Raw genomic sequence first — 57,671 nt, 5'->3', positions numbered from 1 at the left:
AGCGCCTTTTGAAATGGCATCTGCCGTTTCAAAAGCTTTTGTTTCAGAAGTTGATGCGCCTAATGGAAACCCGATCACGGTGCAGACTTTCGCCGTGCTGTCAGCTAGTTCTTTTGCTGCAGTCGCTACCCAAGCAGGGTTCACGCAAACAGAAGCAAATTGGTATTCTGCAGCCTCTTTGCAAAGTTGGACGATTTGTTCTTGAGTAGCATCAGGTTTTAATAAAGTATGGTCGATATAAGAAGCGATGTTTGTCATGTTAAAATTACTCCATTCTCTTTTTAAATTCGGTTTTACGTTAAACCAGCTGCTCTTCCATCACTCGGACAAACTGCCCTTCATTATATGGATAGCCGGCTTTCACGATTTTCACTTTGACAATCTTTCCAATCAGCGAATCATCGCCAGGGATGACCACTTTCAAGTAATTGTCCGTGTATCCTTCAAGCAATCCGGTTTCCTCGTTTTGCTTGAAGCGTTCTTCAGGAATGATTTCCAACAATTCCCCTTCGAATTTCGAAGCGTATTCTTTAGCCAATTGATCATTTAACGCAATCAGGCGGTGAACCCGTTCGTTTTTAATTTCTTCATCAATCTGGCCATCCATACGGGCAGCTGGTGTACCGGTGCGCTGCGAGTATGGGAAAACGTGGAGTTCAGAAAACTGGTGCTCATGGATGAACCTGTACGTTTCCATGAATTCCTCTTCGGTTTCTCCAGGGAATCCGACAATGACATCTGAAGTAATCGCAAGGTCCGGCAAAGCTTTGCGCAGCTGCACAAGCCGGTCTGCAAAAAATTCCATTGTGTACTTTCGGCGCATGCGTTTCAATACCGTATCCGATCCCGATTGAATCGGAATATGAAGATGGCGCACCACAATATTCGAATTTTGGAGCACGTCGATAACTTCATCCGTCAACTGGCTTGCTTCGATGGAAGAAATCCGCAGCCGTTTCAAACCAACGACTTGCTGTTCCAAATCACGCAAAAGCTGGGCTAAATTGTAATTTTTCAAGTCTTCCCCGTAGCCGCCGGTATGGATTCCGGTCAAGACGATTTCCTGATATCCCGCATTTACCAATTGCTGCGCCTGCCTAACGACTTCTTGCGGGTCTCTTGAACGCATCAACCCACGGGCCCATGGAATGATGCAGAAAGTACAGAAGTTATTGCAGCCTTCTTGAATCTTCAATGAAGCACGTGTCCGGTCAGTGAAAGCCGGAACGTCCAACTCTTCGTATATACGGTTTTTCATGATGTTCCCAACTGCGTTGATCGGCTTTCGCTCTTGTCGGTACTGGTCAATATAGCCGAGCAATTTTGTGCGGTCTTGCGTGCCGACCACAATATCAACGCCGGGAATCGCCATAATTTCGGCTGGAGAAGTCTGCGCGTAGCACCCGGTTACACAAATGACAGCATCCGGATTTTTGCGCACGGCTTTGCGTATCACTTGGCGGCTCTTTTTATCTCCTGTATTCGTAACAGTGCATGTATTAATGACATAGACATCGGAATGATGTTCGAACTCCACGCGGCTGTAGCTTTGTTCTTTAAACAATTGCCAAATCGCTTCGGTTTCATAATGATTCACTTTACAACCTAAGGTATGAAATGCAACCGTTGGCATCAGTATCCACCTCTCTCATTCGAATTCATAAGACATTGCAGATAAGGCATAAAGCGGAGCTGTTTCCGTCCGTAAAATACGAGGGCCTAAAGCCGTGAACAACGCACCGGCTTCCTTCAGCTGCTCAACTTCAGAAACTGAAATTCCGCCTTCCGGACCGAAAATAAGGATCATTGAATCTTTATCATACATTGATTTTAAAATTTCGGCAAACCGCTTACCGCCTTCCGCCCGGGCTTCTTCTTCGTAAGCGACGATAATGGCATCAAACGATTTTGCCGTTTCAAGCAATTGCTTGAACGTATGGATTTTATGTATTTCAGGTATTTTCACCCGATGGGATTGTTCGGCTGCTTCTTTAGCAATCTTTTGAAGGCGGATCCGTTTCTTTTCGCCTTTTCCAGCATCCCATTTCACAATCGACCGTTCAGCTTCGAATGGAATCAGGGCATGCATGCCGAGCTCCGTAGCTTTTTGGACAACGAGTTCCAGTTTATCGCCTTTAGGCAAACCGCAGGCAATCGCTACATTTTTCGGAAGTTCCACATCCGCCTGCCGCTCCTCTGTTAGCTGCAGCTCGATATCGAAATCGACGCTTTCTATCGTAGCTAAAAAAGATTTCCCTTCCATTACAACGATGACTTCGTCCCCTGCGCCTTGGCGCATAACTTTGGCGATGTGCTTCGCATCATCGCCTGTTATCGCCACTTTTCGATTGTCGGGAACTTTGCCGTCTATAAAATATCTCTGCATCGTTACACCCCGTTATTCCGGTTTTTTAGAAATGATCGTTACCCAGTCTTCCATCATCATGACATCTTCCACGATAAATCCAGAAGCCTCAAGCGCGTCTTTTACATCATTTTTCTTCGCAGAAATGATGCCTGAAGTGATATAAATCCCGCCTGGCTTCACTGCTTGGAAAGCATCATCCGTAAATGACATGATGATTTCCGCTAAGATATTGGCTACTACAACATCGCCCGGCTCATCAATCGTATCCAACAGATTGCCGTGGACGACCTTGATTTTGTTCTGGACTTTATTCAATTTGACATTAATCCGGGCTGCTGTTACCGCTACATCATCTAGATCAAGGGCATGGACTTCTTTGGCGTCCAATAAAGCTGCACCGATTGCCAAAACGCCTGACCCTGTCCCTACGTCAATTACCCGATTTCCAGGTTTCACTGTTTTTTCAAGCGCCTGAAGGCTCATGACTGTCGTCGGATGCGTTCCGGTTCCAAAAGCCATTCCGGGATCGAGTTCGATAATCAATTCATCGCTTGAAACGGGTTCATACGTTTCCCAAGTCGGAACAATGGTAAAACGTTTTGAAATTTTTACCGGGTGATAATATTTTTTCCACGCCGTTGCCCATTCTTCTTCGTTCACTTCGCTGATCGTCACCACATTGGCGCCAAGATTGATATCGAACTTCACTAAATTATTGATTGCCAATTTTATCGCTTCAACTGTTTCACCGAGAAAGCTATTTACGGGCAAATACGCTTTTAAAATAACGCCTTCTGACGGGAAATCGACAGGATCCAATGACCAGATTTCGCCGAATTCATCGGCTCTTTCTTTCGTCAAGTCATCGGAGTCTTCGATGACGACTCCGCTTGCGCCTGCCTCATGCATAATATTCGAAACAGCTTCAATCGCTTCGTTTGTTGTGTGAATCGACAGTTCTGACCATTTCATCTAAAACCGGCTCCTTTACTCACCTTTGATGGTGCGCTTGATTTTATCAAACAGCGAACTGCTATGTTCTTCAGGAATATCTCCGCTGATTTCTGCAAATTCACGGAGCAGCTGCTTTTGTTTTTCGTTTAATTTCGTTGGCGTCTTCACTTGGATAATAATGTGCTGGTCGCCCGTGCCGTAGCCGTGAACGTTCTTCACGCCTTTGCCTTTCAAGCGGAAACGCGCTCCGCTTTGGGTTCCTGCCGGGATTTTCAATTTCACTTTGCCCGAAACCGTCGGAACTTCGATTTCGTCGCCGAGTGCCGCTTGGGCAATGGAAATAGGCAGATTCAGATAAATATCGTCGCCGTCACGTTCGAATGATTTATGCGGTCTGACGCGGAAAACTACATAAAGGTCTCCAGTTGGCCCGCCGTTCACGCCAGGTCCGCCTTGGCCGGTAACACGCAATTGCTGGCCATCATCGACGCCTGCAGGAATGGTAACTTTGATTTTCTTGACTTTGCGGACTTTTCCTTCGCCATGGCAAGTCGAGCATTTTTCTGGAATGATTTGTCCGGTGCCTTGGCAATGCTGGCAAGCTCGGCGGTTGACCATACGGCCAAACGGCGTATCTTGTGTCACATTCACTTGGCCAGAACCTTCACAATAAGGGCAAGTTTTCGGTTTTGTTCCAGGCTTCGCGCCAGATCCGTGGCAAGTAGAACATGTTTCGTCTTTCGGCAATTCGATTTCTTCTTCTTTGCCGAAAACCGCATCCATGAAATCGATCGTCATCGAATATTGCAGATCGTCGCCTTTGCGCGGCGCATTCGGGTCGCGGCGTCTTGAACCGCCGCCGAAGAACGTACTGAAGATATCGTCAAACCCGAATCCTTCAGCACCGCCGCCGAATCCGCCAAATCCTTGGTTCGGATCCTGGTGTCCAAATTGATCGTATTGTGCACGTTTTTGCTCATCGCTTAAAACTTCGTACGCTTCTTTTACTTCTTGGAATTTCTCAGAAGCATCCGCATCTTTATTGATATCCGGGTGGAATTGTTTTGATAATTTCCGGTAAGCTTTTTTGATTTCCTCTTTCGAAGCGTCTTTTGAAACGCCGAGCACCTCATAATAATCTCGTTTATTCATATGTCACTCTCCCTATTGCAATCACCTGTAATTGTACACGGTTTAAATTGTGGTTGCAAAGACATTGAAAAAGCCAAAGCATGTTGCTTTGCTTTGACTTTTTCAGGCCCCGCTTATCTTACTTGTCTTTGTCGTCGTTGACTTCTTCGTATTCAGCGTCCACGATGTCATCGTTTCCTGGAGCTGCGCCTTCTTGGCCGCCAGCTGCTTGCTGCGCTGCAGCCGCTTGCTCATAAGCTTTCATAGCCAAACCTTGAAGGATTTCATTCAATTTATCTTTTTTCTCACGGATTGTGTCGATATTGTCGCTCTCAAGAGCGGATTTCAACTCGTCACGCGCTTCTTCCGCTTGTTTCTTTTCTTCTTCCGTGACAACTTCGCCAAGGTCAGCGATTGTTTTGTCCGTTTGGAAAACCGCTTGGTCCGCTTCGTTGCGAAGTTCTACTTCTTCTTTCACTTTCGCATCCGCTTCTGCGTTTTCTTCCGCTTCTTTGATCATGCGTTCGATTTCGTCATCACTTAATGAAGTGTTTGACTGGATCGTGATCGTTTGTTCTTTTTGCGTTCCAAGGTCTTTCGCTTTTACGCTGACGATTCCGTTTTTATCGATGTCAAATGTAACTTCAATTTGTGGAATTCCGCGTGGTGCCGGCGGAATATCCGCTAATTGGAAACGGCCAAGCGTTTTGTTGGCAGCGGCCATTGGACGCTCACCTTGCAATACATGGATATCTACAGCTGGCTGATTGTCAGCAGCAGTCGAGAATGTCTGCGATTTTGAAGTTGGGATCGTTGTGTTGCGGTCGATCAATTTCGTGAACACGCCGCCCATTGTTTCAATTCCTAAAGATAGCGGAGTTACGTCAAGCAAGACCACATCTTTCACGTCGCCTGTCAATACGCCGCCTTGTACAGCAGCACCCATTGCGACAACTTCATCCGGGTTAACGCCTTTATGAGGATCTTTTCCTGTTTCTTTCTTCACTGCTTCTTGAACGGCAGGAATACGTGTAGATCCACCAACTAGGATGACGCGGTCAAGATCTGAAGCAGAGATGCCTGCATCTTTCAACGCTTGGCGAGTCGGCCCCATTGTGCGTTCTACCAATGAAGAAGTCAATTCATCAAATTTCGCACGGCTCATTGTCACTTCCAAGTGAAGCGGTCCAGCTTCTCCTGCAGTGATGAATGGCAAGGAAATTTGTGTAGAAGAAACGCCGGAAAGGTCTTTTTTCGCTTTTTCTGCAGCATCTTTCAAACGCTGTGTCGCCATTTTGTCTTGAGACAAGTCAATGCCGTTTTCTTTTTTGAATTCCTGCACCAAATAATCGATGATTACTTTATCGAAGTCATCTCCGCCAAGACGGTTGTCGCCGGCTGTTGATTTAACTTCGAAAACGCCGTCGCCCAGTTCAAGGATCGAAACGTCAAACGTACCGCCGCCCAAGTCGTAGACAAGTACCGTTTCGTCTTTTTCCATTTTATCAAGGCCGTAGGCAAGCGCTGCTGCAGTCGGTTCATTGATAATGCGTTCCACTTCAAGGCCTGCAATACGGCCTGCATCTTTTGTTGCTTGGCGTTCTGCATCGTTAAAGTAAGCCGGAACTGTAATGACAGCTCTTGTCACTTTTTCGCCTAAGTATTCTTCTGCATAGCCTTTTAAGTATTGAAGAATCATTGCAGAAACTTCTTGCGGTGTATATTCTTTGCCTTCAGCCGTTACTTTTTGCTGCGTACCCATCAAACGTTTAACCGATTGGATCGTGTTCGGGTTTGTGATAGATTGGCGTTTCGCTACTTCACCGACTTGGCGTTCACCATTTTTAAATGCAACAACAGAAGGAGTCGTGCGGTTGCCTTCTGGATTTGGAATGATTCTTGGTTCGCCGCCTTCTAATACCGCGACTGCTGAGTTTGTAGTTCCTAAGTCAATACCGATAATTTTGCTCATTGAAATTCCTCCATCATCTGATTTATTCGTTTACTTTAACCATTGCCGGGCGCAAGACTCTGCCTTTTAACGTATAGCCTTTTTGCAGTTCCATTAATACAACACCCGGTTCAGCTGTTTCGTCTTTTTCTTGCATGACGGCTTGGTGGAAATTCGGGTCGAATGGCTCACCAAGTGCTTTAATTTCTTCTAAGCCTTCGCGTTTAACCGCTTCAAGCAAAGATTTCTGAACCATTTCCACGCCTTTTAATAAAGACGCAGATTCTTCGCTTTTTGTTTCAACAGATAGAGCCCGATCAAAATTGTCCATTACAGGAAGCAAGTCAGCCAGCAATGACTGCGAGCGGAATTTCTCCGCGTCTTGCCGTTCTTTTTGGGAGCGGCGCTTGAAATTGTCATAATCAGCCAATAAACGAAGATATTTGTTCTGCTCAGCTTCCAATTCCTCTTTCAAGGCAGCAACTTCATCCACTTCCGGGGCTTCCGCTGTTTCTTCAGCAGGTCCAGCAGCTTCATCAAGAACGAGTTCTTCTTGCTGCTCCACTGCGTCCCCTTTTGTTTCAGTTTGGATTTCCTGATCTAGTTCTTCTGTCGATTTTTGAGGTTCTTTTTCATTAGACAAATCCTGTTCCTCCTTTTGTTCACTTGCCCCTGATCATTCGGGTCAGTTCTTTCGATAAATCGCCGCTAAGTGTGTCGAGCAACGTGACAACGCGTTTATAATCCATGCGTTTTGGACCGACGATAGCAATTGATCCCGTCTGTTCTTCCCCGATATCGTATGAAACGGTGATCACTGAGCAATCTTCCATTGCTGAAAGCGCATTTTCCGAACCGATCCGTATATGGAGCCCTTGGCTGCCTACAGGAAGAATCATGGGAATATGTTTGGACTCTTCCATCACATCCATAAGATTCCTGATTTTATGCAAATCGTGGAAATCCGGCTGGTTCAAAATGTTCAGCTTTCCGCCATAGTAGACATTGTCCTCTTGCGGAAGGATAACCGCTTTTCTGAAGGTCGAAAAAAGTTCGCCATAGCGGTTAACATGCTGTTTGAAGATCGTCAAAGTTTCCTGTTCCAAACGGCGGTGCAAGTCGTTCAATGAAACACCGACTAGCCGTTCGTTTAAGATATTGACCATCTTTTCAATATCCGAAGGATCCAGCCCTTGCGGTATTGTAAAGACCCGGTTTTCTACATGGCCGTTATCCGTTACGATAATTGCCACTGCAGTATCCATCGTCAAAGGGACAATCGATAGCTTTTTAACTGTATGCTTCCGCATATCCGGCCCAAGCAGAATGGCTGTATAATTCGTCAATTCCGATAGGATCATGGCAGACCGTTTGATCACTTCCTCGGTTTCTGCAATCTTATCATCAAAAATGGAACGAAGCTGCACGATATCTTCTTTAGGCAGCGGACGCGGCGTCAGCATATGGTCGACGTAGTAGCGATACCCCTTTTCCGAAGGCACCCTGCCGGAAGAAGTGTGGGTTTTCTCAAGAAAACCCAAGCCTTCCAAATCAGCCATCTCATTACGGATCGTTGCCGGACTAAATGGGATTTCGGATTTTTTAGAGAGTTGGTTCGATCCGACCGGCTGAGCTGATTGAATGTAATCATCTACTGTTACTTTTAAAATGAGCAACTGCCGTTCTGTTAACATGATCATCACCTCTGTTAGCACTCTATAGGTGTGAGTGCTAAGACTACCTTAAAATTATCAAATTCTCATAGCCTTGTCAACGAATGCGCTTTTGTTTTTGTCAATGAAAGACAAATTTTTTAAAACTGATTTTCGCCGGCTGAAGCAGTTCATTTCTGCCACGCAAAATTATGCAAGCAGGAACTTCTCAAAAACTTCATTGCCGACAAAGCGGCCATGCTTCGTTAATTTGATCCGGCCTTCTTCAATGGCCAAATTCTTTTTGCCGATCTCCGCGGCGATAATTTCGCCATACACTTCCTCAAGCGAACGGCCGAACTTTTCCTGGAAATGCGCAAGCGATACGCCTGCCGTCTTCCGGAGGCCAAGGAACATTTCTTCTTCCATTTGCTCATTCATAGGCACCTCATGCGTGCTGAGCAAAGGACGGTTCCCTTCATCAAGCGGCCCCATGTATTTTTTTAAGGGCCCTACATTAGAATAGCGAATGCCTCTTACGTAGCCATGCGCACCGGCGCCGGCGCCGATGTATTCTTCATTGTCCCAATAGATGAGATTATGCCGGGATTGGAATCCTGGCCGCCCAAAATTCGAAATTTCGTATTGCTTCAAGCCGCGCTGCTCCATTTCGGCCATCAGCCTTTCATACATATCCGCTTCCAGATCCTCGGTCACGGTATTGAGTTTGCCTTTTGTCATCAAGTTATAAAAAACCGTCTTCGGTTCAATGATCAAAGAGTAGGCAGAGAAATGCGGCAAATCAAATGCAAATGCCTGTTTCAGCGTATCTTCCCATTGCGCCATGGTTTGCCCCGGCAGCCCGTACATCAAATCGAAGCTGATGTTCGTAAAGCCGACTTCGCGCGCTTCTTTTACCGCACGATGGACGTCCTGATTGCTGTGGGTGCGTCCAAGGCGCTGCAATAGATCGGCGTCGAACGTCTGGACGCCCATGCTCAAGCGGTTAACGCCTCCTGCAAACAGCACTTCCATCTTCTCTTTCGTCAATTCATCCGGATTCGCTTCCGATGTCCATTCGAGGTTCTCTGCCATCGGCACGTATTCATGGATATAGCCTAGTAGTTTTTCTAATTGGTCTGGGTCGAGCGATGTCGGAGTGCCGCCGCCAAGAAAAATGGTTTCCAGCGGTTGGTCGAGTGCTCCTTCCAGTTTCCAAAGCGCCAGCTCTTTTCCGAGAGAATCGATGTAGGCATCCACTGGCTGGTCTTTGAAAAAGACTTTATTGAAATCACAGTAATGGCAGATCTGGTGGCAAAAGGGGATATGGATGTACAATCCCTTGACCATAGTATTCCTTCTTTCTAATAGGAAAAGGAGGCGCAAAATCGGCCTCCTCCTTTTGTTTATTTTGATTGGTCGTCCATTTTCAGGATGGCCATGAATGCTTCTTGCGGCACTTCGACAGAGCCCACTTGCTTCATGCGCTTCTTGCCTTCTTTTTGTTTGTCCAAAAGCTTGCGCTTACGGGAAATGTCCCCGCCGTAGCATTTTGCCAGAACGTTTTTGCGCATCGCTGAAATCGTTTGGCGGGCAACAATTTTTTGGCCGATGGCAGCTTGGATCGGCACTTCGAATTGCTGGCGGGGGATCAACGTCTTCAATTTGTCGACGATGACTTTTCCGCGCTCATAAGCGAAATCGCGGTGCACAATAAAGCTTAATGCATCCACTTGTTCACTATTCAATAAGATGTCCATTTTTACAAGCTTCGACTCTTTATAGCCGATCAATTCATAGTCAAACGAAGCGTAGCCTTTTGTGCCTGATTTCAATTGGTCGAAGAAATCATAAACGATTTCGGCTAACGGCAATTCATAGACGATGCTGACACGCGAGTTGTCTACATAATCCATCGTCAGGAAGTTGCCGCGTTTTTTCTGGCAGATTTCCATAACGGCTCCGACGAAATCATTCGGCACCATGACTGTTGCTTTTACGTACGGCTCTTCTACGACGCGGATCTTCTGCGGATCCGGCATCATCGCCGGGTTGTCGATATTCAATACTTCGTCATCCGTCATATGGACATGGTAGACAACACTTGGGGCTGTTGTAATCAAATCGATATTGAACTCGCGCTCGATGCGCTCTTGAATGATTTCCATATGGAGCAATCCCAGGAATCCGCAGCGGTAGCCGAAGCCAAGCGCTTGGGACGATTCAGGCTCAAATTGCAGCGCCGCATCATTCAATTCCAGTTTTTCAAGTGCATCGCGAAGGTCATTGTATTTCGACGTATCGATCGGATATAAACCGCAGTATACCATCGGGTTCAAGCGGCGGTAGCCTGGCAATGCTTCTTTTGCCGGGTTGTTTGCAAGCGTAATCGTATCCCCGACCGTTGCATCGCCGACATTTTTAATGGCAGCTGTCAGGAAGCCGACATCGCCGACCGTCAATTCTTCGCGGAGCGTTGCGCGTGGAGTGAAGACCCCTGCTTCGATGACTTCAAATTCTTTGCCGGATGCCATCATTCGGATGCGGTCTCCCGGTTTCACTGTTCCTTCTACAATCCGGATATATGAGACGATGCCGCGGTACGGATCGTAGACGCTGTCAAAAATCAAAGCTTTCAAAGGTGCACTTGGGTCGCCTGAAGGCGCCGGAACTTTTTCAACGATCTGTTCAAGGATTTCTTCAATACCGATGCCCGCTTTCGCTGAAGCCAGAACCGCTTCTGAGGCGTCCAGCCCGATGACATCTTCCACTTCTTGGCGGACACGTTCCGGATCTGCTGCAGGCAAATCAATTTTGTTGATGACCGGCAAGATTTCCAAGTCGTTGTCCAGCGCTAAATAGACGTTTGCCAATGTTTGGGCTTCAATCCCTTGTGCTGCGTCGACAACCAGCACTGCGCCTTCACAAGCAGCAAGGCTGCGGGAAACTTCATATGTGAAATCGACGTGCCCAGGAGTGTCAATCAAGTGCATGATATACGTTTCTCCGTCTTTTGCTTTGTAGTTCAGCTGGACGGCGTTTAGCTTAATCGTAATTCCGCGTTCGCGTTCCAGGTCCATGGAATCCAGCAATTGCGCTTTCATCTCACGTGAGCTTAATGCTTCTGTCTTTTCTAGTATGCGGTCAGCAAGCGTAGATTTCCCATGATCGATGTGCGCGATAATGGAGAAGTTACGGATTTTGCTTTGCCGGGATAATCTTTCCTCATGATTCATTCTCTTCACTCCCATATAAACTACTATGAATTATAGCAGTACAGCCGGTATTCAGCAATGTAAGACTGTTGAAATGATTTTGGTGTCAAGGCAAACTTCTTTGCACATATCTATTGCATTCCTTTTCCCGATTTGATAAAATAACTCATGTTGTATAGAGACATAAAAGATACATGAGATGATTCCATCTCTGTTCCTATTTGTCTAGGAGGTGAAATACATGCCAAACATTAAATCTGCAATCAAACGTGTTCGCACGAATGAAACGAAAAATGCTCAGAACTCACACGTGAGATCAACAATGCGTTCTGCGGTTAAAAAAGCTGATACAGCTCTTCTTAACAAAGATGAAAACGCTGGCGATTCTGTAAAAGCAGCGATCAAACAAGTGGAAAAAGCAGCTTCTAAAGGTCTTATCCACAAAAACACAGCAGCTCGTAGAAAATCTCGCTTGATGAAAAAACAAGCGTAACAGCAAAAGGCCGATTCCCTTATGGGAGTCGGCCTTTCTTCTTTTTTCAGCGTGCAGCTGCCGCTTTCGATTTCCGTTTCATCAAAAAGAACTCCAGGATCCGTTCGCGGTTTCCGCTTTGCGTTTTCAACTGCAGATCGATGTCCGCCAAATCGTCCAGCACTTCCAGCAAACGCTGTTCTGAAATTTGCTGGCGCTTTTCCACCAACAATTTGACGCGGTACGGGTGCGCCTTCAATTGCTTGGAAATCGCCTGTGCGTGATAGCCTTTTTTCTGCAAATAAAACACATGCACCATGAAACGGATCTGAGAAGCGAGCAGCGCCGTCAAAGCGACCGGCTCTTCCTTTTGCCGGATCAAATCGTAGTAGACGCTGAGCGCCCCGCTGACATCTCCGTCCAAATAGGACTGCAGCATTTTGATCGCATCCTGTTCAAGTGTCCGTGCCGTCATCTGCTCGATCAACTCGATCGTAATCTCTTCTTCATCCGCCCCGAGATAAAGCGACATCTTCTCAAGCTCCGACGACAAGAGCGTCAAATTGGTCCCGGCCATCTCCACTAGTTTCTGGGCTGATTGCTTGTCCAGCGCCTTGCCGTAATTTTTCGCTTCATGCACCAGCCATGTTTCCAAATCATTCGCTAGCAGCGATTTCGCTTCCACCATGATTGCCCGCTGCTTCATGAGCTTCGTAATTTTTTTGCGTTCATCCAGTTTCTCGTAAGGCGCCACAAAAACCGTCACGGAACTGGACGGCGGATTTTCGAGCCATGCTTCCAGCGCTTTTAAATTGTGGTCGATCTTTTCCTTTCCGCGTTCAGCCGCTTTCAGGAAAGAAGCGTTTTTCGCGATGATCAATTTTCGGTCACTGAAAAATGGAATCGTATCCGCTTCTTCTATTACATAATCGACAGGCACTTCGTCCAGGTCAAAGTGAATGAACTCCGGTTCTCCGTCCGTCAATTTCGTTTTCAACAGATCCAAAGTTTTTTCGATGAAATAACTTTCCGTCCCTGTAATGATGTATACAGGATCGATTTGCCCACTGCGTATCGCTTTCCATACTGAAGTGATCATAAACCGCACCTCCTCCCTCTACTATATCGGATTTTCAGCCGTTTTGGTATTTTGACATTTTTGTGTCTGCCGCTAAATTCCTTTAGATTAATCCGCTTCAATCTAGATTTTTCCACACCCATCGCTTATAATAAGAGGGAATTAGGAGGGATAGCAATGAATGAATTTGAACAGAACGTACAGTCGAAGCGCAATGACGCGATCGACGCAGGAATGGGATTTGTTGTATCATTCGTATTTTTTGCAGCTATCTTCATTATTGCGGCAGTAGTGCAATTTGTAGCTCGCTAAATAGAAAAAAGGTTCCGCCTTTATGGGCCGGAACCTTTTTTTATTGGGCGTATGGCTTCCAATCTCATTTCTCCCTGATCCCAGGAAAATTCAAGCGTCCCCCGCTCTGCTGTATTAATCGTTTTCAACCCAAGATCCTCAAAACGCTGCACCACTTCATCTGCCGGATGGCCATAGCGATTGTCTTTGCCCGTAGAAAAAATCGACAGGGCCGGGTTCACCATTTCCAGGAAAGGTTCGCTGCTGGACGTTTTGCTACCATGATGCCCGACTTTGAGCAGCGTCAGATCCGCGATTTTCTCTCCGTACTTCTCAAGCAGCTCCCTCTCCCCGTCCGCTTCCAGATCGCCGGTAAAAAGGATCCGCATTTCCTCTGATTCCAATAGCAGCACCAACGAGTCGTTATTGCCTTCATAAAGGCTGTCCGGAGGCGACAAGTACGTAAAATTGATGTTCCCCAAACGCCAGGAAGAGCCAGCATATGGAAAAGCAACAGAAGCTTCTTGAGCATACGGCGCAAGTGCCTGCATCAGATCCGTTTCGGCTGAACCCGGCGTTAAATGAAGCTGTTCGATGGACAGGAGCTTAAATAATTCGTCTGCACCTTCTGCGTGGTCCGCATCTGCATGAGAAAGCACCAAAATATCAACAGCAGAAATCCCTTTCCCTTTCAAATAAGGGACAACAATTTGACGGCCGATTTCATAAGGCTTCTCCCGCTCCTGAAAAGTTTCCTGATCAAAACGCAATAGCCCGCCGGCATCGATCACATAGACCCCTTTTCGGTATGGCAATTCAATTACCGCACTGTCACCCTGCCCTACATCCAAAAACGTGATTTTTAGATTGCTGTCGGCATAAGGCATCAATGTAAACAAAATCGCCGGAACGATCAAAACGAGCAACTGCCATAGGCGAAAGCCCTTTTCAGCCAGCACGTAAAAAATCAATACGCTTGCCATCAGCAGAACGGCCATAAGCGGTTCCGGCTTTCCCGGGTTCCACATTTGATGCGGAATTCGAGCGAGCCATTCCATCAGTTCAGCAATAAGGCGCCGCACCGGCTCATAAATGGGAAAAAGAAAGTCTGCGCCGGCCGGCCAAAGGAAAGTCATGCCTAAGAGAACTAAATTTACCGGCAAAATAACTGCGGTATAGAGTGGCACAAATAAACTGTTGACTAAAAAAGACGAAAGGGAAATTTCATAGAAATGATGCAGCAGCAATGGATACAAACTCAATTGGGAAACCGCGGTGATGATCAGTCCATTTTTAATTGCCGAAGCCGACAAGGATAAAAACCGGCTGGAATAGATGATGGCAAACGTAGCGCCATAAGATAATTGAAACCCGATATTATACAATAGGGCCGGATTCCATAACACGAAAAAGATGAAACTTGCGGTTAACACATGCGAAATCGGCCACTTCAATTTGAAGAGGCTTCCTGCTAGGACAATGCATACCATACAGACGGAACGCCAGATGGACGGCGCTCCCCCGGCAAGCAGTGCATAGAGCGGCAAAATGGCCAGCATCCACAGAACGACCGATTCTTTTCGAAAATGGAGCCGGATCAATAGAAAATAGGCGATGCCTGCGATAATCGCCACGTGAAGTCCGGAAATGGCAAATAAATGCGTAATGCCAAGCGTTTGAAATAATTGCCGGTCTTCGGGGCTCATACGGTCTTGCTCGCCGATTAATAGCGCTTCCGCCTCAACAGATATACCTGCTGGAAAACTTTCGCGGATGTGTGTTTTTAAAGATTCGCGCCTGCTCGACATCCAGCTGTTGAAGGTGCGGTTTTCAGCGATCGCATGAATGGCTTCTATTTTCAGCAAACCTTTCGCGCCGTTATGCTTCAAATATTTTTTCATATCAAAAGCAAAACGATGGGACGGCTCAGAGGGCTCTTCGAAAGCACCACTTACCTGTAAGGTCGATTTAAAAAGCGAATTTTCATAAAGCGCTTTTTCTTCAGCGGATTCAAACCGGTATTTGGCATAAACCAGTTCCTTGCCATCGAGCTTGGCAAATCCGCGGAGCCCGTCTCCATCGATTGTATAATTGGCTAAAAACAGCAATTCGCCGGTAAATTCCGAACCGGATTGCGCTTCTTCTTGTTGCCGGATCTCCTGCAGCGCAAAAAACGAGCAGGCCGCCACCCCGATCAATGCCATGAATAAAAGAGGTTCCCGTTTCCAGGCCATCCACAAAAAAAGCAGCGCCATGAAACCAAGCATCCTCGGTGATTCATGCGCTGCATAAGTCGCGGCCATCGTAGCCGCCGCGAAATAAATGAAGAAATTCGGACTTATACTTCGGCTTCTTCTACTTCTTCCACTTCTCCGAATAATTGTTTCACCCGTTCATTGTAATGGGCCAATTCTTCATCGCTGCCGCCTTTTTCCCGCAATTTTTCGAGCAATTCCATGTACAAAGCTGTCTTCTCTACGCTTAAGAAATCAATTTTGCGTTCATCGAATGGCACTTGCACCACTTCAACGCCGGCTTGTTCAAGCAATTCGATTGCATATTCATGGTTTTTGTAATCCGCTGCATAATACAGCCTCGCTATGCCGGCTTGAATGATCGACTTCGTGCATTGGAGGCAAGGGAAATGGCTGACATACATATCCGCACCGCCGACATTGATGCCGTATTTGGCGCATTGCAAAAGTGCATTCATTTCGGCATGGATGGTCCGTACGCAATGGCCATCCACCACATAGCAGCCTTTGTCGATGCAATGGTCGCCGCCTGAAATCGAGCCGTTGTAGCCGCCTGCCATAATCCGGCGGTCTCGGACTATCGTCGCTCCAACAGATAGCCTTGTACATGTGCTTCTTAATGCTAGTAAATGGCTTTGCGCCATGAAAAATTGATCCCAAGTTATTCGCTTCATCTGATTGCCTCCTGCTGGTTAGTTAAAATAAGTGTAGCAGAGGCGAAAATTTCGTCAACCGTCCTTTAGGCTCATAGCCGGTTAATTCACCGTAATGGCCTCTTTCAGTTTTTCAAAAGTTTTGTCGCCAATGCCTGAGACTTTCGTTAAGTCTTCGATGCTTTGAAAATTTCCGTTTTCTGTCCGGTAGGAAAGAATCGCTTCAGCTTTCGAGGGACCAATGCCCGTCAATGTCATCAATTCCTCAGCCGTTGCTGTATTCAAATTAACGAGCGGACTGCCGTCGGCTGCGGCAGGCTCTCCGGCCTGAATGGCCGGAACAGCTCCTTCCTCTCCAATTTCCGGAACGTAGAGAACCATTTCATCTTGTACCACCATCGCTAAATTGATGGACAACGTTTCAGCCGTTTCTAAAAATCCGCCAGCTGCCTGAATCGCGTCTTTTGCACGCGCTCCTGTCTGCAGTTCATAAACGCCTGGATTGGCAACTTGGCCTTTAATATCGACCATGATCACTTCAGGTATGGGATTGCTTTCGATGGGGGTTTCAGTTTGCTGTGGGAGCTCGGGCTGGATCAGTTCCAGCGTCGCTTCTGGATCATCTTGGGGAGCTAAAAAATAGACGGCTGCGGCTATTAAGGCAATGGCCGGGATCAGCAGCCAGCCGATGTTGTCTTTCAACTGTGAAAAGTTCAGTCGGTTTCCCTCATTTCCACAATCGGCAATCAGACGGAAGCTGTCTGAATTATATATCAACTTTCTGTCCGTGTCGAATTTATTTTCAGTCGGCGGGAACCGAATAAAAAAACCATCCGCAAGGATTGCGGATGGCAAATTTTATTTTTTGACTGCGTGGAAAAAAATGCGTTCGCTGTCATCATCAGGTTTTTCATTTGTAAAATCGGCTGCGGTTTCCATTACTTCGAAACCTGCATCTTCGAGCCAAGCGCTATACTGCTCAACCGGAAACGTCCGCTGTTCGTGCGTTTCTTCAAACCGCTCGAAAAATTCCCCATTGCGGATAAAGAAGGTCAAGTCATGGATTACGCTGTGGTCAAAATCGCCTTCAGCTGTATGCCAAATATATGAAATATCTTCTCCGTCATAAACAAACGGGCTGTCCATATAAATATGATCCACTTTATAGAGAGAATGGACATCAAAGAAAAAATGTCCGCCCGCATTCAGGGCACCATGCACTTCTTTGAACGTTTCCTGGACTTGTTGTTCGGTTTCCAAGTAATTCAATGAATCAATGGCGATTGTAACGGCATCAAAGCCAGCTAATCCTTCCAGATGGTCCATCGATAATTGGAGCAGCGGAATTTGGAGCTGGGCATCCTGGAAACGCTGGCTTGCAATAGCCAACATTTCTTCTGACAAGTCGCTCGCTGTCACTTGATAGCCCATTTCAGCAAAAAGCTGCGAAAGGGTTCCTGTCCCACACGCCAAATCCAGCAAAGTGCCGGATTTCACATGGGCAGCAACCCATTCCACATATCGTTCATAAGGAATATCTTCCATCAGTTCATCGTAAACTGATGCAAATTTTCCGTATCTCATATTTCCATTTGTGGAGCTTCTCTCCACAAGCGCTCCAAGTTGTAGTATGACCGTTCATCTTTATGGAAAACATGGGCCACCACATCTCCAAGATCGATCAAGATCCAACGCGCAGCATCAAATCCTTCAACGCTCTTCACTTCATTTCCCGCTTTGTTTGACTGCTCAATTAATTCACGGGCGATCGCTTGGACTTGGCGGTCAGAGTTCCCGCTGCAAATGATAAAGTAATCAGCAAGAAGCGAGATGCCTTCCATATTCAAAACCACGATATCCTCGGCTTTTTTATCCTCTGCGGCATCGTATGCCATTTGTAGTAATGTGTGTTTAGTCATTCTTCACTTTCCCTTTCTGTTGCACGAAGTATTCATAACACTTCAGTGAATCCGGATAAACCGGCTGATTTTTTGATTTTAAAAAGTCAATCGTATGCTTGACGCTGGCTTCCATCATAACATCCAATCCTTGATCTTTTAATTGTCGCAATTCTTCAACTCCTGAAAATTTGCGGTTCGGTTCCACAAGATCGGCAATATAAATCACTTTTTCTAAATCCGACATTCCCGGGCGCCCCGTCGTATGGTAGCGGATCGCGTTCAAGATGTCTTCATCGGTAACGCCGAATTCATAGGCAGCAACATAGGCGCCGACTGGAGCGTGCCACAATTCAGAATGGTATTCGAGAAGCAAAGGATCCATCTGCTGCTTTTCAATGATGGATTTCATCCATTCCCGGTCGGAAAATTTAGCAACATCATGCAAAATCGCCGCAATCTGCGCTTTTTCTTCCGAGACGTTGAATTTTTGGGCTAAAGCCATTGCAGTCTTCATCACCCCGAGTATATGATTAAACCGGTTTTCAGGAACGCATTTCTTCACTCTCTGAAGCATGGTGCTCCGATCCATATAACCGCTCCTTTCGAATATAAGCTTCCACTTTTTCCGGAACCAGAAAGCGAATCGTGCCTCCTGCAGAAGCGCGGTTGCGAATCATCGTTGACGATAGATGGATTTCTGGCGAGTCGATCATTTGCACCGGAAACGGGCTTATATGGGAATAGCCTGGCCGTTTAATCCCGATAAACCGGATCATCGCTGCCAGTTCATCTATGCGGTGCCAAGTATTCAAGCCTTCCACCATATCCCCGCCAATGATGAAATAAAATTCGCTGTCGGGTTCCTTTTCGCGCAGTTTTGATATCGTATCAAAGCTATAGGAGACTCCGCCTTGCCTGATTTCAAAATCTTCGACGCAGAAATACGGCGTGTCTTCTACTGCGAGCGCCGTCATTGCCAAACGTTCCTTTGCACCTGCACCGCTGACTTCTTTATGAGGGGCGATAAAATTCGGCATAAAGCGCACTTCGTCCAAACCGACGGCGTGGAATGCTTCATTGGCCATGATCAGATGGCCGAGATGAGGTGGATTGAAAGTTCCGCCTAGTATCCCGACTCTTTTCATTTGCTCACCGGCAGCTCGATCCGTTTTTTATTGACCGACGGTTTGTAAAGCACGACGGTATGGCCGATCAATTGAACCAATTCCGCATACGTACCTTCAGCCAGCTGGTTCGCTACGTCGTGTTTGTCATCTTCGTTGTTTTGAAGAATACTGACTTTAATCAATTCTCTGGCTTCCAAAGCTTCCTCGATCTGGCGCAGCATCGTTCCGCTGACGCCCCCTTTGCCGACTTGGAAAATCGGATCTAAATGATGGGCTTCGCTTCTCAAAAAGCGTTTTTGTTTACCTGTTAACATAATTTCCTCCTAGTTTATCCGTGATGATGTGGATCATTTTTTCAGTATCCGGACGAATGCCCGTCCATTTTTCAAAGGCAATGGCGCCTTGATAGACAAACATGCCGACGCCGTTCAAAATCCTGCATCCTTTTTCTTTTGCCGCTTTTAGAAACGGAGTTTCAAGCGGCGTATAGATAATATCCGCCACCAGTGAATCCGGCTGAATCTGGTCCAGCGAAAGCGGCAAGGCTTCGCCTTCCGCGAGCCCGACCGAAGTCGTCTGGATAATAATGCGGAAATCCCCTAAAGACTTTTCAGCATCCTGCATCGTGATGGCTTCGCTTCCTGTAGCTGCTGCCAATTCTTCTGCCCGTTGATAGGTTCGGTTAGCGATCGAGACGTCATGAAAGTTAGCGCGTTTCAATGCAAAAGCAATGCCCCGTGCTGCACCGCCTGCTCCGATGATCAGCACTTTTTCATGGAGCGCAATCTGCTCAGTCATGAGCGACCGGACAAACCCGTCTCCGTCCGTATTCCAGCCTTTATAGGATTGGCCATCAAACGTCACCGTATTGACAGCGTCCATAATGATGGCCGTTTCATCCAATTCATCCAGAAAAGGAACGATGGCCTGCTTGTGCGGCAAAGTGATGTTAAATCCGCCCACACCAAGCGTTTTCAAAGCATCGAACGATTCTTTCAAACGCGCCGGTTTTACATGGACCGGAATATAGCTGGCATCGACCCCGTGTTCGACCATCCACAAATCATGCATAAAGGGCGATAGGGAATGGGCGATCGGATCTCCTATTACGGCATACCATTTCTTCATGAAAATCCTCCTAAATCAGCGATGGACGCAAAATCACTTCGACGCCTTTAGGTGCATAGGCAGCGATCACTACATTCGGATGCTGGACAGTAATCCATCCAAGGCCTGAAAATACGATATCTGTTTTACTATCTTTTACCCGGAATTCATGGCGCACTAACTCCGGGAAATCTTCCTTATATTCAGCAGAAGGCGGAGCTAGCATTCCGCCCAGGTGCTGTTCATATAAAGCATCTGCATTTTCCAGCTTTGTCCGGTGAATTCCAAGGTCGTTGGCGACATGGACAGTGAAAGAAGAGCGGTCCCCTTTAATAAAATCAAAGCGGGCAAGGCCGCCGATATAAAGCGTTTGTTCCGCATTTAATTGGAAAACGCGCGGCTTCAGCTCTTTTTTCGGCATGATCATTTTCAAGTCGGCCGGATTCAAATAATGCGCAAGCTGATGATGGTTGATGATTCCCGGCGTATCGTATAGCGAACGTTTGTCATCCAGCGGGATTTCAATAATATCAAGTGTCGTTCCCGGGAAATGGGAAGTGGTGATAATATCAGACTGCCCGGTTGCCTGTTTGATAATGCGGTTGATGAACGTCGATTTCCCGACATTCGTAGAGCCGACCACATAGACATCTTGCCCTTTGCGGTATTTATCGATCATGGCCATCGCTTCATCTATTCCAGTGCCTTTATGGGCACTGACCGTTAAGATGTCAATCGGCTTCAAGCCCAGTTTCTTCGCTTCTTGCTTCATCCAGTTGACCAGTTTTTGCTGTTTGACTGATTTCGGCAATAAATCTGCTTTATTGGCAATCAACAGGATGTCGTTGTTTCCGACAAACCGGTGAAGGCCTGGCAGCCAGCTGCCGTTAAAATCAAAGATATCAACGATTTTCACAATCAGCCCTTTGCGTTCTCCTAGTCCATTCAGGATTTTCAGGAAATCGTCATCTGTCAGTGAAACCGGCTGCAGTTCGTTGTAATTTTTCAAACGGAAGCAGCGTTGGCAAATAATTTCTTCTTTATCTAAAGACGATGCAGGAGCATATCCCAGTTCGCCGGGGCGATCTGTCTGGATTTGCGCTCCGCATCCGATGCATGTTGGCATTTCGTTCAATTTTCTTCCTCCCAAGTAAGTTGACCTTTTTGTTTTAGTTTTTTCATGATGCGGCGTTCCACCATTCGGTTAAAACGCGTAAAGAAACCGTCTGACTGCGCGACTGGCAGCACAAGAATGGTGTGGAATTTGTTCAAGTTGCCGCCGAAAATATCCGTCAGCATCTGGTCTCCGATAACCACGACATTTTCCCGCTTTACATGCATAATGGCCAAAGCTTTACGAAAAGCCCGTCCCATCGGCTTTCTTGCCTGAAAAATAAAAGGGATGCCAAGCGGATCCGCAAAAGACTTCACGCGAAGTTCATTATTATTGGACACAATGACCACTTGGATGCCGGCATCCTTCATGCCCTTCAGCCATTCAATCAGCATCGGCGTCGCATCTGCCCGGTCCCATTCAACTAAAGTATTGTCCAAATCCGTGATGATTCCTGTTACATTCTGTTCCAAAAGCATCTCTGGCGAAATGTCATAGACTTTTCTCACGTATTGGCTCGGTATAAAATATCGATACACTGCAAACAACTCCTGTTTCTCCGAACTTAATGCTATTGATTATACCATATATGCGAGTGCTTCTCCCATATAGATACGTTTTCCGGCGCTCACATTCCCGTAAAATTCAATGCTGTCTTTTTCAAAGAAAAGCACTACAGTCGAACCGAAGCTGAAATAAGCAACTTCCTCTCCCTTTGCCCATTGATCCGACAGATTCGTCAAACGAATAGAATTTACGAACATGGCACCGACTTTCACCGACAACATGTGCCCGAATTCCGTTTCAAGCTCAGAAATCAGACGATAATTCCCACTTAGAGGCGATTTGCCAAACTTTAGCCCCCATCCATTAACGGGATACGATTTTTTTCCAAGGATATATTGCTTGACGATTTTCCCATTCGCCGGACTGTGTATTCGGTGGTAATCGGCAGGAGAAAGATAGAGAACAATGTATTTCCCTCCCCGGTACCGGTCCGCTAACGCTTTATTGCCTAGCAGATCTGCAAGAGAATAACGCTGGCCTTTCACAAGAAATTGAATGCCTTCATGCAAATCTCCTACAATTTCGATTTGGGCATCCACTGGCGACACAATCTCCGCATCAGCAATCGGCCGGCTCTCCGGCTTCAATGTACGAATGAAAAAATCATGCAAAGTCGGAAAAGATGTGAGTGGATTTTCGATATCGTTTGTATCAATTTTGTAAGTTTTAATATAGCCAGGCACAAACTTTCGGCTTATCGGTGATTCAGCAAATTTCTTGACCAGGCCAGAAGTTAAAGGGCCGTTCGTCAATTCAATTGATTGCTGATAAAGTTTTTTCTTCACAGGAGCACCTCCATCGCTTAAAATAGTCTACCATTTTTTGGCCTTTCACAGTATAATGAAATGAATAAGCGGGTTATAAATATACAGTATCTTCTTAAATTCGCCCGTTCTGTTGGCATGCATGCCGGATTATGCCATACTGAATAATCCCCCGCCTACTCCACCGAAAAGAATGTACACGATAAAATCGCAGGCATTTGTAAATTACATCTGCTGTAGACTAGACAAAAAAGGAGTGTTTTCCATTGCTGATAATCGAACGAATGGATAGCACAATTAAAAAGCTGAGATCTCAAACTGCAAATATGCTCACTATCGGCAATATGACTTTTGGCGGCGCCTCAATCATGGCCTCGTTAAACGGCTTCTATAGCTATAGCGTACTTTTTATTTTCATTGCCGCATTTCTAGACCGTTTTGATGGAATGGTCGCAAGAAAGTTCAATCAGGAATCGGAACTTGGCAAACAGCTCGATTCGATGAGTGACATCATCTCGTTCGGTGTTGCACCCGCAATTCTAATCTATGAATTGGTTTTGACCGTTTTCGGCATAACGGGCATGGTGTTCACGGTGATTTATATAGCCAGCGGCGCTTTCAGGCTCGCCCGCTTCAACATCTCTGAATCGAACGGCTATTTTGTCGGTTTGCCGATCACGGCAGCCGGAACAGTTGTCACGTTGTCCTTTTTCGGAATTTCGGTATTTCCGCCAGTTGCTTTCATGTTTCTTTTCATGATTTGCTCCATCTTGATGATCAGCACATTTACCTTAAGAAAAGTTTAAAAGCTGGAAGCGTTGTAAAAAACGCTTCCAGCTTTTTTCTTTTGCTCATACGAATGAATTAAATTCGGTCTGCCAAGCGCTCGATTACATGAAGAACGATTTGCGTCGAATGTTTTGCCGCTACCGGAAGGAATTCATCAAAAGAAATATTCGATTCTTTGCCGGCGATGTCGGATAGCGCACGGATAACGACAAAAGCCACATTAAATTGATAGCACACCTGCGCAACGGCAGCTGCTTCCATTTCCGAGGCTTTCATTGCCGGGAAAAACTCCCGCACTTTCGCTACGCGTTCCGGATCGTTCATGAATGAGTCGCCTGTAGCAATCAAGCCAACTGCATGAGCGTGCTCTCCGATCTCTTCTACCGCTTTTACGGCCAGTTCAATCAATTCTTCATTGGAAGTAAAAGCAGCCGGCATTTGCGGCACCTGGCCCATTTCATAGCCAAAAACCGTCACATCCACATCATGGTGGCGAACTTCGTCTGAAATGACAATCGCGCCAACTTCCAATTCTTCATCAAATCCGCCAGCGGATCCCGTGTTGATCACGATATCCGGTTTGAAGTGATGAAGCAAAAGGGTTGTCGACATGGCTGCGTTCACTTTCCCGATGCCGCTTTTCAGCAAGACAACTTCTTGGCCTTTATATGTACCGGAGGTGAACTCGCAATTTGCAATCGTTTCTGTCTCCGTATTCTCCAAACTGCTCCGCAGCAGTTCCACTTCTTCTTCCATCGCACCAATTACGCCAATTTTCATTTTATTATCATCCTTTCGTCCTTAAATCATTTCGAAAAAAAAGACGCCTTATTAATAGGCGCCATCAAGCGTTTTTAATACATCCATTTTAACAGGTTTCCAGCCTTCGCTGTCAACCCATTCAAGATGGACGCGATATTTTTGGGATTGGTCTTTCGACTGGACGACACCGATAGATTTTTGCGGCCCACCGCCGTTTTTCACCATCATGATATACATATTATCTTCGCCTAAACCCGTCGCATAAGAAATGGCCTGGATTTTTTCATTCCAATCTACTGAACCTTTTTCATAGACCGAAACATGGTTGCCGGATTGGGAAGTGCCGACCGGCTCCCAGCTCGTGTTGATGACGGTTTCTTCCACGATAGGATCATTTGATTCCTCACGCGTAATTTTTCCGCCAACCGTCACTTTGCCTTCTTCTGCTTCGTCAGCATTGTCTTCTTCAGCTGCTGCGTTCTCGTCAGCAGTTTCAGCTTCTGTGTCTTCGGCAGCCTCTTCGGTCGATTCCTCTGTTTCTACTGCTGTGTCCGTGTCTGTCGTTTCTTCAGTTGTTGCTTCGTTTTCTGCTGCACTCGTATCTTCTTCGCTCGTTTGCTGTTCAGTATCTGATGCGATTTCCACCTGTTCAGGCTCCGCCGCATTTTCTTCTCCATTATCCAGGAATATAAAAGCTCCCGTAATAAGGATTAATGTAAATACCAAACCGATCATCATATTCAAAATAGAATTGGACCGGTTTTTCTTTTTCAAACGAGAAGGATACGGATTTTGTTCATTTGACATTCAATTGCCTCCTCTTCACATTATTTTAGCATAATGCGCTCTAACAAATTTGACGATTTGACGAAAAGAATGTTTCATTTTCGATTATTTTTTAATAAAAACAGCCATTCTTACTAAGAATGGCTAAAAGTATTAGGTAATTGAAACGATTTTAATTTCCATTTCGCCGCCTGGCGTCAAAACTTTAACATTTTCTCCAATCGTGCGGCCGATCATGCTTTTTGCAATCGGCGAGTCATTGGAAATGCGCCCTTCCAATGGATCTGCTTCAGCTGACCCAACGATTGTATAAGATTCTTCGTCGCCATCCGGAACTTCTACAAAAGTAACCGTTGTTCCTAAACGGACGATATCTTTGTTCAATTCATTTTCGTTGATGATGACCGCATTGCGGATCATCGATTCCAATGTTGAAATTCGACCTTCTACAAATGCCTGGTCTTCTTTAGCCGAATCGTATTCAGAGTTCTCGGAAAGATCCCCGAAACTGCGTGCTATTTTGATCCGTTCAACGACTTCTTTGCGTTTTACGGTTTTTAAGAAATCCAGTTCTTCTTCCAACTTCTGCTTTCCTGCAGCTGTCATCGGAAATTGTTTTTCGTTAGCCATTGTTCCCACTCCTTCAACTGCTGACTTTGGATTGTTGCTATCCGTCAGTCTCGTATCATCATATTATAAACTGTCAATCTATTCAAGAATTGTTTTAATTTTTGTAACCATCAAGTCAATTGCGACTTCGTTCTGCCCGCCTTCAGGGATAATGACATCTGCATAGCGCTTTGTCGGTTCGATAAATTGATTGTGCATCGGACGTACAACGGTCAAATATTGCTCGATGACTGAATCGATCGTCCGTCCCCGCTCATTGATGTCGCGCAGCAAACGGCGGATGATCCGCAAATCGGCATCGGTATCGACAAATAGCTTAATGTCCATCAAATCGCGAAGGCGCTGATCTTCAAGGACGAGAATGCCTTCTAAAATGATGACATCTTTCGGCTCAATCGCCACCGTTTCTTCAGCACGGGTATGTAGGGCATAATTATAAACAGGCTTTTCGATCGGTTTTCTATCGATCAATTCATTGATATGGTCGATCAGCAAATCCGTATCGAAGGCCAGCGGATGATCATAGTTCGTTTCCAGCCGTTCCTCAAATGCCAAATGGCTTTGGTCTTTGTAATAGTAGTCCTGCTCAATCACCACTACTGAATTTTCTTTGAATACTTCATAAATGGAATTCGTTACGCTCGTCTTGCCTGAGCCGGATCCTCCTGCAATTCCAATTACGACTGGACGGTTTTTAGACATTCTTCCATACTCCTTGCAAACTATATTATTTTTTGAATGGCTTTTTACGGCAAATCATGATGCCGTCTCCTACTGGAAGCAACTCCACTTCGTAAGAGGGATGATTCAGCATATGTTCTTTGAAGGCTTTGAGATTCCGGATCATTGTCCGTTTTCTTCTTGGAATTTCCGAGATCTCCATATCGGCCATGCCGTGCATATGCATATTATCACAATAGATCAAGCCGTTGTCAGCCAACAGGCTTTCGTATTTCACAAAAAACTTTTCATATTGCCCTTTGGCCGCATCGATGAAAATCGCATCATAGGAAGGCTTCAACTGCGCTAAATCCATTTCCAATGCATCGGCATGGAAAATGCGGATCGCCTCGCTCATCCCGGCAAGCGAAATAAATTCTACCGCTTTCTCGTAGCGGGTATCATCCCGTTCAATCGTATCAACGTGGCATCCCGGCATTCCGGCAGCCATTTTAATGGCTGAAAACCCGATTGCCGAACCGATCTCCAAGATATGGTGCGGCTTTTGCTCTTTTAGCAAAACGAGCAATTCGTCTATTCCGGACTCTTCCATAATCGGTACGTGATGCGTTTCTGCATATTTTCTGACCAATGCCAAAGCAGCGGATAAATTCTGTTGTTCCATCGTTAAAAGCTCCTTTTTACCGCAGCAAAAATTACTACCTATAATAACATAAAACAAGAAGGAATGCGAGGTCGCTTCCTTCTTGCCCATCATCAGTTGCCGATGTATTCAGCCTGATTCTTCAAATGTTCGTCATATGTCTTAGCAAAATGATTGACTCCCTCGGAATCGGCTAAGAAATAATAGTATTCCGTCGTAGCGGGATCCAACACAGCCTGGATTGAGGAAGCTCCGGCTCCGGCAATCGGCCCCGGCGGCAATCCTTTGTTTTGATAGGTGCTATACGGATCTTCGAATTCATAGTCTTTATTGAACAAACGTTCTTTATGTTCGCCCATTGCATAAATGACGGTCGGGTCTGTCTGCAGCGGCATACCGTCGTTCAAGCGGTTGTAGAAGACACTGGCAATCGTTTCACGGTCTGCCTGGGCTGTCGCTTCCTCTTCAAGAAGCGAAGCGAAAGTCAGCAGCCAATGCGGCGTCTTTTCCATTTCTTCGAGTACAGCCTGATATTGGGATACGACTGAGTTCGTAGCATCCAACATCTGTTTAATGATCAAATCTAGTGACGGATCTTCTTCGTAAAACGGATAAGTTGCCGGGAATAAATAGCCTTCCAGGGCAAACTTGACGTTTTCGCCTTTGATTTCATCGGTCAAGAGCGTCGGGTACTCATTCATCAACTGGTCGATGTAAGCTTCATCCGTTACACGCGCCATGAATTCTTCAGCTGTGTAATCGGTTTTTTCTTCAATAACCCGCGTTGCAATTTCTTCGAGCGTCAGCCCTTCAGGGACCGTGATTGAAAACAGCGGTTCACGGTAGACTTTGCCGGTTTTCAAGCTTTCCGTAATTTCATCCAGCGTCATCGACGGCAATAGACCATAAGTTCCCGCCTGGAAATCTGAATGATTGTTGAACTTCACGTAATATTTGTAGATGCGGGCATTTTTAATCAGCCCTTTTTCTTCGAGCAATTCCGCAATGCTGTCCAGATTCGAACCGATCGGCACTTCGATCTCAATCACTTTTTCAGAATCCGGATTGACCGGCTCTAATGCACTCGTGACAAAATTATAGGCCAGGAATCCAGCGACTCCGACAATCAGCAGCAGGACCAAGGCAATGATCGCCACAATCCGCCGGACTACCTTCGTTTCTTTCTTCTTTTCGCTCATCCGTTCGAACATGATCTGTTTCTTTGACGGCTTGTCCATGGGTTCCCCCCTTAGCTTTATCTTCATTCCATTTTAATGGCCAGCAAGACTCTGCCCGGATAAGCAGAAAATCACTGGCCACTCTCATTGGTTCCACACTATTGAAACGCAGCAGGAATGAAGAAGTTCCATGTCTTGAAGTATCTCTCTATCAGTATACAGAAATCGTCCCAAAAGAAAAAGACGGAATCAGCCTTCAATTCCGTCCCTTTCCAATTTAGATTAAAATTCTTCTTCTTGTTCCTCTTCTTCAAGGAACGTGTTCAGCATTTCTTCGATCATGTCCCACTCTTCGTCCGTTTCAACCGGGCGAAGTTCGCCGCCAGCGATTTTTCCATCTGCATCTTCGTTTTCAGTGAAAGAAGAAGCCTGGATTTCAATTTCGCCTTCGTCATCTTCCTCAGCGCCTACCGGGAAATACAAAACGTATGATTTTCCGAAATCCTCTGATTCAAATGTAAACAATACCTCAAATAATTGTTCGTTGCCGTTTTCATCTACGACCGTAATATGCTCTTGTCCGTGTTCCATTTGGGTCACCTCATCATTTTTTAAAATCAAGATAGCCTTGCAAAATCATGACTGCCGCCATCTTGTCGATCACTTTCTTGCGGTTCTTTCGGCTGACGTCTGCTGAAATCAGCATTTTTTCTGCCGCCATCGTCGTAAGCCGTTCATCCCATAGCACAACCGGCATTGAATACGCTTCTTCAAGCAGAGCTGCAAATTTCTCAGATGCTTCGGCGCGCGGACCGATTGAATTGTTCATGTTTTTCGGATAACCGACAACGATCTGGCTGACTTCGTACTGTTTGATCAATTCACCTAAACGCTCCAGGCCGAATTCACCTATTGCTTCATTGATTTTGACAGTTTCGATGCCTTGGGCCGTCCACCCAAGCGCATCGCTGATGGCAACGCCAATTGTTTTCGAACCGACATCCAGTCCCATTGTTCTCATGTTATTCCTCGTTATTCTTTTTGATGTAGAATTTCACAAGCTCTTCCAGAATTTCATCCCGTTCAAGTTTGCGAATCATATTGCGTGCATCCTGGTGGCGAGGAATATAAGCCGGATCACCTGATAATAAATAGCCGACAATCTGATTGATTGGGTTGTACCCTTTTTCTTCAAGTGCAGCATGAACCTGAAGCATCACATGCTTCACTTCCTGCTCCATCGATTCATCAGACGGATTGAATTTCATAGTTTGATCAAATGAACTCACGACAAGCACCTCGCTTTCGGATTTAGATAGGAGATAAACGTTCTCGCTGCCTGACTCTCATTATAAACGATATCTCCCATTTATTAAACCTATTTGAGCAAGTTGTAGACAGATTCCAAAGCTTCATCCAGTTTTTCCGGATTTTTCGCACCCGCCATCGCCATATCCGGACGGCCGCCGCCCTTGCCTCCGCAAAGTTCAGCTACGTGTTTGACGATTTGGCCGGCATGATAGTTCCCGCCTGCCAATTCTTTTGTCACACCTGCCACCAACATGACTTTTTCACCGTCAGCAGCGCCCAGCACAATAACCGCTTTCTCAAATTTCTGCTTCAAATCGTCCATCATTTGGCGCAATTGGTTGTTGTCTTTTGCTTCAACGCGTGCAGAAAGCACCGTAATATCATTTACTTGGCGTGCAGCTGCCATAATTTCAGAAGACTGGGCATTCGAAATTTTTGCCATCAACGATTCGTTTTCGCGCTGAAGGTTTTTCATTTCCTGCTGGAACGATTGGACTTTTTGGATCAGGTCTTTCGTCGAAGATTTCAATAGGCCCGCAGTTTCTGTGAGCAAGTTTTCGCTGTCTTTCAAGTTTTCATAAGCGCCTTTGCCCGTTACTGCTTCAATGCGGCGAATGCCCGCACCGATGCCGCTTTCCGAAACAATTTTGAAGACGCCGATTTCAGCTGTATTTGCTACATGGACACCGCCGCAAAGCTCAAGCGAATAGCCGCCGATTTCAACAACCCGGACCACGTCTCCGTATTTCTCGCCGAACAAGGCCATAGCCCCCATGTCTTTTGCTTCTTGCAAGTTATGGTAGCCGGTTTGTACGGAAATGCCTTCCCAGACTTTCTCGTTGACGATTCGTTCGATTTGCTCCAGTTCCTCACTCGTTACTTGCCCGAAATGAGAGAAGTCAAAACGGAGTCGATCCGGTCCGACATAAGAACCCGCCTGATTGACATGTGTCCCTAAAGTGTCTTTAAGCGCTTGGTGCAATAAATGCGTTGCCGTATGGTTTTTGACCGTGTGGCGGCGTTCGCTTGCATCCACTTGCGCGTGTACCGATGCTTTTGTCAATTCCCCGGTTTCCACTCTGACCGAATGGAGGTTTTGGCCATTCGGCGCTTTTTTCACATCGAGCACGACAGCTTTCACCAAGTCGTTCGTCAATTTACCGTGGTCAGCAATCTGACCGCCGCTTTCAGCATAGAATGGCGTCTGGTCCAGAATAACCTGCACTTCTTCCCCTTCATGTGCGCTTTCAGCCAACTCGCCGTCTTTAATGATGTAGAGGATTTTTGCATCTGCTACCGTTTGTGTGTAGCCGATAAATTCGCTCGCTTCTTTAATGTTCCCCAGCACTTCCGATTGCGTCTGCATCGAGTTGACGTTCTGGCGCGCACTGCGTGCACGGTCGCGCTGTTCTTGCATCGCTGCTTCAAATCCAGCGTGGTCAATCGTCATGCCTTCTTCTTCCGCATATTCCTCTGTCAATTCAACTGGGAATCCGTACGTATCATACAAACGGAATGCATCTTCTCCAGGAATTTCCGAATGGCCGGATGCTTTTTGCTGCTTGACGACTGTCGATAGAATCGCTAAGCCGTCATGCAAGGTTTCATGGAAACGCTCTTCTTCCAATTTCATGACGCGGATGATGAAATCTTTTTTATCCGTCACTTCCGGATAGAAATCGTTCATGATGTCTCCGACTACCGGCACCAGTTCAAACATAAACGGTTGTTCAATGCCCAGTTTTTTCGCATAGCGGACAGCTCGGCGCAGCAAGCGGCGCAGAACATATCCGCGTCCTTCGTTTGATGGAAGCGCTCCGTCTCCGATTGCAAAGGCAACGGTACGGACGTGGTCAGCGATGACTTTGAACGCCATATCTGCATCTTCGTCTTCGCCGTATTTCTTGCCGGAAATCTCTTCCGTTTTCGCAATGATCGGCGTGAATAGATCGGTATCGTAGTTAGTCGGAACGTCTTGAACGACAGAAGCCATGCGCTCAAGTCCCATACCGGTATCAATGTTCTGTTTCGGAAGCGGTGTATACGTATGGTCCGGATTGTGGTTGAACTGAGAAAATACCAAGTTCCACACTTCCAGGTAACGGTCGTTTTCGCCGCCAGGATACAATTCCGGATCATTCATGTCGCTGCCGTATTTTTCGCCGCGGTCGTAGAAGATTTCCGAGTTCGGTCCGCTTGGGCCTTCGCCGATATCCCAGAAGTTTCCTTCCAGGCGAATAATGCGCTCAGCCGGCACGCCGACTTCATTCAGCCAAATGCCGTATGCTTCTTCATCTTCCGGATGGATCGTGACAGAAAGCTTTTCAGCATCGAAGCCCATCCATCTTTCGTCAGTCAAAAATTCCCAAGCCCAGTGGATCGCTTCTTTTTTGAAGTAATCGCCGATCGAGAAATTCCCGAGCATTTCGAAGAACGTATGGTGGCGCGCTGTTTTACCGACGTTTTCGATATCGTTTGTGCGGATCGATTTTTGCGCATTGACGATTCTCGGATTTTCGGGAATCACGCGCCCATCAAAATATTTTTTCAACGTTGCGACACCGCTGTTGATCCACAATAATGATGGATCTTCGAACGGGACTAAAGGCGCACTTGGTTCTTGATCGTGGCCTTTTTCTTTAAAGAATTCGATATACAATCTTCTGATGTCTGCCGCTTTCATGTTTTTCATCGTTATTCCTCCTCAATTCTTTTAGCTAAAGCCGGTTTGGGCGGCAAGCGCGGGGATCGGGCACAATAAAAAGCCCCCATCTCTTGCGCTTGCGCAAGGGACGAAGGCTTTAATTCGCGGTACCACCCTAATTACACGGAAAACATCCGTGTCTCTCATTATGCCTTAACGCGGCGTGACGGCAGGGATTAGCTGCACTCCGGAGTAGCTTTCTAAAATCGCATGCGGAAGGTTCTTTCAGCCTCGGGAACCTTTTTCTGTACAGCTGCCAAATTATACTGTCTCCATCAATGTGTTGGTTGCTATAAATTGAATTATATAGAAAAAGGTTTCGCTGTGTCAATAGGAGCGATTAGCCGCATCATTTTGATATACGCCCAGTAATGGCAGAAATACGCTCGGTTAAAGTGAAAATACGCTCAGTTATCCATAAAATACGCTCAGCAGCAAAAGAAGCTCGCTTCAAAAAAGCGCCCGCCATAAGCGAGCACTTCCTATACTTCCATAAAATCTTTCGGTGTGATGCCTTCCATGCCGACGAGCGGATGGATGAAATGGACGTTTTCATTTGTGAGGCTTGCCGGCCCTTTTGGTTTAGGCGCAGCCGTTTTGGCTTCGGCCATTTCAGGCTCCGTTTTAGCGGCAGCTACTGTTTCAACCGTTGAAGCTTTTTCAGCCGTCTCCGTTTCTTGGACCGGTTCTTCCGCAGACAATTGCAGCCGCTTCTTCAATGTTGTCATGCGCTGCACATCGTCGGTCCGTTCAACGCCGTAGCGGAACACTTGCGGATCGCCGCAAAGAATCAAAAAGTCTTTGCTGCGGGTGATGCCCGTATACAGAAGATTGCGCCGCAGCATTTTCATATAGCCGCGGACGACCGGCATGATGACCGTCGGAAATTCCGATCCCTGCGCTTTGTGGATCGAACAGCAATACGCAAGCGTCAACTGGTTCAAGTCGCTTCGCTGGTACGTCACTTCGATGCCATCAAATGATGCCACGAGCATATCCTGCTTTTCCACCGTTTCTTTCGCTTTTAAAATTGCAATCACTTCACCCATATCGCCGTTGAACACATTGCTTTCGGGCTGGTTCACTAGCTGCAGAATCTTGTCGCCGATGCGGTACGTGATATCTCCGAAGACGAGTTCTTTCCGCTTGCCGTCGGGATTCGGGTTGACCATTTCCTGGATCATGCGGTTCAAGGCATCAATTCCCGCCGGCCCCCGGTACATCGGTGCCAGCACTTGAATATCTTTGATGGAATGCCCTTTCGACAACGCGCTCTTGACCACTTTCTCGACAACATCCGCAATTTGATCGGCACCGGCTTTAATAAATGACCGGTCAGATGTTTTAGCCGTAATGTCTGCCGGCAATTGGCCTTTTTTCATTTGGTGGGCGAGTTCAATAATGGACGAACCGGAAGTCTGGCGGTAAATGTCTTTTAATTCGACTGTCGGAATCCGTTTTGATTCGAGCAGATCGCGCAGCACTTGTCCTGGGCCGACCGGCGGCAGCTGATCCTGGTCTCCCACGAAAATAATTTGGGCATCGTCCGGCACCGCTTTCAGCAATTGATGCGCTAGCCACGTATCGACCATCGACATTTCATCGATGATGATTAAACGCCCTTCGATTTCTTTTTCCGTCTCTTCTTCTTTTTCCTGGCCGTTAAATCCGAGCAACCGGTGGATCGTCATGGCGGGCAGTTCCGTCGATTCGCTCAGGCGTTTTGCTGCGCGCCCTGTCGGTGCAGCGAGAATGATCGGAAACGGCTCTTTTTTCTTCGCGTAGTCTTTCGGGTCAAGCGACAAGCCGTGAAGCTCCGCATACACTTCGACCAAGCCGCGGACAACGGTCGTCTTCCCGGTGCCGGGGCCGCCGGTCAAAATCATGACCGACGAGTTGATGCTGCCGTCAATCGCCTGGATCTGCGTTTCGGCATAATTTACGCCGAGCCGCTCTTCCGCTTCACCGAGGGCGCGCCGTACTTCGGATGCCGGGAAACGGTCGCGGTTTGCCTGGGAGCCGAGCAGCGTTTCGAGTTTCGTCGCAATGCCGACTTCCGAATAATAGAGCGACGGCAAATAGAGGCGGGTTTCCTCCCCCGCCACTTTGCTTTCTTCATTCAGCTCAATCATCGCTTTTGAAATCGCTTCGATGGAAATTTCATCTCGCTGGCTCGATTCCAGCATTTCTTTGACGAGCGGAATCAGCGTTTTCGCATCCATGTAGACGTGCCCTTCCGACAGCGACGCCTGGTTCAATAAATGCAGGATCGATGCTTTGATGCGGTCCGGGTGAGCGCCGGTGATGCCGAGTTTCGCACCCAGTTCATCCGCCCGCTGAAAACCGATGCCTTCGATTTCTTCGATCAGCCGGAACGGGTTTTTCGTCAGGACGTCAATCGTTTCTTCACGGTACGCCTGATAAATCCGCATGCCGACTTGCGGGCCGAAGCCCCAGTCGTTCAATTGGATCATCACGCGCTCCAAACCGAGATTCATCTGCAGCGTGGAGCGGATCGTCTCTTTCTTCTCATCGGAAAGGCGCGGTACAACGTCCAGCGCTTCCGGATCTTCCAAAATCTTTTTGATGGCGTCTTTGCCGAGTTTTTTGACGATCGTTTCCGCCGTTTTCCGGCCGATGCCGTTGAACATATCGCTCGATAAATAATGGACGATGCCCTGTTCTGTTTCCGGCACTTCTTTCGTAAACGTCTCCACCTGGAATTGGACGCCGTATTTCGGATGGTTTTTCACCGAGCCCGTAAAGCGGTACTGCTCTTCCAGCGACAGTTTCGGGAAATAGCCGGATACGATGATTTCTTTTTCAGTATAGGAGGTGTTCGTCTGTTGGATTTTCACTTTCGCGATGGAAAATAAATTCTGGGGATTGTGAAAAATCGAGACGACGGGCCTGCCCAGTACAAATTGCACTTCTTCCTGGAATAAATCGATTTGTCCGGTCATGTCTGTCGTCTCCTTTCTTTCGTGGTTATTGCAGTTTCGTCGCGATCATATCGTAAGCATAACGCGCCATTTCATTTCGTTCATCCAATGTATACGCCTGTTTCAAATGATGTATCGCATCCGCCGTGCGGTCAGTCGACACAGCATACAAGACACCCAAGTTATAATGGGCATCGGCATGGTCCGGCTCCCGTTCCAACACCTGCAAAAATTGCGGTTCTGCCAGGTCAAACAATTCCATTGACGCCAGCGTGATGCCGTAGCTAAGGCGCGCCTGGACGTCTTCCGGATCCAGTTCAACGGCACGCTGAAGATACGGAAGGGCCAATTTCGGCTGTTCCAGCCTTTCGAAGCATTTGCCGATCATGAAGTGGGCATCTGCCCCTTCGAGGCCGTATTGAACGGCTTTTTCGTATAGCTTCAAGGCTTCTTCAAAACGCTCGACATTGAAATAAAGGTTGGCCAACCCGTAGTAAGCGGTAGCCGATGTTTCATCCAGTGTGATCGCTTTTTGGAAAAAGCGTTCAGCGCGTTCAACATCGTCCATCGATGTCAGTACATGGCCGAAATTGATGTAGCCGAGGGCGTTCTCCGGTTCTTCTTCAATCGCTTTCGTGAACGCTTTGATCGCTTCTTCCGTATTGCCTTCTTGCAATGCTTGTATCCCGATTTCATTGTAATTCATATTCGTCTCTCCCATTAACCTACATATTCCAAACGTGCGCCGTTTTTGAACACACGGTCAATTGTACCGCCGCCCAGGCATTCTTCGCCGTCATAAAAAACGACTGCTTGTCCTGGCGTGATCGCGCGGACCGGCTCATCGAATGTGACGATGGCTTCTTCGCCTTTAAATTCCACCGTTACGCCGACATCAGCCTGGCGGTAGCGGAATTTCGCTGTGCATTTCAACGTGCCAACCGGTGCTGTATCGGATGTGAAACTCAAGTTTACCGCAGACAGGCTGTCTGAGAAAAGAGCTTCATGGTTAATATTTTGGCCGACATAAAGAATGTTCTTTTCCAAGTCTTTGCCGATGACGAACCACGGATCTCCGGCGCCGCCGATGCCAAGCCCTTGGCGCTGGCCGATGGTGTAGTACATCAACCCGTCATGCGATCCTTTTTTCACGCCATCAAGCGTCTCCATGGAACCTGGCTGTGCCGGCAAGTATTGGCCAAGGAATTCTTTGAAATTGCGTTCACCGATAAAGCAAATGCCCGTCGAATCTTTTTTCGTTGCTGTTGCCAGTCCTGCTTCAAGTGCGATTTGACGCACTTTCTTTTTTTCCATATGCCCGATCGGGAACATCACTTTCGATAATTGCTCCTGATTCAATTGATTCAGGAAATACGTTTGGTCTTTATTGTTGTCTTTGCCGCGCAGCATTTTCGTTTCGCCGTTTTCCGCGTGCGCGACTTGCGCATAGTGGCCAGTCGCTAAATAATCCGCACCGAGGCTCAGTGCATGCTCAAGAAATGCTTTGAATTTGATTTCCTTGTTGCACATGACGTCCGGATTCGGTGTACGGCCGGCTTTGTATTCTTCGAGGAAATAGGTGAAAACCTTGTCCCAATATTGCTTTTCGAAATTCACGGCGTAATACGGAATGCCGATCTGGTTGCAGACGCGGATGACGTCTTCGTAGTCTTCCGTAGCCGTGCAGACGCCGTTTTCATCGGTATCATCCCAGTTTTTCATGAAGATGCCGATGACGTCATACCCTTGTTCTTTCAATAAATACGCGGCTACCGAGGAGTCGACTCCTCCGGACATGCCGACGACAACGCGTGTATCTTGTGGAGCTTTCGTCATTTTCTATCACCTTTTCATAGCAGCGCTAAACGCTTGCTGATTTGTGCTGTCATTTCTGCAGCTTCTGTTATTTGCTGTTCAGTCAGGCCAATGCCGAAGCTGAACCGGATGGAATTGCGCAATTGCTCGGCTTTTTCACCGAACATCGCCACAAGTACATGTGACGGGTCGATGGAGCCGGCAGTACAGGCCGATCCGCTCGAAGCGGAAATTCCGGCGATATCCAAATTAACGAGGAACGATTCGATATCGATTCCCGGCAGGCTCAAGTTCAAAATATGCGGCATTTGGCTGCCGCCGTTTTCGGAGAACTCAATGCCTTCATCCGTTAAGACATCTTTAAAAATTTGTTTATATCGCGCATAGGCTGCCGCCCGCTCGTCCATCGTCGCGAGCGAAATTTCGACCGCTTTGGCAAATGCGGCAATCGCCGGAACATTTTCTGTTCCCGCACGACGCTTCCGTTCCTGTTCGCCGCCGTAAAAAATTGGCGAAAGCGGCGTGCCTTTTCGCTGATAAAGGAAACCGATGCCTTTTGGGCCGTTGAGTTTATGGGCCGATACAGAAAGAAGATCGACATTCAGCGCTTCTACGTCAATCGGCAAAACGCCATAAGCCTGTACCGCATCCGTATGGAACGTAATTTCTGTCTCTTTTAACAGTTCACCGATTTCCGCAATCGGCTGAACCGATCCGACTTCATTGTTGCCTAGCATGATGGTCACTAGAATTGTATCGTCCCGCAGTGCATTTTTCACGTCTTCTGCTCGGACCAACCCTTTTTCGTCAACCGGTAAGTACGTTACGTCGTAGCCTTCGCGTTCCAATTTCTCGCAGGCATGCAAAACAGCGTGATGTTCAATTTGCGATGTGATGATGTGCTTTCCTTCTTTTTTGGCAGCGGTGCCGAAGATCGCCATATTGTCCGCTTCTGTACCGCCGCTTGTAAAAATGATTTCCGGGTCGTCTGCATGGATGCTTGCAGCAAACATGCGCCGTGCGTCGTCTAGCGTCTTGCGTGCTGCGCGTCCGGTCCCGTGGATGCTTGATGGGTTGCCGAAAACGCTGAGAAGCGCTTCGGAAAAGGTTTCAGCCACTTCCGGATGCATCGGAGAAGTGGCTGCATGGTCTAAATAAATTCGATTCATTTTAACTGTCTCCTTATATATAAAACATATAATTTTCGTTATTGTCGTCTTTTTGGTTGGCAAGGTCGTCGATGCTTGTCGTCTCCAGCACATTTTTCACAGCATCGCGGATTCGGATCCACAATTCGCGCTGCGGCTGGGCTTCGTCTTCGATGCCTTCCACCGGCTGGATCGGGCCTTCCAGCACTTTGATGACGTCTCCGGCGGAAATTTCTTTCGGGTCGCGCGTCAGCATGTAGCCGCCGTATGCGCCTCGAACACTTTTCACCAATCCCGAATTGCGCAAGGGGCCGACAAGCTGCTCCAAATACGCTTCGGATAAATCATATTCTGCCGCAATTTTCCGGAGCGGAATCGGCCCTTCTCCGTATTGTTTGCCTAATGCGATCATAATCGTCAAGCCATAGCGGCCTTTTGTTGAAATTTTCATGCTTACACCTCTGAGTCAGATTCCAATTATTCTTCAAAATAGTATAGCATATTTGTCGGAAATGGACTTGCAATGACTTTTATTTGGCAAAACGATATACTGATAGAACGAATGTACGGAAGGAGTTTTTTCATTGCAGAACGAACCTTTAGCTTTCCGTATGCGTCCGCGCACAATTGATGAAGTGGTCGGCCAGCAAGATGTCATCGGCCCGCATACGGCTTTATATAAAATGATCCAGAATGGCCATATCCCGTCGATGCTGTTGTACGGCGAGCCGGGCATCGGCAAAACCTCGATCGCCCACGCCATCGCCGGCACATCGAAATTGCCGTTCATCGCGCTGAATGCGACGACTTCCGGCAAAAAAGATGTGGAAGACGTGGTAAAAGAATCGCGCATGACTGGAAAAGTCCTCCTGTTCCTGGACGAAATCCACCGATTCAATAAACTCCAGCAAGATGCCCTATTGCCGCATGTCGAAAGCGGCGCGATCGTGTTGATCGGCGCCACGACGGAAAACCCGTTCCATGACGTGAACCCAGCGATCCGTTCCCGCTGCGGGGAAATCAAACAGCTTAAGCGGTTGACGCATGACGATATTGTGAATTTATTGAACACCGCTTTAACCGATCCAAAACGCGGCCTTGGCAATTTAAAGATCCAGATTTCACCGGCACAAGTCGACCGCATCGCAGATGGCACAAACGGCGATGCCCGTAAAGCGCTGACGATGCTCGAGTCGATCATCATCGCATCGGATGAAATCGACGATACGTTCATTGTTGAAGACCAAATGGTCGAGCAGATGATCAAGCGCGTCGGCGTCTTCGGGGACAAAAAAGGCTCGCATTTCTTTAATTTGCTGTCAGCGCTCCAAAAATCGGTCCGCGGCAGCGACGTCAATGCGGCGATGTATTATCTAGCGCACCTATTAGAAAATGGCGACTTGACGGCCGTCACCCGACGTTTGCTCGTCATGGCGTATGAAGACATCGGCCTCGCGAATCCGGAAGTAGGCGGGCATGTGCTCGCAGCCTGCCAGGCGGCCGACCGCCTCGGGTTGCCGGAAGCCCGTATTCCGCTCGCACAAGCCGTCGCCGAGATGTGCTTGTCCGAAAAATCGAATTCCGCTTACCGGGCGATTGACGCGGCAATTTCCGCTATCAATAAAGGCGAGACCGGCGACATCCCGATGCATCTCCGCGACACCCATTACGCCGGAAGCGCAGAACTTGGCCATGGCGGCTACCGGTATCCGCATGACACGCCGCTCGGTTCGTTCGGCGGCTGGGTCGACCAGGATTATTTGCCGAAAGAAGTGCGGAAAGCCGAATATTATAAACCGGTGATTGCCGGAGCTGAGAAAAAGTACGCCGGCATTTACGAAAAGCTGAAATCATTCCGGAAAAATAAAAAATAAACGATCGAAAGCCATTTCCGCTTCTGGAAATGGCTCTTTTTTTGCTTTCATAGGAGAGGGCTGCTTTCGGTTATCGTATTTATTCTTTTATAAGCGGTTTGAAAAATTTACAAACCTTCGAAGTTTTTTATAAACGTTCAGCAATTTTCCGCATAAAAAATCCGGCTCAGCTTTCGAGCCGGATCCTTTTTAGTTATTTCGTACACGGTTGATGTGAATGTTTTTCGTAATGTCGTTGATGACCCAGCTCGCACAGATCAAGCCGACCGTCGACGGCGTAAATGCATTCGAGGATGGCGGCATCTGCGCTTTGCGGATCGGCGCATTCGGCTTTCCTACAGTTTCCACCACGTCTTCGCGGACGATGATTGGACTTTCATCAGAAAAAACGACGGGAATCCCTTTTTTAATGCCGGCTGCACGCAATTTCCGGCGGATGACTTTCGCTAGCGGATCGGTATGCGTTTTCGAGATGTCAGCGATTTGGAAACGCGTCGGGTCTGTTTTATTGGCAGCGCCCATGCTTGAAATGATTTTCACGCCGCGCTTGTAGCATTCCGTCATTAAATGCACTTTATAGATCATTGTATCCGATGCATCGATGACATAATCGGGTTCGTAGCTGAAAAATTCTTCATATGTCTCTTCTGTATAAAACATATGTAAGGAAATCACTTCGCAGTCCGTGTTGATGTCCGCGATGCGGTTTTTCATGACTTCCGCTTTCGACTGGCCGACCGTCGAAAGATTCGCCACCAATTGGCGGTTGACATTCGTAATGTCGACATTGTCTTTATCCACTAAAATGATGCGACCGACGCCGCTGCGTGCGCATGCTTCTGCAGCAAACGATCCGACGCCGCCTACCCCTAAAATGGCCACTGTCGAATTTTTGACGAGGTCCATGCCTTCTTTGCCGATTGCTAGTTCATTTCTTGAAAATTGATGTAACATAATTTCCCTGCCCTTCAAAGTTGATCATTCTACTAGGAATTATACACGAAGAAAAGCGCAAGCGCCCGTGTAGCCCCGACAAGCGCTGGAAGCCTTGCCGATAATGGCGTTCTTTGCCATTGGCGGAAAGGCTGAAGCGACTCGAGGGGCTGGGCGCTGGAGTCTGGACATGAAATACGCCCACTATAAATTCTTCGCACCTTTAAAAAGTACACCTATTCTTCTCAAAATAAAACCCCCCGACAAATTGCCGGAGGGCGGAAATTTAAAATAATAGGAGAATCCCAATCGTGCCGTCCTTGGTGTTGCGCATCGTTTTTGAACCCGCTTCTAGCAGGTGGGTGACCTCTCCACCACTTATAACTTCCCGTTAAGGCATGTTAGCCATGATGAAATTTGGTCTCCCGACGACAAAATGTTGGGTCAAAACTGAATTGCTCGTAACGAACACATCAGGATTCTCTACTAATTGTATGTTAGCACACTCTTTTTATTTGCACAAGAAATTTACTCTGGTTCTTTTTTAGTATTCTGAACATTCAGCAATAGGCTTAAATCATCAAGCTGCGCTTTGGATACTGGACTTGGCGCATCCGTCAGCAAGTCGCTTGCACTCGCTGTTTTCGGGAAGGCGATCGTGTCGCGCAAGTTCGTGCGGCCAGAAAGCAGCATCACCAAACGGTCTAAGCCAAATGCAATGCCTCCGTGCGGCGGCGTGCCGTATTCGAAAGCATCCATCAGGAAGCCGAACTGCGAACGCGCCTCTTCTTCTGTAAAGCCAAGCACGCTGAACATTTTCTCTTGAATGTCGCGGCGATAAATGCGAAGCGATCCTCCGCCAAGTTCATAGCCGTTCAATACTAAATCATAAGCTTGTGCACGGACGTTTTGCGGGTCTGATTCCAATTTATCGATATCTTCCTCAAAAGGCATCGTGAATGGATGGTGCGCTGCAAAATAGCGGCCTTCTTTTTCGTCGTATTCAAATAGCGGCCAGTCGGTGATCCATAGGAATTTGTAGACCGAGTTGTCGATCAAGCCAAGCTCTTTGCCGAATTTCGAACGAAGTGCCCCTAATGTATCCGCCACAACTGCCGAAGAATCCGCGACGAATAATAGAAGGTCTCCTGCTTCCGCTTCAGCGCGCTCCGTCAATGCATCTGCCGCTTCGCCATCAAAGAATTTCGCAATCGGCCCTTTGATGCCGTCTGCTTCCACTTTCAGCCACGCCAAGCCTTTCGCGCCGTAAACCGCCGCAAATGAACCCAGTGCGTCAATGTCTTTGCGTGAATAATGGGCCGCTTGCCCTTTGACGTTGATCAATTTCACTTCGCCGCCGTTTTCAATCGCGCCTGTGAACACTTTGAAAGAAGAATCTTTCACAAGGTCTGAAACATTGACAAGCTCAAGGCCAAAGCGGACATCGGGTTTATCAGATCCGAAACGGTCCATCGCTTCGGTATAGCTCATGCGCTGGAAAGTCGGCTCAATGTCGACGTTTTTCACTTCTTTCATCATTTGCACCATCAAGCGCTCATTCATGCCGATAATGTCTTCCATTGATTGGAAGCTCATTTCCATATCGATTTGGGTGAATTCCGGCTGGCGGTCCGCACGCAAATCTTCATCACGGAAGCAGCGGGCGATCTGGTAATATTTATCGAATCCGGAAACCATCAGCATTTGCTTGAACAGCTGCGGCGACTGCGGAAGCGCATAAAATTCGCCGTCGTGCACGCGGCTCGGCACCAAATAATCGCGGGCGCCTTCCGGTGTGGATTTTGTCAAGATCGGTGTTTCCACTTCCAGGAACCCTTCTGTGTCCAGGAACCTGCGGATCGATTTCGTGATATCCGAACGCATTTTGAAGGTTTCGAACATCGCCGGACGTCTCAAGTCGAGGTAGCGGTATTTCAAACGCAAGTCTTCGCTGACGTCTGTATTGTCTTCAATCGCAAATGGCGGGTTTTTCGCTGCGTTGATGATCGAAGCGTGGTCCACTTGCACTTCCACTTTTCCGGTTTTCATCGCTGCATTCACTTGTCCATCGGCTCTTTCCACAACCAGTCCGTCGATGTGAACGACGAATTCATTGCGCAAGGATTCCCCGATTGCTGCCGCTTCTTCTGAGATTTCAGGGTTGAACACGACTTGGACGATGCCGCTACGGTCGCGTACATCTACGAAGATCAAACCGCCTAAGTCACGGCGTTTTTGTACCCACCCTTTTAACGTTACACGCTGTCCGATAACAGTTTCATTTACTTCACCACAATAATGCGATCTCGACATGTTTTATTCCTCCAATGTTTTTCTATTCTTAATCGTTTCGGCTATTTCAGAGAATAAAAGCTCTTGCTGTTCGCCGGTAGCCATTTCTTTCAAACCGGCTTTGCCGCTTGCCATTTCCGTTTCTCCGATGACGATGACGTAGCTTGCGCCTTTGCGGTCTGCTGATTTCATCTGGGCTTTCAATTTGCGTCCGGTATAATCCATATCGGCCGAAATGCCGTTTGCCCGGAAATCCTTGAGCAAGCTGAACGCTTGTTTCTTCGCGGATTCGTCCATCGCAATCACATACACTTCCAAATTCTGCGACTTTCCGATTTCCACTTTTTCCATTTCCAATGCCAGGAGTAGACGCTCAATGCTCATCGCAAAGCCGATACCCGGCGATTCCGGTCCGCCGAGGTCTTCGACAAGCCCGTTATAGCGTCCGCCTCCGCAAAGCGTCGTGATGGCGCCAAAGCCTTCGGCGTCGCTCATGATTTCAAAAGCGGTGTGATTGTAGTAATCGAGTCCGCGAACCAAGTTCGGGTCGACCACATAGTCAATGCCAAGCTCTTCAAGATACATTTTCACATCATCAAAATATGCTTGCGATTCTTCATTTAAATAATCGGCAAGTGACGGCGCTGTCGCCATCAACGGGTGGTCGCGGTCGACTTTGCAGTCCAGGATGCGCAGCGGATTTTTTTCCAATCGCGTCTGGCAGTCGCTGCAGAATTCATCGATGCGCGGCGCGAAATGCGCCACCAGCGCTTCTTTGTGCGCGAGCCTGCTTTCTGTGTCGCCAAGCGAGTTGATGACTAAGCGCAGCCGCTTCAAACCGACGGAACGGTATAGCTCCATCGCCAATGAAATCACTTCTGCATCGATCGCCGGATCTTTTGAACCGATCGCTTCCACGCCGAACTGCACGAATTGGCGCATGCGGCCTGCTTGCGGGCGTTCATAGCGGAACATCGGGCCCGTATAGAATAATTTGACCGGCTGGTCCGGCAAGCCGAATAGTTTATTTTCCACAAACGACCGGACTACAGAAGCGGTCCCTTCCGGACGAAGCGTCAGACTGCGATTGCCGCGGTCCTGGAAGGTATACATTTCCTTTTGGACGATATCCGTCGTATCGCCGACACCGCGCTGGAATAATTCGGTGTGCTCAAAAACCGGCGTCCGGATTTCCTTGTATTGGTAAAGCCGGCATAGTTCGTTGATTTTCTGTTCGATTTCCTGCCATTTCTCCGATTGGCCAGGCAAAATATCGTATGTGCCACGTGGTGCTTGAATGCTCATTTTCTTCACTCCCTTATTTTTTCCAAACAAAAAAGCCCTCGCCCCTTGCTTACGCAAGGGACGAGAGCTCATTTTCAGCTTCCGCGGTTCCACCCTAGTTGATGCACAAAAAAACTGTCCATCCTCTCATTCCGGATAACGGCCGGTTCCGTCCATTCCTAATAAGCCATAAGCCTTTCAGAAAGGAGCCTCTTAAGTGTTTTTCATCACAGATCCCTGCAGGAAAGTTTACAGCCCAGGACTTTCCCTCTCTTTTCAGCCAATCATGCAATTACTTTCTTCGTCATCGGCAAATCTAAATATATGAGTATAATGATTAATCTTAAGGACTCCCCGAATCCTTGTCAACCTTTTTTGACAAACGCCGGATTTTTTACAATAATACAAAGTAGACGAAGGAAAATTCCATGCCGATTTTCTTTTCCTCGCGTCCCAATTAAATAAGTTCCAAGGAGGTGCTACATGAACCGCAAATGGCCGATTGTTTTGATCTTATTTATTTTATTGGCCTCTGGCAGCCTGCCTGCCGCAAATGTTCCGGCAGCTTATGCCGCTGGCACGGAGATGAAAATCTCTGCATCTACCGTCAACATCCGAAGCGGTCCGGGCTTATCGTATAGCGTCACCGGTTCCCTGTCAAAAGGCGAAACCGTTAACGTCGTTTCGCAATCGGATGAGTGGTACGAAGTAAACATCGACGGCGAAACCGGATGGATCGCTTCTTGGCTGACCACTTCAGCGAAAAGTGACTCCGGCAGCAGCGCATCTGGCGAGACAGCCGTTTCAACTGTAGACCGGCTGAATGTCCGCGCACAGCCAGATCTTTCGTCTTCTGTCCTGACGCAAATGAATGCCGGCGAACAAGCGACCATCATCCAGCAAGCCGGTGACTGGGTCGAAATCGATTTCCATAATACTCGCGGTTTTGTTGCCAAACAATACATAAGCGTTTCTGAAAGCTCGGTCAGCAGCCCCTCGCCTGAAGCAGCTGCCGTCTCTTCTTTTGAGATTGCGGTAGACGCATTGAATGTCCGCACGAAACCGGATTTGAATTCCGATGTGAAGGATTTGGTCCGGAAAGGCAAAGTCTTCCCGATTAAATCGATGGAAGGCAATTGGGTGGAAATCGAACTGAGTGCTGGAGAAAGCGGCTGGGTTTATGCTTTTCACGGCCATTTATCCGACAAGAGCGCAAGCACCGTTTCGGGCACCGACACCGAAGTGGTCACCGTCTTGACGGATGGCACCAATCTCCGGTCCAAGCCTTCGACTTCTTCTGAAGTTGTCAGCCGCACAAATGCCGGAGAGCGTCTGTCGGTCATCGGGCAAGACGGCGACTGGTACCAAGTTTCCTTGCCGGGCGGCCAAGATGCCTTTATCGCAACCTGGGTCGTGACAACCGGCGAAAACGAAACGGTCCAGCAAGAAAAGAAAGAAAAACCTGACCGAAAAGCCGGCACACTAGAAGGCTTGACGATTGTCATCGATCCCGGGCATGGCGGGAATGACGGCGGTACGGTCGGAGCACGCGACACCGAAGAAAAAGACCTTACGTTGAAAACGGCTGAAACGTTGACGCACCATCTCCGTTCTGCCGGAGCAGAAGTGGTGCTGACCCGCCAGTCCGATGTGTATGTCGACTTGCGGAAGCGCGTTTCCACCGGCCATCAAGTGGCAGCGGACGCTTTTATTTCGCTCCACTACGACGCAACGAATGACAGCAGCGTCTCTGGATTTACGACTTATTATTTGCATGATTACCAGGAACCGCTGGCTGAATACATCAACGCGGGGCTTGGCAAGAAAGTCGAATTGCGCGACCGCGGCGTCCAGCCCGGAAATTATTTAGTGCTGCGCGAAAACCGCCAGCCTGCTGTTCTCGTAGAACTTGGCTTCCTGAGCAATTTCAATGACGAACGCATCGTTTCAACCAGCAAATTCCGTGACCAGGCCGCACTCGGTTTGTATAACGGCATTATCCATTATTTTGATGCGCAATTAGAAAAGTAAAAAAACAATGCGGAGAATTTTCTTCCGCATTGTTTTTTTGTGCATTTTGCAAATAAAGTCCGCTATTGCGCAAACAACGAACGGGTTGCTGCAAATAAAATCACTTATTGTGCAAATAAACTCGATGATTCCGCAAACAACTCAACTTTTTCCGCAAATAAAACCAAAAAACCGGCTCAAAAGGTCTCCCCTTCAAGCCGGTTTTATTATTTCGATTCCACTACGATCGTGACAGGGCCGTCGTTGACAAGCTCCACATCCATCATTGCACCGAAAATGCCGGTTTCCACTTTCAACCCGTTGTTTCGGAGTGCGTCGTTGAATGCTTCCCAGATCGGTTCAGCCGTTTCGGGGCGCGCAGCTTGGATAAAGCTCGGGCGGCGCCCTTTTTTCACGTCGCCGTAAAGGGTGAACTGGGAAATCGACAGGATGTCTCCGCCGTTTTCCAAAATCGACCGGTTCATCTTGCCGTCTTCGTCTTCAAACAACCGCAATTGGGCAATCTTCCCTGCGACGTAGTCGACATCTTTTTGTGTATCTTCATGCGTAACCCCGACAAGCAGGACGTAGCCCGATTCGATCGAACCCGTCACTTCCCCGTCAACGGTTACGGATGCTTCTTTTGAACGCTGCAAAACAACTCTCATAGTTCCTCCTTAGTTCGTGACGCGGCGAACGGAATAGACATCCGGAATCTGTTTGATGCGTTCCACTACCCGGTTCAGATGCGTAATATGCGGAATCAGGATCGTCATGTTGATCGTCGCGATTTTATTCGAATCGGCTCGGCCGCTGACGGCAGCGATGGTCGTTTTCGCTTCGCTGACCATCTGCATCACTTCGTTGATGAGGCCGGTGCGGTCATAAGCTTCCACTTCGATATCGATTTGGTAGTCTTTCTTTTCCGGAAGCCCCGAATTGTCCCATTCAACCGGGATCAAGCGGTCCATCTGGTCTGCATGGATGTTCGGACAATCGGCGCGGTGCACGGAAACGCCGCGGCCTTTCGTAATAAACCCGATGATGCTGTCGCCCGGCACCGGGTTGCAGCATTTGGACAAGCGGATCATCATGTTGTCGATGCCGCGGACAATGACGCCCGATTCCGTCTGTTTGCGCGGCGCATTGGATTTCATTTCCACGGTCAATTTCTCGATCGCTTCTTCCTGCTCGCGTTTTTTGCGCTGGCGTTCAGCCAGCCGGTTGACGACTTGCTGCGCCGTCATGCCGTTAAAGCCGACCGCTGCAAACATATCGTCTTCCCCGGCAAAATTGAACTTTTCGCAAACCCGTTTGATGTTTTCGTTCGTCAACACATCTTTTGGAATAAAATCCTGCGCTTTGATTTCTTTTTCAACGAGTTCTTTCCCTTTTTGGACATTGTCCACACGCAATTGCTTTTTGAAGAATTGCTTGATCTTGTTTTTCGTCTGCGTCGACTTGGCGATTTTCAGCCAATCTCGGCTTGGGCCGAATGATTGCTTCGATGTGAGAATTTCCACAATGTCGCCTGTCTTCAATTCGGTATCGAGCGGGACCATTTTGCCGTTCACTTTGGCGCCGATGGTTTTATTGCCGATTTCCGAATGGACACGGTAGGCAAAATCGATTGGCACCGATCCAGCCGGCATTTCGATGACGTCGCCTTTTGGTGAGAACACGTAAACCATGTCCGAGAACAAGTCGAATTTCAAGGATTCCATGAACTCTTCCGCGTTGTCCGCTTCGTTCTGGAAATCCAGGATTTCACGGAACCATGTCAAACGCGAATCGACCGTATTCTTCGGCATATCGACTTTTTTGCCTTCTTTATACGCCCAGTGGGCAGCGACCCCGTATTCGGCGATGCGGTGCATTTCTTCCGTCCGGATCTGCACTTCCAATGGATCGCCCTGCGGCCCGATGACCGTCGTATGGAGCGATTGGTAAAGGTTCTGCTTCGGCATCGCAATATAATCCTTGAAGCGGCCCGGCATCGGCTTCCACGTAGAATGGATGATGCCGAGTACGGCGTAGCAATCCTTGATGCTTTCAACCGTTACCCGGACAGCGAGCAGGTCATAGATTTCATTGAACTGCTTGTTTTGAATCGCCATTTTGCGGTAAATGCTGTAAATATGTTTTGGACGCCCAAAAAGATCCGCCTTTATCTCAACTTCGTTGAGCTGCTTGCGAATTTCATCCATGACATTATTCAAGTATTCTTCGCGTTCGGTGCGCTTCTTTTTCATCAGGTTGACGATGCGGTAATACTGCTGCGGATTTAAGTAGCGAAGGGCTGTGTCTTCTAATTCCCATTTAATGGTATTGATACCGAGACGGTGTGCAATCGGCGCGAAAATCTCCAACGTTTCATTCGCTTTCATGCGCTGTTTCTCGACGGACTGGTATTTCAACGTCCGCAGATTGTGCAGGCGGTCCGCCAGTTTGATCAAAATGACGCGGATGTCCTGAGCCATTGCGACAAACATTTTGCGGTGATTTTCTGCTTGCTGCTCTTCTTTGGACATGTATTTAATCTTGCTAAGCTTCGTCACGCCGTCCACCAGCATGGCGACTTCTTCATCGAAATCACGGACAATGTCTTCACGGCTGACAGTCGTGTCTTCGACGACATCGTGCAAAAAGCCTGCAGCAACAGTCGCTGGGTCCATTTGCAGTTCTGCGAGTATCCCAGCCACTTGCACCGGATGGACGATATACGGTTCGCCGGATTTGCGGAGTTGTCCTTCATGGGCTTTCAGCGCTACTTCATATGCCCGTTTAATCGTTTCTACATGATCGGCATTCATATAAGACGCAACCATCTCAAATACGTCTTCAGGTGTCCTTACTAAATCTTTCGCCATAATTGCCCACCTTGCTTTTAATTTTTCGAAAAGTATATCTTTCTATTATAAAAAATAACAGGTGTAAAAGTAAAGCCTTGTGGCAATTATCCTTTAATTGTTTCACAAATCTGCCTTAATTTGTTCAACTATGGCTGTCGAATTTCCTTTTCCGACATAGACGGATTTTTTGGCGGAAGAAAGGCACTGGATATTTGCCGCTTTCACATGGAGCGCGGGCTGCTTCCCGCCGGCAATTGAAATGTCTGCTGACGCTGTGCGGAATCCGGAAAATGTTCCATTCGTTAAGGAAACGTTCGCCGCTTTGTATTGGATGGCGGCTGCCGGTTGATTAGCATAGTCATAGTGCGGATCTCCGATAAAGCGGAAGCGGTTGATGGCAACGTTGCGGAATCCCGAAACGACCAATGCCCGCGGAGAAGATCCGGCGTACATGTCCGCAAACACCGGCGCGACGGATACAAGATATTGCGCTGCGATATTATAAGCGCTGAGTGAATCCGGATCTTCCGCTTTATGGTGGCCGATATGGCGGAAATTGAACGACCGGTTGTCATGGACAGATAAATGGCCGGAAATAAAAACACCGGTCGCAGCTGACGAAGTGGCGTGGGCTTTAATTTCCAAACCGCCGAAACAGCGTGCTGTCGAGTTGTTCGACAGCCAGACAAACCGTGAGCCGTCATCAATTTCGATGCCGTTCGAATTGGAAAAGCCTTTTTGATGGGAACGGCCGCTCGGGTCGCAGAAATGCGAATTGGAAATGAAAATATAATCGCTGTGATGGGTGGTGATGCCATCGTCGCCAAATCCAAAGCCGCTTGCCCGGTCGAGCCAGATGTAACGGCTTCCGCCTCTTGCCCGGACCCCGTCGCCGCCATAATTATAGGTCGGAGACGAAATGTCAAAGCAGTGCAGGCCAGGATTATACGCCGCGACATTTTTCACCCAGCCATAAGTCAAATGCGCATAGGTCAGGCAGCTGGAATGGTTGAGGCCGGCGCTCGTGTTTTTAACATCTCCGAGGCGCTCCACATTCCAATCGAGGCTTAAGTTTTCAACGGAAATATGATGATTGCCTTTTACGTAGTTTCGATTTGTGACGAGCCGCTGCTTTTTCGGCGCTTCATCGTGGAGACGGATCACCGTTGCCCCTTTGCCCGCTCCGCGCAGCCTAGTCCAGGACGGCAACTCGATTTTTCGCACAATGAAAATGCCGGAAGGGACAAAGACGTCCACCTGCCCGCTTCCAATCGCATTTCGGAAGGCTTCCGTTGAGTCGGTCACTCCGTCCCCGACTGCCCCGAAAGATTCCACATTTACGATTCGCTGAAACGAACGTTCCAGATTCGCATATTCCCGGTCGAGCCCGCTTTTCCATTCGGGTACGGCTTCGCCTCCAGCGACTGCAATTGAATAATGATATGGATCCACCGTTGAATGTTTTTTGCCGGTCAACGCCCACAAACGTTCCATCCACGATTTACGGTAATTACTGTGGACGGGAAGCGGCTTTGAATGTTTAACGGAATGAAAAAGTTCAAGCGTTTCTCTTGTCGTTTCTGCCAACGGCTTTGGATCGTTCAAAATCGCCGCAATCAATTCTTTATTTTTTCCTGGATCGTGGTATTTGCTTAGTTCCATTTCCATCACCTCTCCTTTCCATACCCCGGCATGTATAAAAAAATCCCCCTGCCAAAAGGCAGAGAGAAATCAGTTAATATTGAAGCAACGTCATAACGTCGTAGCCGTCTAGGTTTTTGCGTCCATCCAAATACGTCAATTCAATCAAGAATGCACAGCCGACAACAACGCCGCCAAGCTGTTCAACCAAGTTGATCGTAGCGCCGATCGTACCGCCAGTCGCCAAAAGATCATCCGTGATCAATACTTTTTGGCCAGGTTTGATGGCATCTTTGTGCATCGTCAAAATATCTTTGCCGTACTCAAGGCCATATTCAGCGCGAATCACTTCACGCGGCAATTTTCCTTCTTTGCGGACTGGTGCAAAGCCGATGCCAAGCGCATAAGCTACTGGGCAGCCGATGATGAATCCGCGGGCTTCAGGGCCGACGATGATGTCCGCATCGACCTTTTTAGCGTATTCCACCATTTGGTCTGTCGCGTATTTATACGCTTCGCCATTATCCATGATCGTTGTGATGTCTTTGAAGCTGATGCCCGGTTTCGGCCAATCTTCAACAATTGTTACGTACTGCTTTAAATCCATATCTGTTCTTCCTCCTTGGCTGATACTTTCGCATCAAACCACTCTTTTAAGTCTTTATAAGATGCATACAATAGCTTCTGCTCCAACGCAATCTGCTGCTCCCGCTTCTTGTAGATCGGCGCCTCCGACAAATCACGTTTCCCTGGAGATTCAGCAAGCTCTGTAAGTCCATTGTTAAGTGTAACAAAACCGAGTTCAAAAAACACCTGCAGCATGAAAAATATTGATTCCCGGCTCCAGCCTTTATGCTTCGCCAATTCATCGCCGTGCTTTCTGAAATCGAATGATCCGCGCTTTTTAAGAAACGCAAACAGCCATTTGAATTGCTCGCGCGTAGGGATCTGCTCAAAATACTGCGATTCCTTCGCATAGAAATGGGCATAGATCCGCTGCGGTTTAAAAATCGACAATATTGTGGCTAACTGCTCTTCCGTCTCTGGCATGTCAAGCAGCACCAAATGGCGTTTCGACCCCTCCAGTTCGTTCAACGTTTCCGGACTGTAGATCGGCTCATCGATGAGCTTCCGGAAAACTGCTGCGGTCTCCGGCTTGAAAGCAAGAAAAACTTGCCCTTTGTCAGGAATCAGCTTTGACCAGCGCGATACCTGGCGGATTCCACGGATATCAAATAACTGCCACTGGTCAGTCCGTACATCTTCCACCATCAATTGCGGTTTCTTGCGGCCGTTCCACTCATTGATCTGCAAGTCGCCAATCACATCGATTTTCACATCCGGCGTCAATTCGTCGCCAATCGAGCCGATGCCAAAGCCGACCGCATCCAGCGTTCCGGAATCTTGCGCGAGCTCCATCTTCAGGTGATTCTGGGCTGCGCCGATTTTCCGGATCGACGACACCTTTACGCCTTCCAAGAAAAACTTCGGCTTCGCAAAGCCCATACCGAAAGGCGCAAGTGTGCGCATCGATTCGATCGTCTCTATATCGATTTCATCCAGACGAACCGGAATGTCAATTTCCACCACCGGAATCAAATCTTCCTCTGTCAAACTGTTTTTTGCTTGAAGGTTCAACCTTTCCCGCAGTTCATCCACATGCGCCATTTGAAGCGTCATTCCCGCTGCCATCGGGTGTCCTCCAAAATGCGGCAAAATGTCCCGGTTAGCAGCAAGCTCGTTATATAAATGGAAGCCTTCGATGCTGCGGGCCGAACCTTTTGCTTTTCCGGTTTCCGGACTCAGCGACAAGACAATCGACGGACGATAATATTTTTCCGTCAGTTTGGATGCAACAATCCCGACCACTCCCGGGTTCCATCCTTCCTGGGCCACAACGATGACATGCGGCGGCTCATCCGGATAATGCTGATCCACTTGGGCTACAGCTTCATCAGTAATTTTCTTTACGATCGCCTGGCGTTCTTTATTCAGCACATCCAGGCCGCCTGCCAAGTTCCGCGCTTCGCCCGGGTCATCCGTCATAAAGAGTTTTACTGCCGGGTCGGCATCCTGCAAGCGTCCAATGGCGTTGATGCGGGGGCCGAACATAAAGCCAATCGTCTCTTCCGTAATTTCACGCTGTTTGACGCCGGAAACTTCCGCCAACGCTTCGATCGCAGGACGCGGCGAATTTTGAAGCGCCGATAATCCTTCTTTTACGAATAGCCGGTTCTCGTCGTGCAGCGGCACTAAGTCCGCGATGGTGCCGATTGCAACAAGCTCAAACAAATGATCTGGCACATCTTCATATAAAGCCTGGGCAATTTTAAAAGCCACCCCGACTCCTGCCAGCTCGCCAAAAGGGTAATGCCCTGCCGGATGGCGCGGATGGACGATAGCGAGTGCATTCGGCATCGTGTCTCCGATGTCGTGGTGGTCGCTGATGATGACTTCCATGCCTAACTCATTGGCGAACGCTACTTCTTCGATGCCTGAAATGCCATTGTCGACTGTGACGATCAATTTGACGCCTTCATCAAATGCTTGCTGGAACAATTCTTTATTCGGCCCATAGCCATGCTTGAAGCGATTAGGAATCTTGAATATTGCGTCCGCTCCTAAATCTTCTAAAACCGTCATCATGACTGTCGTGCTGGTCACTCCATCGGCATCGTAATCGCCGTATACCATGATTTTCTCCTGTGATTCGATGGCTTGGCGTATCCGCTCGACAGCGATATCCATATCTTTCATCAAATAAGGATTATGTATGCCGCTTGGGTCCAAGTCCATAAATCTTTTGGCCATTTCCGCGCTCGTCAGGCCGCGCGTCACTAAGATTTTCGCCAAGACGGACGAAATCGATAATTCTTTTTGAATTTCTTCTACTATCTGTTCATCAGGCGCGGTCAAGCGCCATCTTTTTTTCGATTCAATCATTCTCATTCACTTCCTTACCCGTCCATTATACAGAAATTTTCTCCAGACAAAAACCTTTCGGCTGTTCCGCCGAAAGGTTTTCGTTTAAAGCTGTGCTTTTTCATCGGTGATCACCATTGCTTCCGGCTCAACGCCGGCTTTCTGGTATTCCGCGATTTCATTTTGCTGCGTCGCGATCAACGATTCTTTCACTGCTATTTCTTTTTGCAGCGACTTCACTTTTCGCTGCAGCGTGAATGTCCGGATGATACCGACCACTCCGCTCAGCAGGAAACCAAGGAGCGCGGAAGCTAAAATGACGAGGATCAGCGGCCATTCCGCTTCCCCAAATACATAATTGACGGGCACCGGGTCTACGTTTACAGTCGCAAAAATGGCGATAATAACAGCAAATAAGAGTCCCAGCAAAACGAGCCATTGATATTTCATATGGGTTTGCCCCTTTCGGATAAATAAAAAAATGGAACAAGGTCATATTATCTATACCCTGTTCCATTTCGTTTATAAACTTATACGACAGGCTCGTCAGAACCCCATTTGCTTTTCTCTTCCAATTTCTCGATGTCGATTGGACCTTTTTTATTCAATTCACGTTTTTTCAACACTAGCCATAATTGAGCTGCGATGAAAATTGAAGAATACGTACCGGCAATTAACCCGATCAATAGCGCGATCGAGAAGTTGGTAATCGATGGCGCTCCGAAAACGAGCAGCGCTATAACGACGAAGATAACCGTCAATACTGTGTTGACCGAACGTCCAAGCGTCTGGCGAAGCGATTTGTTGACGATGTCTTCCAATTGATGGAACGATTCGATTTTCTTCATGCGTTTCATATTCTCGCGGATACGGTCGAATGTGACGATCGTATCGTTGATCGAATAACCGACGATGGTCAGGACTGCCGCGATGAAAGTAATGTCTACTTCCAGTCGAAGCAAGCTGAACACAGCAATGATAAAGAACGCATCGTGCAGCAAAGCGACGATGGATGCGACACCCATGCGCCATTCAAATCGGAATGCCACGTAGATAATGATACCGATTGCGGCATAAGCCAATGCCTTCACAGCATTTTTAGCCAGTTCGATTCCGACTGTCGGCGACACGGTGGAAACGTTCGGCTCAACGCCATATTCTTCCATCGCTGCGGCTTTCAGATCATTGATCTGTTCTTGGCTAAAATCATCTGTATACCGGGCAACCCCAATATTGTCATTGTCGCCGGAAATAACCACACCTTCTGTTTCATATCCAGCTTCATCCAAGAAGCTTTCAACTTGCTCTTTCGTCAGCGCTGAATCCGCTGTGATTTCTACACGCGTACCGCTTGAGAAATCGATTCCCAGATTCAGGCGGAATACGCCGATGACGACCATCCCTGCCACGATCAAAGCAATCGATGCAATAAAGAATTTATTGCGGTTTCGTGCAAAATCAAAACGGTCAAAACGAGTGGACAAGTCCAGGATTTCCAGGTTTTCTTCCGGTTTATGGACTAGCGATTTACGCAGACCGAATAATCCGTATTTGCCGTCCAGCACCCCGCTGTGAACCCATAAGCCAAGAAGCAAACGAGAGCCCCAAACAGCGGTCAGGAAGCTGACCAAAATCGAGATGATCAAGAGCGTCGCGAATCCTTTAACGGAGCTCGTTCCGAAAATGAAGAGAACGATCGCGGCGATCAAAGTTGTAACGTTTGCATCCAAAATTGCCGAGAACGAACTTGCCGCCCCAGCCTTGAAGGAATCTTTGACCGATTGGCCAATACGCATTTCTTCACGGATCCGCTCATAAGTGATGATATTGGCATCGACTGCCATCCCGACTCCGAGCATAATTGCTGCGATCCCCGGAAGCGTCAAGACCCCGCCAATCAATTCGAATACCAAAAGAATCAGGTAGACGTAAACCGATAAGGTGATGACTGCGATAAGACCTGGCAGACGGTAATAAACCAGCATGAACAGCAATACAAGCGCTATGCCGACTGCTGCTGCAAAAACGGTCTGATCCAATGCTTCTGCACCGAATTGAGCTCCGACTGAAGTCGAATAAATTTCAGTCAAGCTGACAGGAAGGGCTCCTGCATTCAAAATACCGGCTAAGTTTTGTGTTTCTTCAACTGTAAACGCTCCGGAAATTTCTACAGAAGGCGAGTTGATGCGCTGGGAAACGCGCGGAGCTGATACGAATTTCGGATCAGGCTTCGCCACTTCAGCGGCATAGGAATCTACACCTTCTTCAAAATCCAGCCAGATGACTAAAACGTTGCTTGGCGGCGGCAATTGGGAAATTTCGCTGGTGATTTCAGCGAATTTTCCTGGATCGTTCAATTCCAATGTAACGACCGGCTGGCCATTTTCATCGAAGTTAGCGGCTGCTCCGCCTTGCTTCAAATCATTTCCGGCAAGCATGACTTCATCTTCTGCATTGCGGAAAGTCAAGTTCGCTTCAGTGGATAAAAGCTCCCGGGCCGTCGCCTGGTCTTCTACTCCCGCAAGCTGGACCCGGATGCGGTTATCGCCTTCAATTTGGATGACCGGCTCGCTGACGCCGAGGACGTTAATCCGGCTAAGCAATGCATCCGTTGTGTCTGCCAAAACGCTTTGGGTAATCTCTTGTCCATCTTCAAGCGCTTCGACTTCATAGAGAACCTCAAATCCGCCTTGAAGGTCCAACCCTAATTTAATGTCTTTTGCAATGGGTAAACTCGTGGTGCCAATCATTCCTATCAGTACAATGACCAGTAAGAAAAAGGCTATGATACGACCTCTTGCTTTCATATGTAACTTTCCTCCTCAGTGTGAAAAACACAGCACTATCATTATGAAACAGGTGCTGAATGGTGTCAAATAGAAGTTGGCTTTTTGTTTGACGGCCGGAGCAGCTGTTCCAGATCGTCCTGTCCGCTTTCCGTGAACCAATTTCCGCCTTTCAACCCTTCTACCTGGTGATAGGCAACGAATTCCGATGCTGTCATTTCCATGATGTCGTTGACCATTTCATAGAGATGCATCGTTTCGACGTCTTTTTTTCGCCACTTTTTCTTAACACAATATTGCCACAATTCTTCTGGCGTGAAAGTATCGTACTGGAAATAATGAAATTCCGAACATTTGCTTTCGAGCGCAGGCAAAACCATTTCGTATTGTTCGGTAAATTTTAACATATTAATTCTCCCTTCAGCCGTTCTTTTCCATTGTATACGAATGAAAGAAAGTTTAGAACTATCTTTTTCTTGTATTTGGAATCTCAACAGTTTCTTTTAGTCAAAAAAAATCGCCTTCGAGTCGAAGGCGAAATTTTTATCAGATCGTCGATTTTGCAGACTCTACCACGCGAGCGATCGCTTGGCGTTCGAATTGCATGCGTGTTCCATCAGCTACAGTGATGTAGACAGTTGAATCGTCAACCGCATCGACTAGGCCATGCAGGCCGCCGATCGTGACAATACGGTCTCCACGGCGCAATTCCGACTGCATGTTCGCTGTTGCTTTCTGGCGTTTTTGAGCAGGACGGATGATGAAAAACCACATTAACAAGAACATCAATAGTAATGGTGATAAGGCTATTAAAGTATCCATTTTTCAATTTCCCCCTTTCACTTTCTATCTGTGTTTAGAAATTCTTAGCGTTTGGCTTATTGAAACCGTAAGCTTCAAAAAATTCTTCGCGGAAATCTCCCAGGCGGTCCTCACGAATCGCTTGGCGCACCTGTTCCATTAAGTTTAACAGAAAATGAAGATTATGATAACTAGTAAGTCGGATTCCAAACGTTTCATCTGTCCGGATTAAATGATGAACGTATGCGCGCGTGTAATTTGTGCATGTGTAGCAATCGCATTTCTCG

The 57,671-nt window shown here is 47.6% G+C and carries 56 protein-coding genes, 1 other RNA gene and 2 other annotated features (2 of these 59 running past the window's edge); of the genes, 5 read left to right on the top strand and 52 right to left on the bottom strand.

Annotation, left to right across the window (positions count from 1 at the left end):
• The 10 genes from deoC to lepA all read right to left on the bottom strand — a co-directional run.
• Positions 1 to 258, bottom strand: partial view of a deoxyribose-phosphate aldolase gene (gene deoC, locus MTR82_RS09320; protein WP_246808809.1) — the 5' end (the start) only. Its footprint begins 411 nt before the window's first position; 258 of the gene's 669 nt are visible here — the first part of the coding sequence; the start codon lies at positions 256 to 258; its stop codon lies beyond the left edge, outside the window.
• Between the two features lie 40 nt (positions 259 to 298).
• The gene (mtaB, locus tag MTR82_RS09315; RefSeq protein WP_246808808.1) at positions 299 to 1,633 is read right to left on the bottom strand and encodes a tRNA (N(6)-L-threonylcarbamoyladenosine(37)-C(2))-methylthiotransferase MtaB; all 1,335 of its coding nucleotides are present in this window, start codon (positions 1,631 to 1,633) and stop codon (positions 299 to 301) included.
• Positions 1,634 to 1,648: 15 nt separating this feature from the next.
• On the bottom strand, positions 1,649 to 2,386 hold the full coding sequence (locus MTR82_RS09310) for a 16S rRNA (uracil(1498)-N(3))-methyltransferase (RefSeq protein ID WP_246808807.1): 738 nt from the start codon (positions 2,384 to 2,386) through the stop codon (positions 1,649 to 1,651).
• A gap of 12 nt (positions 2,387 to 2,398) precedes the next feature.
• Positions 2,399 to 3,340, bottom strand: coding sequence for a 50S ribosomal protein L11 methyltransferase (gene prmA / locus MTR82_RS09305; RefSeq protein ID WP_052651803.1), 942 nt, complete (start codon positions 3,338 to 3,340; stop codon positions 2,399 to 2,401).
• Positions 3,341 to 3,355: 15 nt separating this feature from the next.
• A complete protein-coding gene (dnaJ, locus tag MTR82_RS09300; RefSeq protein WP_052651804.1) occupies positions 3,356 to 4,474 on the bottom strand; it encodes a molecular chaperone DnaJ in 1,119 nt (372 codons plus the stop codon).
• Between the two features lie 118 nt (positions 4,475 to 4,592).
• Positions 4,593 to 6,425, bottom strand: a complete 1,833-nt coding sequence (dnaK, locus tag MTR82_RS09295; protein ID WP_246808806.1) for a molecular chaperone DnaK — start codon at positions 6,423 to 6,425, stop codon at positions 4,593 to 4,595.
• Positions 6,426 to 6,447: 22 nt separating this feature from the next.
• A complete protein-coding gene (grpE, locus tag MTR82_RS09290; RefSeq protein WP_279577041.1) occupies positions 6,448 to 7,047 on the bottom strand; it encodes a nucleotide exchange factor GrpE in 600 nt (199 codons plus the stop codon).
• 19 nt (positions 7,048 to 7,066) lie between these two features.
• Positions 7,067 to 8,098, bottom strand: a complete 1,032-nt coding sequence (gene hrcA, locus MTR82_RS09285; protein WP_246808805.1) for a heat-inducible transcriptional repressor HrcA — start codon at positions 8,096 to 8,098, stop codon at positions 7,067 to 7,069.
• Between the two features lie 168 nt (positions 8,099 to 8,266).
• Positions 8,267 to 9,406: a radical SAM family heme chaperone HemW gene (gene hemW, locus MTR82_RS09280; RefSeq protein ID WP_246808804.1), complete on the bottom strand. Its 1,140-nt coding sequence runs from the start codon at positions 9,404 to 9,406 to the stop codon at positions 8,267 to 8,269.
• A 56-nt stretch (positions 9,407 to 9,462) separates the two neighbouring features.
• Positions 9,463 to 11,292: a translation elongation factor 4 gene (lepA, locus tag MTR82_RS09275; protein ID WP_246808803.1), complete on the bottom strand. Its 1,830-nt coding sequence runs from the start codon at positions 11,290 to 11,292 to the stop codon at positions 9,463 to 9,465.
• Positions 11,293 to 11,512: 220 nt separating this feature from the next.
• Here lepA and rpsT point away from each other — a divergent pair, with 220 nt between their 5' ends.
• Entirely contained in the window at positions 11,513 to 11,764 is a 252-nt protein-coding gene (gene rpsT / locus MTR82_RS09270) for a 30S ribosomal protein S20 (protein ID WP_052651810.1), read from the top strand.
• Between the two features lie 46 nt (positions 11,765 to 11,810).
• On the opposite strand, the gene holA is transcribed toward rpsT, so the two are convergent.
• Positions 11,811 to 12,842, bottom strand: a complete 1,032-nt coding sequence (holA, locus tag MTR82_RS09265; RefSeq protein ID WP_246808802.1) for a DNA polymerase III subunit delta — start codon at positions 12,840 to 12,842, stop codon at positions 11,811 to 11,813.
• 156 nt (positions 12,843 to 12,998) lie between these two features.
• Here holA and MTR82_RS09260 point away from each other — a divergent pair, with 156 nt between their 5' ends.
• The gene (locus tag MTR82_RS09260) at positions 12,999 to 13,133 is read left to right on the top strand and encodes a YqzM family protein (RefSeq protein WP_036806444.1); all 135 of its coding nucleotides are present in this window, start codon (positions 12,999 to 13,001) and stop codon (positions 13,131 to 13,133) included.
• Positions 13,134 to 13,153: 20 nt separating this feature from the next.
• Here the strand turns inward: MTR82_RS09260 and MTR82_RS09255 are convergent, their stop codons facing one another.
• From MTR82_RS09255 to MTR82_RS09200, 12 genes are all read right to left on the bottom strand, one after another.
• Positions 13,154 to 15,367 carry a DNA internalization-related competence protein ComEC/Rec2 gene (locus MTR82_RS09255; protein ID WP_246808801.1) on the bottom strand — a complete coding sequence of 738 codons (2,214 nt, stop codon included), beginning with the start codon at positions 15,365 to 15,367 and terminating at the stop codon, positions 13,154 to 13,156.
• Positions 15,368 to 15,450: 83 nt separating this feature from the next.
• Positions 15,451 to 16,041: a ComE operon protein 2 gene (locus MTR82_RS09250; RefSeq protein WP_052651813.1), complete on the bottom strand. Its 591-nt coding sequence runs from the start codon at positions 16,039 to 16,041 to the stop codon at positions 15,451 to 15,453.
• A gap of 81 nt (positions 16,042 to 16,122) precedes the next feature.
• Positions 16,123 to 16,722: a helix-hairpin-helix domain-containing protein gene (locus tag MTR82_RS09245; RefSeq protein WP_246808800.1), complete on the bottom strand. Its 600-nt coding sequence runs from the start codon at positions 16,720 to 16,722 to the stop codon at positions 16,123 to 16,125.
• Positions 16,723 to 16,878: 156 nt separating this feature from the next.
• On the bottom strand, positions 16,879 to 17,604 hold the full coding sequence (locus MTR82_RS09240; RefSeq protein ID WP_246808799.1) for a class I SAM-dependent DNA methyltransferase: 726 nt from the start codon (positions 17,602 to 17,604) through the stop codon (positions 16,879 to 16,881).
• Positions 17,601 to 17,939 carry a ribosome silencing factor gene (gene rsfS / locus MTR82_RS09235; RefSeq protein WP_052651815.1) on the bottom strand — a complete coding sequence of 113 codons (339 nt, stop codon included), beginning with the start codon at positions 17,937 to 17,939 and terminating at the stop codon, positions 17,601 to 17,603. Before rsfS ends, MTR82_RS09240 begins: the two co-directional genes overlap by 4 nt.
• Entirely contained in the window at positions 17,932 to 18,510 is a 579-nt protein-coding gene (yqeK, locus tag MTR82_RS09230; RefSeq protein ID WP_246808798.1) for a bis(5'-nucleosyl)-tetraphosphatase (symmetrical) YqeK, read from the bottom strand. The genes rsfS and yqeK overlap by 8 nt, the downstream gene beginning before the upstream one ends.
• Positions 18,464 to 19,066, bottom strand: coding sequence for a nicotinate-nucleotide adenylyltransferase (locus MTR82_RS09225; RefSeq protein WP_246808797.1), 603 nt, complete (start codon positions 19,064 to 19,066; stop codon positions 18,464 to 18,466). The genes yqeK and MTR82_RS09225 overlap by 47 nt, the downstream gene beginning before the upstream one ends.
• Complete coding sequence (yhbY, locus tag MTR82_RS09220; protein WP_052651818.1) at positions 19,063 to 19,362, bottom strand: ribosome assembly RNA-binding protein YhbY; 300 nt, start codon at positions 19,360 to 19,362, stop codon at positions 19,063 to 19,065. The genes MTR82_RS09225 and yhbY overlap by 4 nt, the downstream gene beginning before the upstream one ends.
• On the bottom strand, positions 19,349 to 20,176 hold the full coding sequence (gene aroE / locus MTR82_RS09215; RefSeq protein ID WP_246808796.1) for a shikimate dehydrogenase: 828 nt from the start codon (positions 20,174 to 20,176) through the stop codon (positions 19,349 to 19,351). The genes yhbY and aroE overlap by 14 nt, the downstream gene beginning before the upstream one ends.
• A 10-nt stretch (positions 20,177 to 20,186) precedes the next feature.
• Positions 20,187 to 21,290: a ribosome biogenesis GTPase YqeH gene (yqeH, locus tag MTR82_RS09210; RefSeq protein WP_246808795.1), complete on the bottom strand. Its 1,104-nt coding sequence runs from the start codon at positions 21,288 to 21,290 to the stop codon at positions 20,187 to 20,189.
• Positions 21,287 to 21,817, bottom strand: coding sequence for a YqeG family HAD IIIA-type phosphatase (locus MTR82_RS09205; RefSeq protein ID WP_267882913.1), 531 nt, complete (start codon positions 21,815 to 21,817; stop codon positions 21,287 to 21,289). Before MTR82_RS09205 ends, yqeH begins: the two co-directional genes overlap by 4 nt.
• A 30-nt stretch (positions 21,818 to 21,847) precedes the next feature.
• Positions 21,848 to 22,621 (bottom strand): phosphatidylserine decarboxylase, encoded by a 774-nt coding sequence (locus MTR82_RS09200; RefSeq protein WP_246808794.1) that lies wholly within the window; start codon positions 22,619 to 22,621, stop codon positions 21,848 to 21,850.
• Positions 22,622 to 22,866: 245 nt separating this feature from the next.
• On the opposite strand from MTR82_RS09200, the gene pssA reads away from it, so the two are divergent.
• Positions 22,867 to 23,406, top strand: a complete 540-nt coding sequence (gene pssA, locus MTR82_RS09195; protein WP_246808793.1) for a CDP-diacylglycerol--serine O-phosphatidyltransferase — start codon at positions 22,867 to 22,869, stop codon at positions 23,404 to 23,406.
• 58 nt (positions 23,407 to 23,464) lie between these two features.
• Here pssA and mtnN read toward each other — a convergent pair whose 3' ends face one another.
• The 15 genes from mtnN to cymR form a co-directional block, all read right to left on the bottom strand.
• Positions 23,465 to 24,169 carry a 5'-methylthioadenosine/S-adenosylhomocysteine nucleosidase gene (mtnN, locus tag MTR82_RS09190; protein WP_052651824.1) on the bottom strand — a complete coding sequence of 235 codons (705 nt, stop codon included), beginning with the start codon at positions 24,167 to 24,169 and terminating at the stop codon, positions 23,465 to 23,467.
• 51 nt (positions 24,170 to 24,220) lie between these two features.
• Positions 24,221 to 24,958, bottom strand: a complete 738-nt coding sequence (locus MTR82_RS09185; RefSeq protein ID WP_246808792.1) for a YrrS family protein — start codon at positions 24,956 to 24,958, stop codon at positions 24,221 to 24,223.
• A gap of 132 nt (positions 24,959 to 25,090) precedes the next feature.
• The gene (greA, locus tag MTR82_RS09180; protein ID WP_235199022.1) at positions 25,091 to 25,567 is read right to left on the bottom strand and encodes a transcription elongation factor GreA; all 477 of its coding nucleotides are present in this window, start codon (positions 25,565 to 25,567) and stop codon (positions 25,091 to 25,093) included.
• 78 nt (positions 25,568 to 25,645) lie between these two features.
• On the bottom strand, positions 25,646 to 26,269 hold the full coding sequence (udk, locus tag MTR82_RS09175; RefSeq protein ID WP_052651827.1) for a uridine kinase: 624 nt from the start codon (positions 26,267 to 26,269) through the stop codon (positions 25,646 to 25,648).
• Between the two features lie 25 nt (positions 26,270 to 26,294).
• Positions 26,295 to 26,912 carry an O-methyltransferase gene (locus MTR82_RS09170; RefSeq protein ID WP_246808791.1) on the bottom strand — a complete coding sequence of 206 codons (618 nt, stop codon included), beginning with the start codon at positions 26,910 to 26,912 and terminating at the stop codon, positions 26,295 to 26,297.
• Positions 26,913 to 27,004: 92 nt separating this feature from the next.
• Entirely contained in the window at positions 27,005 to 28,129 is a 1,125-nt protein-coding gene (gene mltG, locus MTR82_RS09165) for an endolytic transglycosylase MltG (protein WP_246808790.1), read from the bottom strand.
• 222 nt (positions 28,130 to 28,351) lie between these two features.
• Positions 28,352 to 28,660, bottom strand: coding sequence for a DUF1292 domain-containing protein (locus MTR82_RS09160; RefSeq protein WP_052651830.1), 309 nt, complete (start codon positions 28,658 to 28,660; stop codon positions 28,352 to 28,354).
• Between the two features lie 13 nt (positions 28,661 to 28,673).
• Positions 28,674 to 29,090: a Holliday junction resolvase RuvX gene (gene ruvX / locus MTR82_RS09155; RefSeq protein ID WP_246808789.1), complete on the bottom strand. Its 417-nt coding sequence runs from the start codon at positions 29,088 to 29,090 to the stop codon at positions 28,674 to 28,676.
• A gap of 1 nt (position 29,091) precedes the next feature.
• Positions 29,092 to 29,358 (bottom strand): IreB family regulatory phosphoprotein, encoded by a 267-nt coding sequence (locus MTR82_RS09150; protein ID WP_052651832.1) that lies wholly within the window; start codon positions 29,356 to 29,358, stop codon positions 29,092 to 29,094.
• A gap of 89 nt (positions 29,359 to 29,447) precedes the next feature.
• Positions 29,448 to 32,072: an alanine--tRNA ligase gene (alaS, locus tag MTR82_RS09145; RefSeq protein WP_246808788.1), complete on the bottom strand. Its 2,625-nt coding sequence runs from the start codon at positions 32,070 to 32,072 to the stop codon at positions 29,448 to 29,450.
• Between the two features lie 93 nt (positions 32,073 to 32,165).
• Positions 32,166 to 32,372: a binding site (T-box leader), on the bottom strand.
• Positions 32,373 to 32,566: 194 nt separating this feature from the next.
• Positions 32,567 to 35,047, bottom strand: coding sequence for an SF1B family DNA helicase RecD2 (gene recD2, locus MTR82_RS09140; protein ID WP_246808787.1), 2,481 nt, complete (start codon positions 35,045 to 35,047; stop codon positions 32,567 to 32,569).
• Between the two features lie 25 nt (positions 35,048 to 35,072).
• Complete coding sequence (locus tag MTR82_RS09135; RefSeq protein ID WP_246808786.1) at positions 35,073 to 35,732, bottom strand: tetratricopeptide repeat protein; 660 nt, start codon at positions 35,730 to 35,732, stop codon at positions 35,073 to 35,075.
• A 14-nt stretch (positions 35,733 to 35,746) separates the two neighbouring features.
• Positions 35,747 to 36,862: a tRNA 2-thiouridine(34) synthase MnmA gene (gene mnmA / locus MTR82_RS09130; RefSeq protein ID WP_246808785.1), complete on the bottom strand. Its 1,116-nt coding sequence runs from the start codon at positions 36,860 to 36,862 to the stop codon at positions 35,747 to 35,749.
• A gap of 14 nt (positions 36,863 to 36,876) precedes the next feature.
• Positions 36,877 to 38,010, bottom strand: a complete 1,134-nt coding sequence (locus tag MTR82_RS09125; protein ID WP_052651837.1) for a cysteine desulfurase family protein — start codon at positions 38,008 to 38,010, stop codon at positions 36,877 to 36,879.
• Positions 38,011 to 38,023: 13 nt separating this feature from the next.
• The gene (cymR, locus tag MTR82_RS09120) at positions 38,024 to 38,440 is read right to left on the bottom strand and encodes a cysteine metabolism transcriptional regulator CymR (protein ID WP_246808784.1); all 417 of its coding nucleotides are present in this window, start codon (positions 38,438 to 38,440) and stop codon (positions 38,024 to 38,026) included.
• A 133-nt stretch (positions 38,441 to 38,573) separates the two neighbouring features.
• On the opposite strand from cymR, the gene MTR82_RS09115 reads away from it, so the two are divergent.
• Positions 38,574 to 39,863 (top strand): replication-associated recombination protein A, encoded by a 1,290-nt coding sequence (locus MTR82_RS09115; protein ID WP_246808783.1) that lies wholly within the window; start codon positions 38,574 to 38,576, stop codon positions 39,861 to 39,863.
• Positions 39,864 to 40,052: 189 nt separating this feature from the next.
• Here MTR82_RS09115 and MTR82_RS09110 read toward each other — a convergent pair whose 3' ends face one another.
• The 4 genes from MTR82_RS09110 to hisS all read right to left on the bottom strand — a co-directional run bounded on the left by MTR82_RS09110 (position 40,053) and on the right by hisS (position 44,393).
• A complete protein-coding gene (locus tag MTR82_RS09110) occupies positions 40,053 to 40,817 on the bottom strand; it encodes a tRNA threonylcarbamoyladenosine dehydratase (RefSeq protein ID WP_052651840.1) in 765 nt (254 codons plus the stop codon).
• Positions 40,818 to 41,094: 277 nt separating this feature from the next.
• Positions 41,095 to 41,279, bottom strand: a non-coding RNA gene (ssrS, locus tag MTR82_RS09105) — 6S RNA.
• A gap of 45 nt (positions 41,280 to 41,324) precedes the next feature.
• The gene (gene aspS / locus MTR82_RS09100; protein WP_246808782.1) at positions 41,325 to 43,109 is read right to left on the bottom strand and encodes an aspartate--tRNA ligase; all 1,785 of its coding nucleotides are present in this window, start codon (positions 43,107 to 43,109) and stop codon (positions 41,325 to 41,327) included.
• A 3-nt stretch (positions 43,110 to 43,112) separates the two neighbouring features.
• The gene (gene hisS / locus MTR82_RS09095) at positions 43,113 to 44,393 is read right to left on the bottom strand and encodes a histidine--tRNA ligase (RefSeq protein ID WP_246808781.1); all 1,281 of its coding nucleotides are present in this window, start codon (positions 44,391 to 44,393) and stop codon (positions 43,113 to 43,115) included.
• Between the two features lie 53 nt (positions 44,394 to 44,446).
• Positions 44,447 to 44,689 (bottom strand) — a binding site (T-box leader).
• Between the two features lie 166 nt (positions 44,690 to 44,855).
• Here hisS and MTR82_RS09090 point away from each other — a divergent pair.
• Positions 44,856 to 46,403, top strand: coding sequence for an N-acetylmuramoyl-L-alanine amidase family protein (locus tag MTR82_RS09090; protein ID WP_246808780.1), 1,548 nt, complete (start codon positions 44,856 to 44,858; stop codon positions 46,401 to 46,403).
• A 206-nt stretch (positions 46,404 to 46,609) separates the two neighbouring features.
• Here the strand turns inward: MTR82_RS09090 and dtd are convergent, their stop codons facing one another.
• The 10 genes from dtd to tgt all read right to left on the bottom strand — a co-directional run.
• Positions 46,610 to 47,050: a D-aminoacyl-tRNA deacylase gene (dtd, locus tag MTR82_RS09085; protein WP_052651844.1), complete on the bottom strand. Its 441-nt coding sequence runs from the start codon at positions 47,048 to 47,050 to the stop codon at positions 46,610 to 46,612.
• 9 nt (positions 47,051 to 47,059) lie between these two features.
• Complete coding sequence (locus MTR82_RS09080) at positions 47,060 to 49,252, bottom strand: RelA/SpoT family protein (protein ID WP_052651845.1); 2,193 nt, start codon at positions 49,250 to 49,252, stop codon at positions 47,060 to 47,062.
• A 102-nt stretch (positions 49,253 to 49,354) separates the two neighbouring features.
• Positions 49,355 to 50,896, bottom strand: coding sequence for a glycosyl hydrolase family 28-related protein (locus MTR82_RS09075; RefSeq protein ID WP_246808779.1), 1,542 nt, complete (start codon positions 50,894 to 50,896; stop codon positions 49,355 to 49,357).
• 73 nt (positions 50,897 to 50,969) lie between these two features.
• Positions 50,970 to 51,482 (bottom strand): adenine phosphoribosyltransferase, encoded by a 513-nt coding sequence (locus MTR82_RS09070; protein ID WP_246808778.1) that lies wholly within the window; start codon positions 51,480 to 51,482, stop codon positions 50,970 to 50,972.
• Entirely contained in the window at positions 51,473 to 53,818 is a 2,346-nt protein-coding gene (gene recJ, locus MTR82_RS09065) for a single-stranded-DNA-specific exonuclease RecJ (RefSeq protein WP_246808777.1), read from the bottom strand. Before recJ ends, MTR82_RS09070 begins: the two co-directional genes overlap by 10 nt.
• Before the next feature lie 84 nt (positions 53,819 to 53,902).
• Positions 53,903 to 54,247, bottom strand: a complete 345-nt coding sequence (locus MTR82_RS09060) for a LapA family protein (protein ID WP_246808776.1) — start codon at positions 54,245 to 54,247, stop codon at positions 53,903 to 53,905.
• Positions 54,248 to 54,327: 80 nt separating this feature from the next.
• Positions 54,328 to 56,604: a protein translocase subunit SecDF gene (gene secDF, locus MTR82_RS09055; RefSeq protein ID WP_246808775.1), complete on the bottom strand. Its 2,277-nt coding sequence runs from the start codon at positions 56,602 to 56,604 to the stop codon at positions 54,328 to 54,330.
• 65 nt (positions 56,605 to 56,669) lie between these two features.
• Positions 56,670 to 56,990, bottom strand: a complete 321-nt coding sequence (locus tag MTR82_RS09050) for a post-transcriptional regulator (protein ID WP_052651850.1) — start codon at positions 56,988 to 56,990, stop codon at positions 56,670 to 56,672.
• A 139-nt stretch (positions 56,991 to 57,129) separates the two neighbouring features.
• Positions 57,130 to 57,405 (bottom strand): preprotein translocase subunit YajC, encoded by a 276-nt coding sequence (gene yajC / locus MTR82_RS09045; protein ID WP_052651851.1) that lies wholly within the window; start codon positions 57,403 to 57,405, stop codon positions 57,130 to 57,132.
• A gap of 34 nt (positions 57,406 to 57,439) precedes the next feature.
• Positions 57,440 to 57,671, bottom strand: partial view of a tRNA guanosine(34) transglycosylase Tgt gene (gene tgt, locus MTR82_RS09040; RefSeq protein ID WP_052651852.1) — the 3' portion only. The gene runs 911 nt beyond the window's last position; the window shows 232 of its 1,143 coding nt (coding positions 912–1,143); its start codon lies beyond the right edge, outside the window; its stop codon occupies positions 57,440 to 57,442.

Origin of the sequence: Planococcus ruber, assembly GCF_022819085.1 — a bacterium.
Classification (GTDB): Bacteria; Bacillota; Bacilli; order Bacillales_A; family Planococcaceae; genus Planococcus; species Planococcus ruber.
Note: the sequence above shows the minus strand (reverse complement) of the source record. Positions and strands in the feature narration are given on the sequence as shown.

Excerpts from the sequence above, each read along its gene's own strand:
- mtaB (WP_246808808.1), bottom strand. The coding sequence starts at position 1,633 with ATGCCAACGGTTGCATTTCATACCTTAGGTTGTAAAGTGAATCATTAT.
- MTR82_RS09310 (WP_246808807.1), bottom strand. The coding sequence starts at position 2,386 with ATGCAGAGATATTTTATAGACGGCAAAGTTCCCGACAATCGAAAAGTG.
- prmA (WP_052651803.1), bottom strand. The coding sequence starts at position 3,340 with ATGAAATGGTCAGAACTGTCGATTCACACAACAAACGAAGCGATTGAA.
- dnaJ (WP_052651804.1), bottom strand. The coding sequence starts at position 4,474 with ATGAATAAACGAGATTATTATGAGGTGCTCGGCGTTTCAAAAGACGCT.
- dnaK (WP_246808806.1), bottom strand. The coding sequence starts at position 6,425 with ATGAGCAAAATTATCGGTATTGACTTAGGAACTACAAACTCAGCAGTC.
- hrcA (WP_246808805.1), bottom strand. The coding sequence starts at position 8,098 with ATGTTAACAGAACGGCAGTTGCTCATTTTAAAAGTAACAGTAGATGAT.
- hemW (WP_246808804.1), bottom strand. The coding sequence starts at position 9,406 with ATGGTCAAGGGATTGTACATCCATATCCCCTTTTGCCACCAGATCTGC.
- lepA (WP_246808803.1), bottom strand. The coding sequence starts at position 11,292 with ATGAATCATGAGGAAAGATTATCCCGGCAAAGCAAAATCCGTAACTTC.
- rpsT (WP_052651810.1), top strand. The coding sequence starts at position 11,513 with ATGCCAAACATTAAATCTGCAATCAAACGTGTTCGCACGAATGAAACG.
- holA (WP_246808802.1), bottom strand. The coding sequence starts at position 12,842 with ATGATCACTTCAGTATGGAAAGCGATACGCAGTGGGCAAATCGATCCT.
- MTR82_RS09260 (WP_036806444.1), top strand. The coding sequence starts at position 12,999 with ATGAATGAATTTGAACAGAACGTACAGTCGAAGCGCAATGACGCGATC.
- MTR82_RS09255 (WP_246808801.1), bottom strand. The coding sequence starts at position 15,367 with ATGGCGCTGCTTTTTTTGTGGATGGCCTGGAAACGGGAACCTCTTTTA.
- MTR82_RS09250 (WP_052651813.1), bottom strand. The coding sequence starts at position 16,041 with ATGAAGCGAATAACTTGGGATCAATTTTTCATGGCGCAAAGCCATTTA.
- MTR82_RS09240 (WP_246808799.1), bottom strand. The coding sequence starts at position 17,604 with ATGAGATACGGAAAATTTGCATCAGTTTACGATGAACTGATGGAAGAT.
- rsfS (WP_052651815.1), bottom strand. The coding sequence starts at position 17,939 with ATGACTAAACACACATTACTACAAATGGCATACGATGCCGCAGAGGAT.
- yqeK (WP_246808798.1), bottom strand. The coding sequence starts at position 18,510 with ATGGATCGGAGCACCATGCTTCAGAGAGTGAAGAAATGCGTTCCTGAA.
- MTR82_RS09225 (WP_246808797.1), bottom strand. The coding sequence starts at position 19,066 with ATGAAAAGAGTCGGGATACTAGGCGGAACTTTCAATCCACCTCATCTC.
- yhbY (WP_052651818.1), bottom strand. The coding sequence starts at position 19,362 with ATGTTAACAGGTAAACAAAAACGCTTTTTGAGAAGCGAAGCCCATCAT.
- aroE (WP_246808796.1), bottom strand. The coding sequence starts at position 20,176 with ATGAAGAAATGGTATGCCGTAATAGGAGATCCGATCGCCCATTCCCTA.
- mtnN (WP_052651824.1), bottom strand. The coding sequence starts at position 24,169 with ATGAAAATTGGCGTAATTGGTGCGATGGAAGAAGAAGTGGAACTGCTG.
- MTR82_RS09185 (WP_246808792.1), bottom strand. The coding sequence starts at position 24,958 with ATGTCAAATGAACAAAATCCGTATCCTTCTCGTTTGAAAAAGAAAAAC.
- greA (WP_235199022.1), bottom strand. The coding sequence starts at position 25,567 with ATGGCTAACGAAAAACAATTTCCGATGACAGCTGCAGGAAAGCAGAAG.
- udk (WP_052651827.1), bottom strand. The coding sequence starts at position 26,269 with ATGTCTAAAAACCGTCCAGTCGTAATTGGAATTGCAGGAGGATCCGGC.
- MTR82_RS09170 (WP_246808791.1), bottom strand. The coding sequence starts at position 26,912 with ATGGAACAACAGAATTTATCCGCTGCTTTGGCATTGGTCAGAAAATAT.
- mltG (WP_246808790.1), bottom strand. The coding sequence starts at position 28,129 with ATGGACAAGCCGTCAAAGAAACAGATCATGTTCGAACGGATGAGCGAA.
- MTR82_RS09160 (WP_052651830.1), bottom strand. The coding sequence starts at position 28,660 with ATGGAACACGGACAAGAGCATATTACGGTCGTAGATGAAAACGGCAAC.
- ruvX (WP_246808789.1), bottom strand. The coding sequence starts at position 29,090 with ATGAGAACAATGGGACTGGATGTCGGTTCGAAAACAATTGGCGTTGCC.
- alaS (WP_246808788.1), bottom strand. The coding sequence starts at position 32,072 with ATGAAAAACATGAAAGCGGCAGACATCAGAAGATTGTATATCGAATTC.
- recD2 (WP_246808787.1), bottom strand. The coding sequence starts at position 35,047 with ATGACCGGACAAATCGATTTATTCCAGGAAGAAGTGCAATTTGTACTG.
- MTR82_RS09135 (WP_246808786.1), bottom strand. The coding sequence starts at position 35,732 with ATGAATTACAATGAAATCGGGATACAAGCATTGCAAGAAGGCAATACG.
- mnmA (WP_246808785.1), bottom strand. The coding sequence starts at position 36,862 with ATGACGAAAGCTCCACAAGATACACGCGTTGTCGTCGGCATGTCCGGA.
- MTR82_RS09125 (WP_052651837.1), bottom strand. The coding sequence starts at position 38,010 with ATGAATCGAATTTATTTAGACCATGCAGCCACTTCTCCGATGCATCCG.
- cymR (WP_246808784.1), bottom strand. The coding sequence starts at position 38,440 with ATGAAAATTTCAACAAAAGGCCGCTATGGCTTGACGATTATGATCGCA.
- MTR82_RS09110 (WP_052651840.1), bottom strand. The coding sequence starts at position 40,817 with ATGTTACATCAATTTTCAAGAAATGAACTAGCAATCGGCAAAGAAGGC.
- aspS (WP_246808782.1), bottom strand. The coding sequence starts at position 43,109 with ATGTCGAGATCGCATTATTGTGGTGAAGTAAATGAAACTGTTATCGGA.
- hisS (WP_246808781.1), bottom strand. The coding sequence starts at position 44,393 with ATGAGCATTCAAGCACCACGTGGCACATACGATATTTTGCCTGGCCAA.
- MTR82_RS09090 (WP_246808780.1), top strand. The coding sequence starts at position 44,856 with ATGAACCGCAAATGGCCGATTGTTTTGATCTTATTTATTTTATTGGCC.
- dtd (WP_052651844.1), bottom strand. The coding sequence starts at position 47,050 with ATGAGAGTTGTTTTGCAGCGTTCAAAAGAAGCATCCGTAACCGTTGAC.
- MTR82_RS09080 (WP_052651845.1), bottom strand. The coding sequence starts at position 49,252 with ATGGCGAAAGATTTAGTAAGGACACCTGAAGACGTATTTGAGATGGTT.
- MTR82_RS09075 (WP_246808779.1), bottom strand. The coding sequence starts at position 50,896 with ATGGAACTAAGCAAATACCACGATCCAGGAAAAAATAAAGAATTGATT.
- MTR82_RS09070 (WP_246808778.1), bottom strand. The coding sequence starts at position 51,482 with ATGGATTTAAAGCAGTACGTAACAATTGTTGAAGATTGGCCGAAACCG.
- recJ (WP_246808777.1), bottom strand. The coding sequence starts at position 53,818 with ATGATTGAATCGAAAAAAAGATGGCGCTTGACCGCGCCTGATGAACAG.
- MTR82_RS09060 (WP_246808776.1), bottom strand. The coding sequence starts at position 54,247 with ATGAAATATCAATGGCTCGTTTTGCTGGGACTCTTATTTGCTGTTATT.
- secDF (WP_246808775.1), bottom strand. The coding sequence starts at position 56,604 with ATGAAAGCAAGAGGTCGTATCATAGCCTTTTTCTTACTGGTCATTGTA.
- MTR82_RS09050 (WP_052651850.1), bottom strand. The coding sequence starts at position 56,990 with ATGTTAAAATTTACCGAACAATACGAAATGGTTTTGCCTGCGCTCGAA.
- yajC (WP_052651851.1), bottom strand. The coding sequence starts at position 57,405 with ATGGATACTTTAATAGCCTTATCACCATTACTATTGATGTTCTTGTTA.